The organism is Xanthomonas sp. BRIP62415 (genome assembly GCF_003993515.1).
Taxonomy (GTDB): domain Bacteria; phylum Pseudomonadota; class Gammaproteobacteria; order Xanthomonadales; family Xanthomonadaceae; genus Xanthomonas; species Xanthomonas euroxanthea.
The window spans coordinates 287361-342117 of record NZ_QEZH01000013.1; the positions used below are offsets into that span (position 1 = coordinate 287361).

At 66.2% G+C, this 54757-nt stretch carries 46 protein-coding genes; 41 read left to right on the plus strand and 5 right to left on the minus strand.

The window, feature by feature from the left end; translation table 11 throughout:
* Window positions 1-76: 76 nt before the first annotated feature.
* The 41 genes from rpoN to EO141_RS04680 all read left to right on the plus strand — a co-directional run bounded on the left by rpoN (window position 77) and on the right by EO141_RS04680 (window position 49738).
* Window positions 77-1477, plus strand: coding sequence for an RNA polymerase factor sigma-54 (gene rpoN, locus EO141_RS04475; protein ID WP_104582686.1), 1401 nt, complete (start codon window positions 77-79; stop codon window positions 1475-1477).
* 8 nt (window positions 1478-1485) lie between these two features.
* Window positions 1486-1866, plus strand: a complete 381-nt coding sequence (locus EO141_RS04480; protein ID WP_104582687.1) for a response regulator transcription factor — start codon at window positions 1486-1488, stop codon at window positions 1864-1866.
* Window positions 1863-3347 carry a sigma-54 dependent transcriptional regulator gene (locus tag EO141_RS04485; protein ID WP_119128784.1) on the plus strand — a complete coding sequence of 495 codons (1485 nt, stop codon included), beginning with the start codon at window positions 1863-1865 and terminating at the stop codon, window positions 3345-3347. The genes EO141_RS04480 and EO141_RS04485 overlap by 4 nt, the downstream gene beginning before the upstream one ends.
* Before the next feature lie 118 nt (window positions 3348-3465).
* Window positions 3466-4575 carry a DegT/DnrJ/EryC1/StrS family aminotransferase gene (locus EO141_RS04490; RefSeq protein WP_104582689.1) on the plus strand — a complete coding sequence of 370 codons (1110 nt, stop codon included), beginning with the start codon at window positions 3466-3468 and terminating at the stop codon, window positions 4573-4575.
* 64 nt (window positions 4576-4639) lie between these two features.
* Window positions 4640-4864, plus strand: a complete 225-nt coding sequence (locus EO141_RS04495; RefSeq protein WP_104582690.1) for an acyl carrier protein — start codon at window positions 4640-4642, stop codon at window positions 4862-4864.
* Between the two features lie 5 nt (window positions 4865-4869).
* Window positions 4870-5910 (plus strand): ketoacyl-ACP synthase III, encoded by a 1041-nt coding sequence (locus EO141_RS04500; protein WP_127168605.1) that lies wholly within the window; start codon window positions 4870-4872, stop codon window positions 5908-5910.
* Complete coding sequence (locus EO141_RS04505) at window positions 5907-6671, plus strand: SDR family oxidoreductase (RefSeq protein WP_127168627.1); 765 nt, start codon at window positions 5907-5909, stop codon at window positions 6669-6671. The genes EO141_RS04500 and EO141_RS04505 overlap by 4 nt, the downstream gene beginning before the upstream one ends.
* Window positions 6668-7405 (plus strand): SDR family oxidoreductase, encoded by a 738-nt coding sequence (locus tag EO141_RS04510; RefSeq protein ID WP_127168606.1) that lies wholly within the window; start codon window positions 6668-6670, stop codon window positions 7403-7405. Before EO141_RS04505 ends, EO141_RS04510 begins: the two co-directional genes overlap by 4 nt.
* Window positions 7402-8046, plus strand: coding sequence for a NeuD/PglB/VioB family sugar acetyltransferase (locus EO141_RS04515; RefSeq protein ID WP_127168607.1), 645 nt, complete (start codon window positions 7402-7404; stop codon window positions 8044-8046). The genes EO141_RS04510 and EO141_RS04515 overlap by 4 nt, the downstream gene beginning before the upstream one ends.
* Before the next feature lie 13 nt (window positions 8047-8059).
* Window positions 8060-9205 (plus strand): aromatic ring-hydroxylating dioxygenase subunit alpha, encoded by a 1146-nt coding sequence (locus tag EO141_RS04520; RefSeq protein WP_127168608.1) that lies wholly within the window; start codon window positions 8060-8062, stop codon window positions 9203-9205.
* Complete coding sequence (locus EO141_RS04525; protein ID WP_127168609.1) at window positions 9195-9818, plus strand: UDP-3-O-(3-hydroxymyristoyl)glucosamine N-acyltransferase; 624 nt, start codon at window positions 9195-9197, stop codon at window positions 9816-9818. Before EO141_RS04520 ends, EO141_RS04525 begins: the two co-directional genes overlap by 11 nt.
* Window positions 9815-11338 carry an FkbM family methyltransferase gene (locus EO141_RS04530; RefSeq protein ID WP_127168610.1) on the plus strand — a complete coding sequence of 508 codons (1524 nt, stop codon included), beginning with the start codon at window positions 9815-9817 and terminating at the stop codon, window positions 11336-11338. The genes EO141_RS04525 and EO141_RS04530 overlap by 4 nt, the downstream gene beginning before the upstream one ends.
* 284 nt (window positions 11339-11622) lie before the next feature.
* Complete coding sequence (locus EO141_RS04535) at window positions 11623-12897, plus strand: hypothetical protein (RefSeq protein ID WP_104582698.1); 1275 nt, start codon at window positions 11623-11625, stop codon at window positions 12895-12897.
* A gap of 43 nt (window positions 12898-12940) precedes the next feature.
* Entirely contained in the window at window positions 12941-13690 is a 750-nt protein-coding gene (locus EO141_RS04540; RefSeq protein WP_127168628.1) for a 3-deoxy-manno-octulosonate cytidylyltransferase, read from the plus strand.
* Window positions 13687-14454 carry an FkbM family methyltransferase gene (locus EO141_RS04545; RefSeq protein ID WP_127168611.1) on the plus strand — a complete coding sequence of 256 codons (768 nt, stop codon included), beginning with the start codon at window positions 13687-13689 and terminating at the stop codon, window positions 14452-14454. The genes EO141_RS04540 and EO141_RS04545 overlap by 4 nt, the downstream gene beginning before the upstream one ends.
* A gap of 212 nt (window positions 14455-14666) precedes the next feature.
* Window positions 14667-18176 (plus strand): glycosyltransferase, encoded by a 3510-nt coding sequence (locus EO141_RS04550; RefSeq protein WP_127168629.1) that lies wholly within the window; start codon window positions 14667-14669, stop codon window positions 18174-18176.
* 499 nt (window positions 18177-18675) lie between these two features.
* On the plus strand, window positions 18676-19047 hold the full coding sequence (gene fliE / locus EO141_RS04555; protein WP_164739059.1) for a flagellar hook-basal body complex protein FliE: 372 nt from the start codon (window positions 18676-18678) through the stop codon (window positions 19045-19047).
* Between the two features lie 13 nt (window positions 19048-19060).
* The gene (gene fliF, locus EO141_RS04560; RefSeq protein ID WP_104582701.1) at window positions 19061-20791 is read left to right on the plus strand and encodes a flagellar basal-body MS-ring/collar protein FliF; all 1731 of its coding nucleotides are present in this window, start codon (window positions 19061-19063) and stop codon (window positions 20789-20791) included.
* Between the two features lie 10 nt (window positions 20792-20801).
* The gene (fliG, locus tag EO141_RS04565; protein WP_016904678.1) at window positions 20802-21791 is read left to right on the plus strand and encodes a flagellar motor switch protein FliG; all 990 of its coding nucleotides are present in this window, start codon (window positions 20802-20804) and stop codon (window positions 21789-21791) included.
* Window positions 21788-22408 carry a FliH/SctL family protein gene (locus EO141_RS04570; RefSeq protein ID WP_127168612.1) on the plus strand — a complete coding sequence of 207 codons (621 nt, stop codon included), beginning with the start codon at window positions 21788-21790 and terminating at the stop codon, window positions 22406-22408. Before fliG ends, EO141_RS04570 begins: the two co-directional genes overlap by 4 nt.
* Complete coding sequence (fliI, locus tag EO141_RS04575) at window positions 22405-23787, plus strand: flagellar protein export ATPase FliI (protein WP_104648693.1); 1383 nt, start codon at window positions 22405-22407, stop codon at window positions 23785-23787. The genes EO141_RS04570 and fliI overlap by 4 nt, the downstream gene beginning before the upstream one ends.
* Before the next feature lie 3 nt (window positions 23788-23790).
* Window positions 23791-24246, plus strand: a complete 456-nt coding sequence (fliJ, locus tag EO141_RS04580) for a flagellar export protein FliJ (protein ID WP_104582704.1) — start codon at window positions 23791-23793, stop codon at window positions 24244-24246.
* A complete protein-coding gene (locus EO141_RS04585) occupies window positions 24243-25526 on the plus strand; it encodes a flagellar hook-length control protein FliK (protein ID WP_127168613.1) in 1284 nt (427 codons plus the stop codon). Before fliJ ends, EO141_RS04585 begins: the two co-directional genes overlap by 4 nt.
* A 165-nt stretch (window positions 25527-25691) precedes the next feature.
* Entirely contained in the window at window positions 25692-26240 is a 549-nt protein-coding gene (locus EO141_RS04590) for a flagellar basal body-associated FliL family protein (RefSeq protein ID WP_180496968.1), read from the plus strand.
* A gap of 10 nt (window positions 26241-26250) precedes the next feature.
* Entirely contained in the window at window positions 26251-27264 is a 1014-nt protein-coding gene (gene fliM, locus EO141_RS04595) for a flagellar motor switch protein FliM (protein WP_104582707.1), read from the plus strand.
* Window positions 27261-27599, plus strand: a complete 339-nt coding sequence (gene fliN / locus EO141_RS04600) for a flagellar motor switch protein FliN (protein ID WP_104648690.1) — start codon at window positions 27261-27263, stop codon at window positions 27597-27599. Before fliM ends, fliN begins: the two co-directional genes overlap by 4 nt.
* Window positions 27596-28003 (plus strand): flagellar biosynthetic protein FliO, encoded by a 408-nt coding sequence (gene fliO, locus EO141_RS04605; RefSeq protein ID WP_104582709.1) that lies wholly within the window; start codon window positions 27596-27598, stop codon window positions 28001-28003. Before fliN ends, fliO begins: the two co-directional genes overlap by 4 nt.
* 1 nt (window position 28004) lies before the next feature.
* Complete coding sequence (fliP, locus tag EO141_RS04610) at window positions 28005-28850, plus strand: flagellar type III secretion system pore protein FliP (RefSeq protein ID WP_039521458.1); 846 nt, start codon at window positions 28005-28007, stop codon at window positions 28848-28850.
* Between the two features lie 384 nt (window positions 28851-29234).
* Window positions 29235-29504: a flagellar biosynthetic protein FliQ gene (locus EO141_RS04615; RefSeq protein WP_005917968.1), complete on the plus strand. Its 270-nt coding sequence runs from the start codon at window positions 29235-29237 to the stop codon at window positions 29502-29504.
* 13 nt (window positions 29505-29517) lie between these two features.
* Entirely contained in the window at window positions 29518-30309 is a 792-nt protein-coding gene (gene fliR / locus EO141_RS04620) for a flagellar biosynthetic protein FliR (protein ID WP_053051291.1), read from the plus strand.
* 119 nt (window positions 30310-30428) lie between these two features.
* Window positions 30429-33380 (plus strand): ligand-binding sensor domain-containing diguanylate cyclase, encoded by a 2952-nt coding sequence (locus EO141_RS04625; protein ID WP_164739060.1) that lies wholly within the window; start codon window positions 30429-30431, stop codon window positions 33378-33380.
* Between the two features lie 404 nt (window positions 33381-33784).
* Window positions 33785-36706: a ligand-binding sensor domain-containing diguanylate cyclase gene (locus EO141_RS04630; RefSeq protein WP_127168614.1), complete on the plus strand. Its 2922-nt coding sequence runs from the start codon at window positions 33785-33787 to the stop codon at window positions 36704-36706.
* A gap of 306 nt (window positions 36707-37012) precedes the next feature.
* Entirely contained in the window at window positions 37013-39100 is a 2088-nt protein-coding gene (locus tag EO141_RS04635) for an EAL domain-containing protein (protein WP_047125413.1), read from the plus strand.
* 373 nt (window positions 39101-39473) lie between these two features.
* Window positions 39474-40604 carry a flagellar biosynthesis protein FlhB gene (gene flhB / locus EO141_RS04645; protein ID WP_104585136.1) on the plus strand — a complete coding sequence of 377 codons (1131 nt, stop codon included), beginning with the start codon at window positions 39474-39476 and terminating at the stop codon, window positions 40602-40604.
* A gap of 17 nt (window positions 40605-40621) precedes the next feature.
* Window positions 40622-42694 (plus strand): flagellar biosynthesis protein FlhA, encoded by a 2073-nt coding sequence (gene flhA / locus EO141_RS04650; protein WP_181108620.1) that lies wholly within the window; start codon window positions 40622-40624, stop codon window positions 42692-42694.
* Between the two features lie 1017 nt (window positions 42695-43711).
* Window positions 43712-45394, plus strand: coding sequence for a flagellar biosynthesis protein FlhF (gene flhF / locus EO141_RS04655; protein ID WP_127168615.1), 1683 nt, complete (start codon window positions 43712-43714; stop codon window positions 45392-45394).
* On the plus strand, window positions 45381-46265 hold the full coding sequence (locus EO141_RS04660; protein ID WP_047125416.1) for a MinD/ParA family protein: 885 nt from the start codon (window positions 45381-45383) through the stop codon (window positions 46263-46265). The genes flhF and EO141_RS04660 overlap by 14 nt, the downstream gene beginning before the upstream one ends.
* A complete protein-coding gene (locus tag EO141_RS04665; protein WP_047125417.1) occupies window positions 46262-47029 on the plus strand; it encodes an RNA polymerase sigma factor FliA in 768 nt (255 codons plus the stop codon). Before EO141_RS04660 ends, EO141_RS04665 begins: the two co-directional genes overlap by 4 nt.
* Window positions 47030-47064: 35 nt before the next feature.
* Window positions 47065-47457: a chemotaxis response regulator CheY gene (gene cheY, locus EO141_RS04670; RefSeq protein WP_002813536.1), complete on the plus strand. Its 393-nt coding sequence runs from the start codon at window positions 47065-47067 to the stop codon at window positions 47455-47457.
* Window positions 47457-48083, plus strand: coding sequence for a protein phosphatase CheZ (locus tag EO141_RS04675; protein WP_104585132.1), 627 nt, complete (start codon window positions 47457-47459; stop codon window positions 48081-48083). Before cheY ends, EO141_RS04675 begins: the two co-directional genes overlap by 1 nt.
* Before the next feature lie 2 nt (window positions 48084-48085).
* Window positions 48086-49738, plus strand: coding sequence for a chemotaxis protein CheA (locus EO141_RS04680; protein WP_104585130.1), 1653 nt, complete (start codon window positions 48086-48088; stop codon window positions 49736-49738).
* Between the two features lie 261 nt (window positions 49739-49999).
* Here EO141_RS04680 and EO141_RS04690 read toward each other — a convergent pair whose 3' ends face one another.
* From EO141_RS04690 to EO141_RS04710, 5 genes are all read right to left on the minus strand, one after another.
* Window positions 50000-51109, minus strand: a complete 1110-nt coding sequence (locus EO141_RS04690) for a beta-lactamase family protein (protein WP_241236621.1) — start codon at window positions 51107-51109, stop codon at window positions 50000-50002.
* Between the two features lie 375 nt (window positions 51110-51484).
* Window positions 51485-52963, minus strand: a complete 1479-nt coding sequence (locus tag EO141_RS04695; protein WP_127168617.1) for an XVIPCD domain-containing protein — start codon at window positions 52961-52963, stop codon at window positions 51485-51487.
* A gap of 14 nt (window positions 52964-52977) precedes the next feature.
* A complete protein-coding gene (locus tag EO141_RS04700) occupies window positions 52978-53616 on the minus strand; it encodes a hypothetical protein (protein WP_127168632.1) in 639 nt (212 codons plus the stop codon).
* 174 nt (window positions 53617-53790) lie between these two features.
* The gene (locus EO141_RS04705; protein WP_127168618.1) at window positions 53791-54408 is read right to left on the minus strand and encodes a hypothetical protein; all 618 of its coding nucleotides are present in this window, start codon (window positions 54406-54408) and stop codon (window positions 53791-53793) included.
* An 85-nt stretch (window positions 54409-54493) separates the two neighbouring features.
* Window positions 54494-54757 (minus strand): SymE family type I addiction module toxin (locus EO141_RS04710; RefSeq protein WP_146097064.1); only part of this gene is annotated, 264 nt, incomplete at its 5' end.

The following is a 54757-nucleotide window of genomic DNA, read 5'->3' on the forward strand; positions in this document are numbered from 1 at the left end:
GATTAGAAACCCGTCGCCTTGTCCTGCAAGATGCGTTCCATCGCTGCCACGTGCGGCGCCTTCCGGAAGCGCTTCGATGAAGACGACCATTTCCGCCCAGCTTGGCCAGCAACTGCACCTGACCCCGCAGTTGCTGCAGTCGATCCGTCTGTTGCAGTTGGACGGCATGCAGTTGGAACTGGAAATCCGTCGCGCGCTGGAAACCAATCCACTGCTGGAGCTGGAAGAGCTGGCCGACAGCGACGCCGTCGCGAGCAGCGACGATGGCGCCTCCGACGTCGCCGCCTTCGACGAACTGCCGGAAAGCACGATGTGGGACGTGCCGAGCAGCAGCTGGAACGATGGCGACGACGACCGCATGCAGCGCGTGGCAGCCGGCGAATCCACCGACCCGCACGTGCGCATCCTGCGCGAGCTGGCACTGGACCTGGACGAGGCCGCATTGGGAGCCGCCGCGTTCTGGCTGGAGCAGACCGACGACGCCGGCTACCTGACCGAAGCCCTGGCGACGCTGCAGCAGCTCGGCGCGACCCGTCTTGGTATGACCGTGCAGGCAGTGGAAGCGGTCCGTCAGCGCCTGCTGCACGGCGACCCGGCCGGCCTGGCCGCCTGCGACCTGCGCGAGTGCCTGCAGGCCCAGCTGAGCGCCCTGCCCGGCCGTGTGCCGGCGCGTCATCTGGCTGCGCGCATCCTTGCCGGCGACCTGGACCTGCTGGCCAGCCACGACTATCCGCTGCTGGCGCGCGCGCACGATGCCGAAGTGGACGATGCACGCGAGGCGGTCCGGCTGATCCTGTCGCTGCAACCGCGCCCCGGCGATGACCTGCTGCAGGAAAGCAACGCCAGCGTGATTCCGGACGTGCTCGCCTGGCATGCCGACGGCAGCTGGCGGGTGGCATTGAACCCGGCCACCACCCATCGGGTGAGCATCAATCCCGTGCATGAGCGTGCACTGGCCGAGGCCGGCGACGCCGCCCAGCCGCTGCGCGACATGCTGCAGGAAGCGCGCTGGCTGACCCGCGGGCTGTCGATGCGCTACGAGACCCTGCTGCGTGCCACGCGCGCCATCGTCGAACGCCAGGCCACGTTCCTGGTGCGCGGTGAGGAAGCGATGGCACCGCTGACGCTGAAGGAAATCGCCGATGAGATCGGCATGCACGAATCGACGATTTCGCGCATTACCACCGGCAAATACATCCAGACCCCGCGCGGCACCTTCGAGCTCAAGCACTTCTTTGCGGTGCGTCTGGAAGGCGCCAGCGTTTCCGGCCAGGCGGTCAAGGCGATGGTGCGCCGACTGATCGAAAGCGAGCCGGCCGGCCGGCCGCTGGCCGACGAAGCCATCGCCGGGCTGTTGTCGCGCCAGGGCGTTAACATTGCCCGTCGCACTGTGGCCAAGTACCGCGAACAACTCGACATCGCCCCGGCACGCGAGCGCCGCCGCACCAACAAACCGCCGCTTGCCCGGGCAGGATAAGGATTACTATGAGCAAACTCACCGTGCTGCTGGTCGACGACCACGAGGGCTTCATCAACGCTGCGATGCGTCATTTTCGCAAAGTGGAGTGGCTCGATATCGTGGGCAGTGCCGCCAATGGACTGGAAGCGATCGAGCGCTCTGAGTCGCTGCGCCCCAATGTCGTGCTGATGGACCTGGCCATGCCGGAGATGGGCGGGCTGCAGGCAACGCGTCTGATCAAGACGCAGGACGATCCGCCGTATATTGTCATCGCGAGCCACTTCGACGATGCAGAGCATCGTGAACACGCTCTTCGCGCGGGTGCTGACAATTTTGTTAGCAAGCTGTCCTATATCCAGGAAGTCATGCCAATCCTGGAGGGCCTGACGGTAAGGAGCCAGGAATGAGTGAGTCCCGCATTCTGTTGATCGACAGCGATGCCGTGCGCGCCGAGCGCACCGTCTCGTTGCTCGAGTTCATGGACTTCAATCCACGCTGGGTCACCGACGGCGCCGACATCAATCCTGGCCGCCATCGCCATGACGAGTGGATGGCGGTGATGGTGGGCTCGGCGCAGGATGCCGCACAGGCCGACAAGTTCTTCGACTGGCTGGCCGATGCCAAGCTGCCGCCACCGGTGTTGCTGATGGAAGGCAGCCCGAGCGCGTTTGCGCAGGCCCACGGCCTGCACGAAGCCAATGTCTGGACGCTGGACACGCCGCTGCGCCATACACAGCTGGAAGCCTTGCTGCGCCGTGCCAGCCTCAAGCGCCTGGATGCCGAGCACCAGGCCGGCGTGCAGCAGGACACCGGCCCGACCGGCAACAGCGAGGCGGTGACCCGCTTGCGCCGCCTGATCGACCAGGTGGCCGCCTTCGACACCACGGTGCTGGTGCTGGGCGAATCGGGGACCGGCAAGGAGGTCGTGGCACGCGCCATCCACCAGCATTCGCCACGGCGCGACGGACCGTTCGTGGCGATCAACTGCGGTGCGATCCCGCCGGACCTGCTGGAAAGCGAGCTGTTCGGCCACGAAAAAGGCGCCTTCACCGGCGCGCTGAGCACCCGCAAGGGCCGCTTCGAGATGGCCGAGGGCGGCACCCTGCTGCTGGACGAGATCGGCGACATGAGCCTGCCGATGCAGGTCAAGCTGCTGCGCGTGCTGCAGGAGCGCAGCTTCGAGCGCGTCGGCGGGGGCCAGACCATCCGTTGCAACGTACGCGTGATCGCCGCGACCCACCGTAACCTGGAAACCCGCATCAGCGACGGCCAGTTCCGCGAGGACCTGTTCTATCGGCTCAACGTGTTCCCGATCGAGATGCCGGCGCTGCGCGAACGCGTCGACGACCTGGCCATGCTGGTGCAGACCATCGCCGGGCAACTGGCACGCACCGGACGCGGCGAAGTGCGCTTTGCCGACGAGGCCCTGCAGGCGCTGCGCAGCTACGACTGGCCGGGCAACGTACGCGAGCTGACCAATCTGGTCGAGCGCCTGGCGGTGCTGCATCCAGGCGGTTTGGTACGCGTGCAGGACTTGCCGGCACGCTACCGCGGTGATTTTGCCTCGGCCGTTGCGGTCGAGCCCGTGCCGGAGCCGGCACTGGTTGCCGCCCCCGTCGAAGCCGTCGCGCTGCCGGGCAATGTCGTGACCCTGCAGCCTGCGACCGCCGATGCCGAGCCGGCGACCAGTTCCAGCCTGCCTGACGATGGCATCGACCTGCGGGGCCACATGGCCAACATCGAGCTGGCGCTGATCAATGAGGCGCTGGAACGCACCCAGGGCGTGGTGGCGCATGCAGCGCAGCTGCTCGGCCTGCGCCGCACCACGCTGGTGGAAAAGCTGCGCAAGTACGGCATCGATCGCGAGCAGACCGAGCTGGCGAACTGAGCGGGGCGCATTCCTGGCCCCGCTTGCTGGCACGGCACTTGCTTCAGCAGGATCACACCGTCCGCAGCCGTCGGCTGCGGCGCAATCCCGACATTCACCAGCACCTGCCGAGGCATTGATGCCCATCCCCGTCACCAGCCCGCTGCTGCCGCCGCTGGAAGAATTTCTGCCCTACCTGGAGCAGATCTGGGACAGCCGCATTGTCAGCAATGGGGGTGACATGCATCGCGCCTTCGAACGCGCGTTGTGCGAGTACCTGGGCGTGCCGCACCTGGCCCTGCTGACCAACGGTACCACCGCGTTGATCACCGCCCTGCAGGCGCTGCGCATCACCGGGGAGGTGATCACCACGCCCTACTCGTTCGTGGCCACTGCGCATTCGCTGTTGTGGAAAGGCATCACGCCGGTGTTCGTGGATATCGACCCGGTGACGCTCAACATGGATCCGTCCAAGATCGAGGCGGCCATCACCCCCCAGACCACCGCCATCATGCCGGTGCACTGCTACGGCACTGCCTGCGACACCACCGCCATCACCCGCATCGCCGACATCTACAACCTCAAGGTGATCTACGACGCGGCGCATGCGTTCGGGGTGCGCGACGAGGGTGGCTCGATCCTGCGCCACGGCGACCTGAGCGCGTTGAGCTTCCACGCCACCAAGGTATTCAATACCTTCGAAGGTGGCGCCATCGTCTGCCCCGACGAACGCACCTATCAGCGCATCGGGCATCTGAAGAATTTCGGCTTCGTCGATGAAACAACGGTGGTGGCACCCGGCATCAACGGCAAGATGAATGAGATCAGCGCGGCCTTCGGCCTGCTGCAGCTCAAGCACATCGACCATGCCATTGCCCAGCGCAGCGCCATCGACGCGCAGTATCGGCAGCGCCTGAGCGATATCCGCGGCGTGCGCTGCGTGGCGCGGCCAGATCATGCCAGTGCCAACTACGCGTACTTTCCGATCCTGGTGCAGGACGACTACCCGTTGTCGCGCGATGCGCTGTATCAGTTGATGCGCGAGCACGGCATCCTGGTACGGCGCTATTTCTATCCGTTGATCAGCGATTTTCCGATGTATCGCGCCCTGCCCTCCTCGGCGCCGGCACGGCTGCCGGTCGCGCGCTCGGTGGCCGCACAGGTACTGTGCCTGCCGATCTTTCCTGGCCTGACCCGCGACCAGGTCGATACCATTGCCGATCTGATCGCCAGGCAACAGGCGACATGACGGCAACCCGCTCCACGCTTTTTTCAGACTCCCGCATCTTCAACAGGCAACCAGGCGAGATCGCATGACCCAGGCAACGTTTATCGAGAACTTCATCGCCGCCACCGACTTCCAGGAGCCGGTTGAGGTCACCGCCGACACCGTGCTGCTCGAACTCCCGGAATGGGATTCGCTGGCCGCACTGGGCGTGATCGTGATGTTCGACATGGAGTACGGCAAGACCATCACCGGCGAGGACCTGACCGCCGCCGTCACCGTCGGCGATCTCTACAAACTGACCGAGGCGTAAGCAGCATGCCGACCTCCACGCTGCACAACGTCCGCTTCGCCGGCATGGCGACCTGCGTGCCGAAGCGGGTCGTGTCCAATCTCACCGATTGCCGGCCGCAGATCCGCTCCGAGCGCGAGCGGCTGGTGCGCAACATCGGCATCGAGACGCGCCGCATGGCGTCGGAGTGGCAGTGCTTTTCCGACATGGCCTTCGATGCGACGCAGGTGCTGCTGGAAAAGCTGCAGTGGAAGCGCGAAGAGGTCGATGCGTTGATCGTGGTGACCCAGTCGCCGGATTATCCGATCCCGGCCACCGCGATCATCCTGCAGGACCGGCTGGGGCTGTCGCACGCCACGGTTGCCTTCGACGTCAACCTGGGCTGCTCGGCCTACCCGTTCGGCATCAACCTGCTCGGCTCGATGATCGCCGCCGGCGGCGTCAAGAAGGGCCTGCTGCTGGTCGGTGACCGCAGCGCCACGCTGGAAGACCCGATCTTCTCCGATTCCGGCACCGCCACCGCGCTGGAATTCAGCGCCGACGCGCCGCCGATGCATTTCGACCTCAACAGCGATGGGAGCGGCTACAGGGCGATCATCCTGCCGGTGGGCGGCCACCGCGAACCGGTCGGCATCCAGCACTTGGTGCCGTACCGCGACGAGGCGGATGGTGCCTGGAAGCGTGGCGTGGACCTGATCCTGGACGGCGTGGCAGTGCTGAGCTTCTCTACCCAGCGCATCCCGCCGGCAGTGCAGAAGCTGCTTGAGTATGCGGGCGTGTCCAAGGAGGAGATCGACTATTTCGTGTTCCACCAGGCCAACCGCATGATCAATGAGACCATCCGCAAAAAGCTCGGCCTGCCGGTGGAAAAGGTGCCCTCGACGTTGCGCGACTTCGGCAATACCAGCGGCGCCTCGCTGCCGGTGACCATGACCGCACGCATCAACAAGGACCTGGAATCAGGGCGCAAGCGCGTGCTGCTATGCGGCTTCGGCATCGGGCTGTCGTGGGGCACCTGCCTGCTCGACATCGAAGGGGCCACTTTTCCAGATCTCATCGAATCGTGAGCATTGCTCCCGACCCCTTCGCGCTTGCCGGCAAACGCATCCTCGTCACCGGCGCTTCCTCGGGTATCGGCCGCCAGATCGCGATTTCCTGCGCCGAGCTGGGTGCCCAGCTGGTGATCAACGGACGTGACCGTGTGCGGTTGACGTCGACCCTGGAGGCGTTGCCAGGCGACGGCCACATGGCAATCGCGGCAGACCTGGACCGGCAGGAGGACATCGACCGTTTGGTCGCCGAGGTCGGCGTGTTGGACGGGATGGCACATGCGGCCGGGATCTCCCGGCTGGTGCCGCTGCGCCTGGTCAACCGGGCGCATCTGGACACCATCTTCTCCAGCAACACGTTCGCACCGATGCTGCTGACACGCGGCCTGCTGGCAAAGAAGCGCATCGCCGCAAACGGCTCGCTGGTGTTCGTCGCTTCGGTCGCTTCGCACATCGGGCCAATGGCGAGCAGCGCTTACGCGGCCAGCAAGAGTGCCCTGCTCGGCATGGTGAGATCGCTGGCGCAGGAAGTTGCCAAGAACGGAATCCGTGCCAACTGTATCGCCCCGGGCTACGTGCGCACACCGCTGCTGGACGGCCTGCAGGGCAGCGGCGGCAACATGGAAGGGCTGTTCGAACTGACACCGCTGGGTATGGGCGAGCCGGAGGATGTCGCTTACGCCGCCACGTTCCTGCTGGCCGATGCGAGCCGCTGGATCACGCGTACCTATTTCGTGGTGGACGGCGGCCTCACGGTGCCGATGGATATCTACGCATGACTACACCGGCACGCACTGCGTTCTCGCTCGAGGGCAAGACGATCCTGGTGACGGGAGCGTCGTCGGGGCTCGGCCGGCAGATCGCCATTGCCTGCGCACAGCGAGGCGCCCGCATCATCCTGGCCGGCCGCGACACGGACCGCCTCGCGCAGACCCAGGCGCAGTTGCAGGGCACGGGCCATGTCGGCGTGCTCGGCGACCTGACCAGCGCCGCCGACCGCGAGGCGCTGGTTGTCTCGGCAGGCGCGGCGGTGCATGGCGTGGTGCACTGCGCGGGCATGCAGAAGCATTGCCCGATCCGGCAGCTGACCGAGGCGGCGATGACCGAGATGTACACGGTCAATTTCCTCGCTCCGGTAATGCTGACGCAGCGCCTGCTGCAGGCAAACGCCATCGCCCCGCAGGGCTCGATCGTGTTCATGCTGTCCACTGCCGCGCACCTTGGCACGCGCGGCGTGGGGCCGTATTCGGCGATGAAGGCCGGCCTGATCGGCATCATCAAGTGCCTGGCGCTCGAACAGGCAAAGCGCAGGATCCGGGTCAACGGCATTTCCCCCTCGGCCGTGGCCACGCCGATGTGGGGCGTCGCCCAGCTCGAGGCGCAGAAGGCGCGGCATCCGCTGGGCCTGGGCGAGCCGCAGGACGTCGCCAACGCCGCGATCTACCTGCTGGCCGACGCCAGCCGCTGGGTCACCGGGACCAGTCTGGTCATGGACGGCGGCTCGATCCTATGACCCATCCGGTCTTGATCATCGGTGCCGGCGGATGGGGTCGCGAGGTCTTGGCGCAGATGCAGGGCGATCCGGCGTGTGGAACGCAGTGGCGTCCGGTGGGCTTTCTCGACACGCGCCCGCAGATGCTGGACGGTCAAGGCTGCGATCTGGCCATCGTCGGTAGCCCGCTCGCGTACCAGCCGCGGGACGAAGAGCGCTTCGTCTGCGCGATCGGTGATCCGCATGCGCGCCAGCGCTATGCGCAGCCGCTGCTGGCGCAAGGCGCGCAATTCATTCCGGTCCTCACCGGTGCATTCCTGAGCCCGCGCGTGCGCATCGGCCAGGGCTGCTTCCTGTGCCATCGCGTACAGCTCAGCCCCGACGTGTGGCTGGGCGACTTCGCCAATGTGCATGCCAACACCATGCTTGGGCACGACGTCCATGTCGGTGACTACGCGCAGATCGGTGCGATGACCTTCATCGGCGGCGGCGCGCGGATCGGTGAGCGTGCCATCGTGCACCCGCACGCCACCATCCTGCCCGGCATCCACATTGGCGTCGGCGCCGTGGTCGGTGCCGGCGCGGTCGTGGTCAAGGACGTGCCGGCCGGCGCCAGCGTGTTCGGCAACCCGGCCCGGATCATCTACCACAAGGATTCCTGAGGAAGCCGCGCCGATGCGATCGCGAATGCACCCCAGCTACTACCTGTCGACGGAGATCTTCGCCCGCGAACAGCGCAAGATCTTTCGCAAGGCCTGGCTGTTTGCCGGGCTGAAGACGCTGCTGCCCGACAACAACTGCTTCATCACCCGCAGGCTCGCTGGGATTCCGGTGCTGATCCAGAACTTCCAGGGCCGCCTGCGCGCGTTCGAGAACATCTGCCTGCACCGCAGCGCGCTGCTACAGACCACTGCGGTGGGAAAGCGCCCGTTGGTCTGTCCCTACCATGCATGGAAGTACGACGCAGACGGTCGGGTTGAGAACATCCCCGAGTGCGCGGCTGTGTATGGCTTCGACGAGGAAGAAAGACGCGGCCTGAAATTGCGGGAGTTCGCCCTGCGCGAGGTGGGCAACCTGCTGTTCGTCAACCTCGATCCCGACCCGATGCCGATCGAGGAACAGTTTTCGGCAGACTTCATCGCCTTGCTGGAAAGCAGTTCCAATGCCTATGACACCGAGGTCATGGTGACCACGTGGCGTGGCCGGTACAACTGGAAACTCGCTTACGAAAATCTTCGCGATGCCAATCACCCGCGCTTCGTCCACCCCAAGACACTGGCCAAGAGCGTCAGCTTCACTCCCGAGGTAAACGAGGAACAAGCCAGGGAGTCCATGGAAGCGTTGCAAGACAGCTCGCCCGCTGCCTTGAGGCACGAGATGCGCCGCTTCAGTTTCGGCGGCCCGGAAGCCGCCATCCCCAACCTTCAGCATTTCGGCTGGCACGAGAAAGTGGAACGCTGGGGCAAGCAGGACGCCTACTTCAACTGGCTTGCCTTCCCGAACCTGCATATCGCCAGTGCTAACGGCGGCTATTCCTTCACCCTGGAACACCACATTCCCGTCGCGCCGGACCAGACCGACCTGGAAATCTACTGGTTTAGCGCACGCAGGAAACAGCCTTACGGTTCCTCCAGCCAAGTGCTACTGGCACAGATGCACGGCAGCAAGGTGGTGGTAGGCGAAGACGTGGACATCATGGAGCGGGTGCAGGCGGCCTTGCACACAGACGCTCCGCTACCTACCCAGGGAGCCTATGAATCCATGAATCGCCTGGTCGAACGCTGGTACACGACGCTGATGGAGACCGAACATGAAATCTAGGTGGATCATCGGCAGCAGCGACTACCTCGACCTGGCCTTTCATGCCTGGAAGCAGACGCGGCAGGGCGAGACGGTCATCAGGGTCGACGTGCCACAAGACGCGGGACACGAGTTCGATCTTGGCGTGCTGGATGGGCTGAATCCGACCGAAGGGGCCATGTTTGTGGCTTTCGACGAACGCTTCGGCAACTTCAAGCGCATGGAATTGATGCAGGCAGCAATGGAACGTGGCTTCAAGCTGGAGCCCTTCATCCACCCCTGCGCAGCCATCGGCGCTGACACGGTCATCGGACTCAACGCATTCGTGGGTGCCCATGCCGTCGTCGGGCACGGGTGCAGGATCGACTACAACACCGTCATCCATGCCGGCGCGCACCTCGGACCGGCATGCCGCGTCAAATCGTCATGCTGGATAGAGAACGGTGTGCACGTCGGCGCGGGCGTCGAGATCGGCGGCAACAGCATCCTGCGGACTGGCGCCATCGTGCGCGGTGGCGTCAAGGTGGGACGAAGCTGCGAACTTGGCTGGCCGCGCGTCTACTGCGAGGACGTACCTGCCAAGACCTATTTCGACGCCGGCTACGACGCCCCTATTCACACCTACGAGAGATGACGTTCATGAGCTCAAGAAATGAGCAGCTTCGCCAACAGATTCTCCGAATTGCGGAGCAGGAGCGCCCCGTACTCGAAGATGTCATCGCGCGCCTGCCCGCGATTGCCGGCCGCCCTGCATTCCTCATCGCTCCCGAGTCCTATGCTGGCGTGGTGCATGGCCCCAGCGTCGTTGCCGACCTGCGCCATGTGGTTGCCGCGATTGATGACCAAAGCATCCACCTGGACCGCATTCACGGCGCACCGCGCTGGAGTAGTCAGGAGTTCCTTGCCAAGGCAGGGCAGTACGCCGATGCGATCGCTATCGATTTCTCTTGCAGCCCGCGCGGTCGGGCGTTTGCAAATGACCTCTGTACCAGCGCGGGCATTGAGCAACTGAGCATTGCGCCTTGCCTGGATCCGCTGATCCCACGCTTCGAGCAACGCCCCCTCTTTCTGCTCCATCCGCGCTCGGGCATTGGCGAGATTTATGGCCCAAAGATCGTCCAGCGCTCCAGCCATGTCATTGCCGCCGTCGATGACCAGCCAAGCGACAGCGACACCGTTCATGGCGTGCCGCGTTGGAGCTCGCGCCAGTTCATTGAACAAACGGCCCAGCATCCCCAGGCATTGGCCATCGATTTTTCCTACAGCCCTGGAGAATCGGGCCTTGCCCGCAAGCTCTGCGAACAAGCAGGCATTGAACGGGTGGATGCCTGCCTGGCCGTTGCGCACTGTGGGCTGCCCGCCGTATACGAGCCTGCCCGGGTATACCGTCAGCGGACGCTTGCGCGCCTGGACGAATTCCTGCGTCTTGCCGATCGACTGGACGACGATCTCAGCGTCTTTACGCTCTACAGCAACCTGTTGTTCCGCCTGACCTACAACTCCAGCCTCCTGTTGGATTGCTGGGCGACGCCGATCAACGAGTACTTTTCAACATACGCCGATAGCAGCACATTCCAGCTGGGTCGGCGTGAACATTTCTGCGATGGCGGTGCCTTCCAGGGCCCCATCGTGCACAAATTTCTAGAAGCATCCCGCCATCATTATGAAAGCATCACCGCCTTTGAACCCGATAGCATCAACTTCCAGAAATTGGAGGGCATCGCCAGCGCCCTCCCCCTTCCCCCGCACAACTTCAGGGCCATAAAAAAAGCCATCTCCAACGAACATACGACGCTGCGCTTCGAGCAGACCGGCACCGTTTCCAGCCATGTATCGCCAAATGGCGGAATCTCCGTGGCTACGACACGCCTGGACGACGAGCTGGAAAAGCTGACGCTACTGAAGTTGGACATCGAAGGGTTCGAGGCCAGGGCACTGGAAGGCGCATCTCACCTCATCCGTACCCAGCGCCCCCGCATGGCCATTTGTGTATACCACTACGCCCAGGATCTGCTGGATATCGTGGAGCAACTGGACAAACTGGTCGATGGCTATCACTTCCGTCTACGCCAGCACTCTCCCGGCCACTACTACGACCTCGTTTTGTATGCATCGCCCGTGGCCGGTGCCGCACCGCCGCCCTGGGCAGAGTAAGCCCGGGGAAATTCACGACTTGAGAGATGGAGCGATGACTGACGCCCGCAACGCGGGGGGCTTAAAAAATCGTCGCGATGTGCGCGGCCCGCTTTGTCCGACGATGACCGCCTACGCCGCATCCGTCAGGCGCCCAGCGCCATGTCGCCGACTCGATCGTGACATGGCGCTGGATAATCGCAATCGCAATCTCAATCGGCGCGATGCTGCTCGACGAAGAACAACAGCATCTCCGAATTCAATGACACTGATAAGACCAGCAAAGTACATAAGGAAGCCCTGTCATGGCGTTAGCAGTCGGCTCGATCGAGCGAGCCACGATCAAATATCCAGGACTGAATCTGCGCAGCACCAAGTTGATCGGCTGGGGGGCAGGACAGTTTTTCCGTGATTTCTATCCAGCCATCGCCCAGCAGTTGAACTTGCAGTACACCATCTGCCCGCGGCCGGAGAATCAGGGCACAACTGTCCATGGCCTGCCGGTCAGACCACCTTCGGCACTGGAGGAGGAATCGGTCGATGATGTGCTGATCGTCATCTTCTCCAATCACGCCGCAGAGGTGATGAATCAGATTGCAAAGGCACATGGCCGTTTCCGCACGGTACGTGCCGTCGAATACGGCCAGGGCAGCGTTGCACTGTTGCAGGAATTGCAGGATTTCTCGCGCCTGTTGCCCGAGCTGCAACTGTCGCGACAACTGACCAAGCCGGATACCGGCATCTTCGTGCAGGGGCTAGCGTTCGACTTTACGCCCCTGGTGCTGGCCTGGAATCGTCTGCGTTTCCCTTGGGCGTACCAGTGCATGGTGACCTGGGACCACCAACCAAGTGCGCTACTGGACCGCTGCAGGCCCTGGCTGGATAAGCTGATTTTGGTGCCTCAGCCGGACAACCTGGGCCTGCACTACCGCAATGCGGTGCTGCGTTCCGCACGTCTGGGCGTGGAGCATCTGGCCGAGCAAGGCATCGCGTTTGCGGTGCGTTGCCGTAGCGACAACGTGCTGACCGGCTCAACGCACGACGCCATCAATGTCCATTTCAGAGGCAAACGCAATCAAGGAAAAATCGCAATTTCTTTGGGAGCGGGGTTTCGAAACATCCCGTTCCTTTTCACCGAGAAAGCCATGCTTGGCAGGACGCAGGACATGCTGGCTTTGTGGTCGATGCCAGAGGATCCGCGACCGGCGAATTATGCGGACGACGAGTTTTCTCCAATGAACGAACTTGCACCCGATCGGCATTTTCAACAGCTGAGCCAATACGCCTTCGAATCGTCGTTGTGGAAGAGCTACGCACGCCAGCTCGGATTTCAGGCCGAGACCCTGGTCGACAGCTACCGTTTTGCAAAGTCCCGTCTGCTGGCATTGGAGCCACAGATGAGCTGGACGTCATTGAAGCTCGTGTCGTTGTTCAATGTAGCGCGCGACAACAGCTACGGTTTCTCGACGGACTTGTGGAACCGGCTGTTCACTGACACCGATGCGGTACTTGAGGCTGCCGAGGCAGTCAGCCGGCTGGAGCTCAACTCCACCGATTTTTGGCAAGGCAGAGTTGGCTGAGCCGCCCTCGCCACTCAACGCCATCGGTTGCCAGGAGGCTTCTATGACTTACGCCATCATCATCCCCGCGCGACGCGACTCTTCGCGCCTGCCCGGAAAACCGTTGATCGAACTGGGCGGTGTGCCCATGATCGTGCGCACCTATCAGCAATGCGCCAAGGCGGCGCCGGCCGGGCAGATTCTGGTCGCCACCGACTGCGATGTGATTCAACGTACCTGCGAGCAGGCCGGCATCCGCACCTTGCTGACCTCCAGTGCCTGCCTGACCGGCACCGATCGCGTTGCCGAAGTTGCACAACAGCTCGACGTGGACACCTACATCAATGTGCAGGGTGACGATCCGCTATTCAATCCACAAGACCTACGCCTGCTGATAGACGCTGCGACAGCAGCGCCGAGTGATGTGATCAACGGTTACTGCCCGGTCGCCAACATCGACGAGTTCCGTAATCCGAGCGTGCCCAAAGTGGTCGTTCGCCCGGATGGGCGTTTGCTGTACATGTCGCGCGCGGCAATCCCGGTCACCAAGCAAGGCGAGTTCCGGCACGCCTGGCGGCAGGTCTGCGCCTATGCGTTTCCCAGGCAGGCATTGCAGGCGTTTGCATCGGTGTCTTGCAAGACGCCCCTGGAAGAAATCGAGGATATCGAGATCCTGCGCTTTCTCGAACTGGGCTTCGAAGTGCGGATGGTGCAGATGAGCAACCAGTCGATCGCGGTGGATACGCCGGCTGATGTAGTGCGGGTGGAAGCGGCACTGCGCATGATGCAGCTCGGCGAGCAGAACGCGCCATGAGCCAGGATGAGACGTCCGACACGCAGCCCGGCATGCATTCGCCCATCTGCGGCACATCCGATCTCAGAAACCAGGCGCATGCCCAGGCGTATTCCCCACGTCGCTTCTTCGACCAGTTACTGAAGACCGACGCGCCGGTGGTGCTGGACGTGGGTGCGCATCGCGGCGAGTCGATCCAGCACTTCAAGTCGATCTATCCGGATTGCCAGATGTATTCGTTCGAGCCAGATCCGCAGAATTTTGCCGAGCTGGAAAAAGTGGCTGCACAGTTCGGCACGACCACCATGTGCGTTGCATTGGGCGAGAAGGAAGAAGTCGGTCATTATTACCGGCAGAGCATCTCGCACCTGGGCGGGTTGCTGCCGATCAACGCGGAGTCCACCGACTCGCTCGGCTATGCGCGGCAGGCGACGAACGAGGAAATTGTGGTCAGCAAGACCACCCTCGACGATGCCTGCGTCTTGCTGGGGATCGCCCAGGTACATATTCTCAAGATCGATGTGCAGGGGTTCGAGCGACAGGTGCTGGAGGGTGCAACTGCGATCCTGCAGCACACCGACTGCGCAGTGATCGAAATCGGCCTTTACGATTTCTACGGCAAGACCAACAGCTTCGTCGAGGTGGTCAACCTGATGCAGGCGGCCGGCTTTTCGTTGTGGGACATCGCCAAACTGTCGAAGAACCCAAAGAGCTTGCGTACCGATTGGATCGAGGTGGTGTATCGCAAAGACTCAGCACAACCGCGAGATCGTCCTCAGCCATAAGGGCGACTGCGTGCCGCTGCCGGTCAGGTTGCCACCGCACCACCGACGGCACGCTTATTGCATGACCGGCTAGGTTGAACCCCACCCAGGTGCGCTATCTACTGGCGCACGAAGGGGCGCTCCGCCCTCCCCCGTTCCGCGCCTTGGATCCACCTGTGACTGTTCAAGCCAATCGATCGCCGATGACGCCCAACGCCCTGGTCAGCATCGTCATGCCGGCCTACAAGCCGCGCTATGTCGCGCAGGCGCTGGACAGCGTGCTGGCGCAGACCTACCCAGCGTTGGAGCTGGTGATCTGCGACGACAATGGCGATGGCGCGATTGAGGCTGTGCTGGCGCCGCGCCTGGCGAGCGCTCCCTTCCCGATCCGCTACCACCGCAATCCGGCGCGACTGGGCGAACTCGGCAGCACCATCAAGGGCATTGGCCTGGCGCAAGGCGAGTACGTCAAGTTCCTGCATGACGACGATGTGCTGCAGCCGGACTGCATTGCGCAATTGGTGTCGGCGATGGAGCGCAACCCCGGCACCGCGCTGGCGTCCTCGCGCCGGCTGCGGATCGACGATGACGGTGCGCCGTTGCCCGACATCCTGGCCACCAGCTTTCCGTTCGGCGAGGACGTGCTGATCGACGGGCCGGAGCTGGTGTCGTTCCTGGCCGACCATGCCATCAACTTCATCGGCGAGCCGAGTTGCGTGCTTGCACGGCGCGCCGACCTGGCGGCGCTGGGTGGCGAGCTGATGATGTTGAATGGCAAGGCCATCCACTGGGTCGGCGACCTGGCGATCTACGTCAAGCTGCTGCGTCACGGTAACCTGGCCTTGCTGTCTAGCGCGCTCACGCATTTTCGCGTGTCCAGCGCGCAGTTCAGTCAGGCCGGCCGCGATCAGGTCGGGGTCGGCGACCAGGGCCACGAAGATCTGCGCCAGGGCATCCGCCAGTTGGGCTGGCGGCGCGAGAGCGGCGACAACCGCCAGGTGCGCGTCGCCCCGCTCAGCCCGCACAAGGCACGCGTGTTCAAGTCGGTGGACCTGGTCAATGCGTTGATGCAGAGCGCGGGGTTGGCCGAGCGCGTGTCGCCGTCCACCTGGTTGGGTGTGCGGCATCCGGGCATGGTCCAGCGCGCCTTGATCGATGCGCGCCTGCAGGCGCATGCGGGCGGCCCGCGGATCGCAGTGATGCTGATCGACGACACTGGCGATGCGGCAGCGGTGGCCGCAACCCAGGCCAGCCTGGCGGCGGTGGCGTGCTATCCGAATCAGCAGACCTGGGTGCTCAGCAGCTCCCCGCAGCAAGCCGCCGAGCACGGCGAGCGCGGTGTGCTGGTCGGCCCGGACGGGTTGGTGTCCACACTCAACCGGACCATCGCCGCACAACAGTCCATCGACTGGGTACTGCTGGTCGAGGCCGGCAGCCTGTTCACCGCCAGCGGCCTGCTGGTCGTGGCGCTGGAGATGCTTGCGCTGCCGGACACGTGTCAGGCCATCTACGCCGATGAAGTGGTCGCGTTGGACGACGGCCAGCTGGGGCTGGCGATGCGGCCGGCGCTGTATCTGGACATGCTGTTGAGCGCGCCGTCGACGATGTCGCGGCACTGGCTGTTCCGGCACCCCACGCTGGTTGCCGATGGCGGTTTTCCGGCTGGAACGGGCGACGCCTTCGAACTGGATTACCAGCTGGGGCTGGTCGAACGCTACGGCCTGGCCTGCGTCCAGCACATTGCCGAACCCTTGCTGGTGGCATCGGCCAGCACGCTGCATGGCGACGAAGACCAGCAGCGCGCCATCAGCCGCCATCTTGCCGCGCGCGGATACGTGGACGCGGTGGTGGACAGCAACGGCCCCGGCCGGCACGCGGTGGATTACCGCCACGCACAGCAGCCGCTGGTCAGCATTCTGGTGCTGGTGGATGGACGCCTGCCGCAGCTGCAACGCTGCCTGGAAAGCATGCTCGCCAACACCGGCTACCCGCATTACGAGCTGCTGTTGCTGGATCGCGGCGACAGCGCCGAGCCGGCGCTGCGCGACTGGCTGGCGGGCATCGACAACCTTGGCCTGCAGCAGATCCGCGTGCTGCACTTCGACGGTGCGCCCTCGCGCGAGGCGGCCTGCAATGCCGCGGCCGGGCAGGCGCGCGGGGAGCTGCTGTTGTGGCTGGCAGCGGGCGCCGCGGCGATCAAGGCCGATTGGCTGGCGCAGTTGCTCAACCACGCGCTGCGCCCGGAGGTCGGCGCGGTGGCCGGCAAACTGCTGCGCGGTGACGGCACCGTGCATCATGCCGGCTTGCTGCTGGGCCTGGGGGCACCGGCAGCACGCGCGTTCGAAGGTGCCGCGTTCGACGACTCCGGCTATCTGCAACGCCTGCAGCTGGATCAGAACTACAGCGCGCTCAGTGGCGAATGCCTAATGCTGCCGCGCCAGCTGTTTCTGGACGCCGGCGGCTTTGCGCAGGAGCCGGCGCTGGCGCAATGGAGCGATGTCGATCTGTGCCTGCGCCTGCAGCAGGCCGGCTATTTCAATGTCTACGCCGCGCGCGCGCAGCTGCTGATCGATCCTCCCGACACAACGCCCGCCACCGCACTCGACGAAGAAGCGATGTATGCGCGCTGGCTGCCGGTGATGGCCAACGACCCGGCCTACAACCCGGGCTTCTCGCTGGATCCCGGCGCCGGCTTCCAGCTGGCCGACCCGCGCGCCAGTTGGCGGCCATTGCAGTCGTGGCGACCGCTGCCGACGATGATCGCGCTGCCCGCCGATGTCGAAGGCTGTGGCCACTATCGGGTGATCCAGCCGCTGCGCGCTCTGCGCGAGGCCGGCATGGTCGAAGGCGTGCTGTTCAACGGCTATCTGGAGATCAGCGAGCTGGCGCGTCAGGATCCCGACGTGGTGATCCTGCAACGCCAGGTCGGCGAGCCGCGACTGGAAGCGATGCGGCGGATGCAGGCGCTGTCGCGCGCATTCAAGGTTTATGAGCTGGACGACTATCTGCCCAACCTGCCCCTGAAGAATGCGCATCGCGAGCACATTCCCAAGGACATTCTCAAGACAGTGCGGCGTGGGTTGGGCATGGTGGACCGCTTCGTGGTGTCCACCCAGGCGATGGCCGAGGCATTCGCCGGCTTGCACAGCGACATCCGCGTGGCCGAAAACCGGCTGCCGCCACATTGGTGGGAACACCTGCCCGCGCGGTCCGGCCGTAAGGAACGCCAGGGCGGCAAGCCGCGCATCGGCTGGGCCGGCGGCGCCAGCCACACCGGCGACCTGGAACTGATCGCCGATGTGGTGCGCGAGCTGGCCGACGAGGTCGAATGGGTATTCATGGGGATGTACCCGTTCGCACTGCGCCAGCACATCCATCAGTTCCAGCCCGGCGTGCCGATCGACCACTACCCGGCCGCACTGGCGGCGCTGGATCTGGACCTGGCGCTGGCGCCGGTGGAACAAAACCTGTTCAACGAGTGCAAGAGCAATCTGCGCCTGCTGGAGTACGGCGCCTGCGGCTACCCGGTCATCGCCAGCGACGTGCGCTGCTACCAGGGCAGCCTGCCGGTGACCCTGGTGAAGAACCGCTACCGCGACTGGATCGGCGCGATCCGTGACCATCTTGCCGACCCGGCCGCTTCGGCAGCAAAAGGCGCGGCATTGCGTGACGCGGTGCGCCGCGACTGGATGTTGCGTGGCAGCAACCTGGATACCTGGCGGACGGCCTGGTTGCCCGACTAGCGCGGGCACGCCGCCTCAGCGTTCTCCCGCTTGCGGTAGAACGGATGCCTGGCTGCGTGTGAGCTGTCGGTTGCACTGCAACTGGTCGCCTGCCGGCTCCCTTCCCCCGCTTGCGGGGGAAGGTGCCCAAAGGGCGGATGGGGGCGTGCGACCACACTCCAGCGCCGCGCGCTGCCGTACCTGCAGCCGGGTGGCAATTGGCGGTGTTGCCCTCATCCGGCGCTGCGCGCCACCTTCTCCCGCCCGCGGGAGAAGGGAAAGCATTGGCTGCGCGTGAGGGAAAGCATTGGCTGCGCGTGATTTGTCGGCGCACTGCAGCTGACCACCATCGGCTCCCTTCACCCGCGTGCGGGGGAAGGTGCCCGAAGGGCGGATGGGGGCCGGAATCGCTGCGACGCGATCACCACAGACACCTCGGGAACGCCCCGCGCCGGAATCCCGGCGCAGTTTCGGCACGACGCTTGCATTGGTGTGGATGCCTCCCTGGCTGACCGCACCCATGAGCGACTCCGTTACCTCCATCCTCTCGCAGATCCGCAGCTACCAGACGCAGATGGGCCAAGGCCCGATGGGCGCGGTGGGCGATGCGGCGCGCGGCAACCAGATCCAGGGGCTGGCCGGCACGCAGGGAACGACGGCCACCCAGGCGCCGAGCTTCAGCGAGACCTTGCGCGGCGCCATCGGCGGCGTGAACGAGGCTCAGCAGAAGTCCGGTGCGTTGGCCAAGGCCTTCGAAATGGGCGACCCCAGTGCCGATCTGGCACGGGTCATGGTCGCCTCCCAGCAGTCCCAGGTGGCCTTCCGCGCCACCGTGGAAGTCCGCAACCGTCTCGTCCAGGCTTATCAGGACGTCATGAACATGCCGCTGTAAGGGTTGACGACACATGGCACTCGCGATCACCAAAGAAAACATGAACCAAAACGCCGAAAAGGCGGGGCAATGGTTCGACCGTGTCCGCAGCCTGCAGATCACCCGCAAGCTGACCATGATGGCGATGATCGCTGTGGCGGTGGCGGCCGGTCTGGCGGTGTTCTTCTGGTCGCAGAAACCCGGTTACCAGTCGCTGTACACCGGCCTGGACGACAAGGGCAATGCCGAGGCGGCCGACCTGCTGCGCACCGCGCAGATCCCGTTCAAGATCGACCAGGACACCGGCGCCATCTCGGTGCCGCAGGACCGTCTGTACGACGCCCGCCTGAAGCTGGCCGGCTCCGGCCTGACCGGCAAGGAAACCGGCGGCGGCTTCGAGCTGATGGAAAAGGACCCGGGCTTCGGCGTCAGCCAGTTCGTCGAAAACGCCCGCTACCAGCACGCCCTGGAAACCGAGTTGTCGCGCACCATCGGCACCCTGCGCCCGGTGCGCGAAGCCCGCGTGCACCTGGCCATTCCCAAGCCCAGCGCCTTCACCCGCCAGCGTGACGTGGCCAGCGCCTCGGTGGTGCTGGAGCTGCGCGGCGGCCAGGGCCTGGAACGCAACCAGGTCGACGCCATCGTCAACCTGGTCGCCTCCAGCATCCCGGACATGACCCCCGAGCGCGTCACCGTGGTCGACCAGAGCGGCCGCATGCTCTCCATCGCCGATCCCAACAGCGACGCCGCCCAGCACGCCGCCCAGTTCGAACAGGTGCGTCGCCAGGAAAGCTCCTACAACCAGCGTATCCGCGAGCTGCTCGAGCCGATGACCGGCCCGGGCCGGGTCAACCCGGAAGTCAGCGTGGACATGGACTTCTCGGTGGTCGAGGAAGCCCGCGAGCTCTACAACGGCGAGCCGGCCAAGCTGCGCAGCGAGCAGGTCAGCGACACCAGCACCAGCGCCACCGGCCCGCAGGGCCCGCCGGGCGCCACCAGCAACAGCCCCGGCCAGCCGCCGGCGCCAGCCGCAAACGCCACTGCCGGCGCACCGGGCACCCCGGCCGCTGCCAATGGCCAGGCCGCCGCAGCGGCCGCGCCGACCGAAAGTTCCAAGAGCGCCACCCGCAATTACGAATTGGACCGGACCTTGCAACACACCCGCCAGCCGGCCGGCCGCATCAAGCGGGTGTCGGTGGCGGTGCTGCTGGACAACGTCCCGCGCCCCGGTGCCAAGGGCAAGATGGTCGAGCAGCCGCTGACGGCCGCCGAGCTGACCCGCATCGAGGGCCTGGTCAAGCAGGCGGTGGGCTTCGACGCGGCCCGTGGCGACACGGTGTCGGTGATGAACGCCCCGTTCGTGCGCGAAGCGGTGGCCGGCGAGGAAGGTCCGAAGTGGTGGGAAGACCCGCGCGTGCAGAACGGTCTGCGCCTGCTGGTCGGTGCGGTGGTGGTGCTGGCGCTGCTGTTCGGCGTGGTGCGCCCCACCCTGCGCCAGCTCACCGGCGTGACCGCGATCAAGGAAAAGCAGGCCAAGGGCGGCAACGATGGCACTCCGCAGAGCGCCGACGTGCGGATGGTCGACGATGACGACCTGATGCCGCGCCTGGAAGAGGACACCGCCCAGCTCGGTCAGGACCGCAAGACCCCGATCGCGCTGCCGGACGCCTACGAAGAACGCATGCGCCTCGCACGCGAAGCAGTCAAAGCCGATTCAAAACGTGTCGCACAAGTCGTGAAGGGATGGGTCGCCAGTGAAGCCTGATACACCACCGATGACCGGCGTACAGCGCGCCGCCGTGCTGCTGCTGTCGCTCGGGGAAAGCGACGCCGCCGAAGTGCTCAAGCACATGGACCCCAAGGAGGTGCAGAAGATCGGCATCGCCATGGCCACCATGACCGGCATCTCGCGCGACCAGGTCGAGAAGGTCATGGACGAGTTCAACGGCGAACTGGCCGGCAAGACCTCGCTGGGCGTGGGCGCCGACGACTACATCCGCAACGTGCTGATCCAGGCGCTGGGCGCCGACAAGGCCGGTGGCCTGATCGACCGCATCCTGCTCGGCCGCAACACCACCGGCCTGGACACCCTGAAGTGGATGGACCCGCGCGCGGTGGCCGACCTGGTGCGCAACGAGCACCCGCAGATCATCGCCATCGTCATGGCGCATCTGGACAGCGACCAGGCCGCCGAGGCCCTGAAGCTGCTGCCCGAGCGCACCCGCGCCGACGTGCTGCTGCGCATCGCCACCCTGGACGGCATCCCGCCCAATGCGCTGAGCGAGCTCAACGACATCATGGAGCGCCAGTTTTCCGGCAACCAGAACCTCAAGTCGTCCAACGTGGGCGGCATCAAGGTGGCCGCCAACATCCTCAACTTCCTGGACACCGGCGCCGACCAGGGCGTGCTGGGCGAGATCGGCAAGATCGACGCCGACCTGGCCGGCAAGATCCAGGACCTGATGTTCGTGTTCGACAACCTGGTGGACCTGGACGACCGCGGCCTGCAGACGCTGCTGCGCGAAGTCTCCGGCGAGCGCCTGGGGCTGGCCCTGCGCGGCGCCGACGTCAAGGTGCGCGAGAAGATCACCCGCAACATGTCCCAGCGCGCGGCCGAGATCCTGCTCGAGGACATGGAAGCGCGCGGCCCGGTGCGCCTGGCCGACGTGGAAGCGGCGCAGAAGGAAATCCTCACCATCGTCCGCCGCCTGGCTGACGAAGGCGCCATCAGCCTGGGCGGCGCCGGTGCGGAGGCGATGGTATGAGCGACATCGTCACCCGCTGGCTGGCCCCCGACCTGCACCTGGAGCCGGCCCCGCCGGAGCCGGAATTCGACGAACCGGCGGTATACGAGCCGGTGCTGCGTCCGCCGACCCTGGAAGAGATCCAGGCCATCGAAGACGCCGCCCAGCAGGAAGGCTTTGCGCGCGGGCATGCCGACGGCTTTGCCCAGGGCCAGTCGGAGGTGCGCCGCCTGACCGCGCAGATCGACGGCATCCTGGACAACTTCACCCGCCCGCTGGCGCGGCTGGAGAACGAAGTGGTCGGCGCGCTCGGCGAGCTGGCCGTGCGCATCGCCGGTTCGCTGGTCGGGCGTGCCTATCAGGCCGACCCGCAGTTGCTGGCCGAGCTGGTGCACGAGGCCATCGACGCAGTCGGCGGGGCCGGCCGCGAAGTGGAAGTGCGCCTGCACCCGGACGACATCACCGCGCTGCTGCCGCATCTGGCGCCCAGCAGCACCACCCGCGTGGCCCCGGACCTGAGCCTGAGCCGCGGCGACCTGCGCGTGCACGCCGAAAGCGTGCGCGTGGACGGAACACTGGACGCGCGCCTGCGGGCCGCGCTGGAGACGGTCATGCGCAAATCCGGAGCGGGCCTGTGAGCGACCTGTTGGGCACCACCCCGGCCCCGGCCGACTGGCTGGACGCGCGCAACCTGCGCCTGGCCACCCGCCTGGGCGGCCTCGGGCTGGAACCCACGGCCGGGCGCACCCTGATCCGCGAAGGCATTCTGCGTCGCGCGGTCGGCCTGACCCTGGAAGCCACCGGCTGCGAGGCGCCGATGGGCGCCACCTGCAAGGTCGAGGTCGACGGCGGCTGGGTCGATGCCGAAGTGGTCGGCTTTGCCGGCGAACGCACCTACCTGATGCCCAGCGCCGAACTGCATGGCCTGCTGCCGAACGCCCGCGTGGTGCCCTCGCGGCGCCGCGGCGGCGTGGAAGTGGGCGAAGGCCTGCTCGGCCGCGTCATCGACAGCGATGGCACCCCGCTGGACGGCAAGGGCCCGATCCGCGGCGAAGGCAGCGTCAGCATGGCCGGCGTGTCGATCAACCCGCTGGCACGCGAGCCGATCACCACGTCGCTGGATGTCGGCGTACGCGCGATCAACGCACTGCTGCCGATCGGCCGTGGCCAGCGTGTCGGCCTGTTCGCCGGCTCTGGTGTCGGTAAATCGACACTGCTCGGCATGATGACCCGCTTCACCTCGGCCGACGTGATCGTGGTCGGGCTGATCGGCGAACGTGGCCGCGAAGTGCGCGACTTCGTCGAAACCACCCTGGGCGAAGAAGGCCTGCGCCGCGCCGTGGTCGTGGCCGCCCCGGCCGACCGCCCGCCGTTGGCGCGCCTGCATGGCGCCTACCGCGCCACCGCCATCGCCGAATGGTTCCGCGACCAGGGCCTGAACGTGCTGCTGCTGATGGACTCGCTGACCCGTTTCGCCCAGGCGCAGCGCGAGATCGGCCTGTCGGTCGGCGAGCCGCCGACCACCCGCGGCTACCCGCCGTCGGTGTTCGCCAAATTGCCGGCACTGGTCGAACGGGCCGGCAACGGCGCCAAGGGGCGCGGCTCGATCACCGCCTTCTACACCGTGCTGACCGAAGGCGACGATCCGCAGGACCCGATCGCCGACGCCGCGCGCGCCATTCTCGACGGCCACATCCTGCTCTCGCGCCGGGTTGCCGACAGCGGCCTGTACCCGGCCATCGACGTCGAATCCTCGGTCAGCCGTGTGGTGCAGGACATCGCCGACGACACCTGGCGCCTGCGCATCCGCAAGCTCAAGCGGCTGCTGTCGGCCTACACCGCCAACCGCGACCTGATCGCCATTGGCGCCTACCAGCGCGGCAGCGATCCGGCCACCGACGAAGCATTGGCGCGCTGGCCGGAGATCGTCGAATTCCTCGGCCAGGACGTCCACCGGGCCGCCGACCTGCCCGACAGCCTGTCCGCGTTGCAGCGGCTGGTCGAACCCGAGAACTAATCCATGATGCAATCCAAACGGATCGACCCGCTGCTGCGCCGCGCCCAGGAACAGGAAGACAAGGTGGCGCGCGACCTGGCCGAGCGTCAGCGCGCCCTGGACACCCACCAGTCGCGCCTGGAAGAGCTGCGCCGCTACGCCGAGGAATACGCCAACAGCCACATGGCCGGCACCAGCGCCGCTGCACTGAGCAACCGCCGCGCCTTCCTGGACCGGCTCGACAGCGCGGTGCTGCAGCAGGCACAGACGGTGGAAAACAACCGCAACAAGGTGGAAGCCGAGCGCACCCGGCTGCTGCTGGCCAGCCGCGAGAAGCAGGTGCTGGAACAGCTGGCCGCCAGCTACCGCGCGCAGGAGAACAAGGTGATCGAACGCCGCGACCAGCGTGAGATGGACGACCTCGGCGCGCGTCGTTCGCGCCTGGCCCGCAGCGAAGATACCCACGGAGAATCCGCATGAACCCCTTGTCCGCCTTTGCAGCCGGCCTCGGCGCCCTCGCTAGCACCGGCAGGAAATCCAGCTACAGCGATCCCTCGTCCGAGCCGGACGCCGGCCAGGACCAGTTCGCGCGCATGCTCAACCCGGCCAACACGCCGAACCAGGCCCCGCCGCAGGCGCCCGAGCGCGTGCCGGCCAAGCAGGCCGCGCCCAAGCCCAGCCAGCCCGACAGGCAGCGCAGCGACGACGACCACGGCGACGATGCGCCCGGCGATGCCACCGCACGCCCGCGCGCGCAGGACGGCGATGCCAAGGCCGCCAAGGCCGGCGCCAAGGAACCGGCTGCCGCCGATGGCAGCAGCGCCGCCGCCTCCGCCAAGACCGGCAAGCCCACAACCAACGACGAAGACGCACCAGCCGACGCAGCCACCGCCACCGACACCGGCTGGCCACCGCCGGGCCTGGGCGGCTTCGGTATGGGCCTGCTGACGCAGGCACTGCCCGGTGGCGATGTACTCGCCGCCGCGGCCGCGGCACTGGCTGCCGGGGTGACCGCTGCCGCCGGCACCACGCCGACCGCAACCGCGCTGCCGACCGACGCGGCCGCCCCCGCTGCACCCTCGACCGCCGGCACCGCCCTGCCCGCGTTGGGCGCGCTGGCACCGGCTGCCGCCGCCGGGGCCAAGCCCACGTCCGTCACCGCCTTGAGCGGCGACGCCCAGGCGGCTGCGCTGATGAGCATGGCGACCAAGGCGCTGGACCCGGGCACCGACGACAGCGCCGGCCCGGCCGCGCCGGACGCCCCGGCGTTCGTGCTGCCAACCACCACCACCGCGACCGCGCTCGGCCGCCTGCAGGAGCCGGCGCCGGTGTTCAGCGCCTCGCCCACCCCGACCCCGGACATGGGCAGCGACAGCTTCGACGACGCCATCGGCGCGCGCATGAGCTGGCTGGCCGACCAGAAGATCGGCCATGCGCATATCAAGGTGACCCCGAACGAGATGGGTCCGGTCGAGGTGCGGCTGCACCTGGACGGCGACAAGGTCAATGCCAGCTTCAGCTCCGCCAATGCCGACGTGCGCCAGGCGCTGGAGCAGAGCCTGCCGCGCCTGCGCGAAATGCTCGGGCAGAACGGCTTCCAGCTCGGCCAGGCCGATGTCGGCCAGCAACAGCAGAGCCAGTCCGGCAACCGCAACGGTGGCGGCAGCGACGGCAACGGCCTCAGCCTGGACGACAGCCCGCCCGTCGGAATTCCGTCGGTGGTGCTGCGCCAGCGTGGATTGCTGGACGCCTACGCCTGAGCCCGCGCGCCGGGAACGTCCCGGCGCGGCCGAAAACCGCATGTCGGCACATGCCGGCACCGCCCACCCACCCTCGCAGCGCAAGGCTTGCGGGGGTTTTGTCGTTGAACCCGCACGTGCGCCAGGAAACCGTCGCGTCATTGGCATGCCAATTGCATCCATTGGATGAGCATTCCCCTGGAGCAGACTGTGGCAGCCGCTGAAAAACCCAAGAAGACCGAAGACAAAGACGACAAGGGCGACAAGAAGAAGGGCGGCAAGAAACTTCTGCTGATCGCCGTCGGGGTCGTGGTGCTGGCCGCGGCCGGCGGCGGCGCCTGGTTCTTCTTCGGCCACAAGGGCGAGGAGAAAGGCGGCAAGCACGACGCGCCCAAGGTGGCCGAGGTGCCCAAGCCCGCGCAGTACTTCCCGATGGACCCGGCGATCGTGGTCAACCTGGCCGACCCCGGCGACGGCCCGCAGTACCTGCAGGTCGAAGTGCAGCTGGTCACCCGCGATCCGGAAGACCTCAAGCTGATCACCGAAAACGCCCCGGCCATCCGCGCGCATCTGCTGATGCTGCTGTCGCAGGTCAAGGCCGCCGATGTGGCCGACCTGGTCGGCAAGCAGAAGCTGCAGAAGGCGGCCCTGGCCGAAGCGCAGAAGGTCATGACCGGCGAGACCGGCAAGAAGTGCGTCGAAGAACTGCTGTTCACCAGTTTCGTCACCCAGTAAGGCCTGCCCCATGAGCGTCAGCGATCTGCTTTCCCAGGACGAAATCGATGCCCTGCTGCATGGCGTGGATTCGGGTGCGGTCAACACCGAGCCGGAGCCGCTGCCCGGCGAGGCGCGCCAGTACGACCTGTCCAGCCAGGACCGCATCATCCGTGGCCGCATGCCGACCCTGGAGATGGTCAACGAGCGCTTCGCGCGGCTGTGGCGCATCGGCCTGTTCAACCTGATCCGGCGCTCTGCCGACCTGTCGGTGCGCGGCATCGACCTGGTCAAGTTCAACGAGTACATGCACTCGCTGTATGTGCCCACCAACCTCAACCTGATCCGCTTCAAGCCGCTGCGCGGCACCGGCCTGATCGTGTTCGAACCCACGCTGGTGTTCACCGTGGTGGACAACTTCTTCGGCGGCGACGGCCGTTACCACACCCGTATCGAAGGCCGTGAATTCACCGCCACCGAGATGCGCGTGGTGCAGCTGATGCTCAAGCAGACCTTCGCCGACCTGAAGGAAGCCTGGGCGCCGGTGATGGAAGTGGACTTCGAGTACATCAACTCGGAGATCAACCCGCATTTCGCCAACATCGTCACCCCGCGCGAGTATGTGGTGGTGTGCCGCTTCCATGTCGAACTGGAAGGCGGCGGCGGCGAGATCCACATCACCCTGCCGTATTCGATGCTGGAGCCGATCCGCGAACTGCTCGATGCCGGCATCCAGAGCGACCGCAACGACCGCGACGACTCCTGGAACGTGATGCTGCGCGAGCAGCTGGACACCGCCGAGGTGACCCTGTCCAGCGTGCTGGCCAGCAAGCGCATGAGCCTGCGCCAGCTCACCGGCCTGAAGGTCGGCGACATCCTGCCGATCGACCTGCCCGCACAGGTGCCGCTGTGCGTGGAAGACATCCCGTTGTTCACCGGCGAATTCGGCGTGTCCAATGGCAACAACGCCGTCAAGATCACCGCCGTACGCCCGCCCGGCGTGCAAGCCCCACGCGCCGTTCCCTCCCAGGACTCCAGCAAATGATCAACTCCGACACCCTCGACGCCGCGCCCGCCACCTTCGACAGCCTGCAGGCCGAGCACGACAACAATGCCACCGACCTCAACCTGGACGTCATCCTGGACGTGCCGGTGACGCTGTCGCTGGAAGTGGGCCGCGCGCGCATCCCGATCCGCAACCTGCTGCAGCTCAACCAGGGCTCGGTGGTGGAGCTGGAGCGCGGCGCGGGCGAACCGCTGGACGTGTACGTCAACGGCACCCTGATCGCGCATGGCGAAGTAGTGGTCATCAACGACCGCTTCGGCATCCGCCTGACCGACGTGGTCAGCCCCAGCGAACGGATCCGGAGGCTGCGGTGATCGGCCTGCTGGCCGCTGCCGCGCCGGTCGCGGCCAAGGCCACCCAGGTCGGCGCGCAGGCGCCGTCCTCGCCCAGCCTGTTTGGCGCGGTCTTTGCATTGCTGCTGGTGCTCGCGCTGATCGTCGGCCTGGGCTGGTTGCTCAAGCGCATGCCCGGCAGCGGTTTCCGCAATACCGAGGGCCTGCGCGTGGTGACCAGCCTGGCGGTGGGTGCCAAGGAACGCGTGGTGGTGGTGGAGGTCAACGGCCAGCAATTGCTGCTGGGCGTCACCGCCGGCGGCATCAACACCTTGCACACCCTGTCCGAACCGCTGCCGCCCGCGCCCGCCCCCACCCTGCCCAACTTCAAGCAACTTCCCAATTTCGCCCAGCTGCTGGCACAGAAGCTGCGCAAGGACCCGTGACATGTTGAGTCGTTGGAATCGCTGGGGGCGCAGCCTCCGCCTGGTGCTGATCCTGCTGGTGATGAGCTGCCCGCTGCTGGCCGCGGCCACGCCTGCCGCATTGCCGGCCATGGCCCAGGCCGCCGCTCCCGCCGCAGCGCCGGCGGCCGCTCCGGCCGGCGCCAATCAGCTGCCATCGTTGCCCAATGTCAGCGTCGGCCGCATCGGCGACCAGCCGGTGAGCCTGCCGCTGCAGACCCTGCTGCTGATGACGGCAATCACCCTGCTGCCGTCGATGCTGCTGGTGCTGACCGCCTTCACCCGCATCACCATCGTGCTCGGCCTGCTGCGCCAGGCACTGGGCACCGGCCAGACCCCGTCCAATCAGGTGCTGCTGGGGCTGTCGATGTTCCTGACCGCGCTGGTGATGATGCCGGTGTGGCAGAAGATGTGGGGCGCCGGGCTGTCGCCGTACCTCAACAACCAGATCGATTTCCAGACTGCCTGGACGCTGACCACCCAGCCGCTGCGCGCCTTCATGCTGGCGCAGATCCGCGAGACCGACCTGATGACCTTCGCCGGCATGGCCGGCGACGGCAAGTACGCCGGCCCGGACGCGGTGCCGTTCCCGGTGCTGGTGGCCTCGTTCGTGACCAGCGAGCTGAAGACCGCGTTCGAGATCGGCTTTCTGATCTTCATTCCGTTCGTGATCATCGATCTGGTGGTCGCCAGCGTGCTGATGTCGATGGGCATGATGATGCTGTCACCGATGCTGATCTCGGCACCGTTCAAGATCCTGCTGTTCATCCTGGTGGACGGTTGGGTGCTGGTGGTCGGCACATTGGCGGCGAGCTTCAACGCGTCGTAGCCGCGCGGTCTGCATGCGCGCCGCCCCGCCGGCGTGTCTACCCGGTTTGCCGGCGTCGCCCAAGGCCGAGCAGCAAACGCCGACGCTACCGCAGAGCAAACAACGACCGCGATAGCCAGTGCAGCCAACAGCGGCCGAAGCGCACAGCTGAGCAATGCGCCAGCCGAACCACCCAACACGCGTGGCTTCGCCTCGCACCCTCACTCCAACCCCTCTCCCGCTGGAGAGGGGCGAGCTTCTGCAGACCGCACCTTCGTCAGCCCATACCCGTCGCACAGCTCAAATCTCCTCCCGATTCCCGATTCCCGATTCCCGATTCCCTATTCCCGATTCCCGATTCCCCAATCCCATTCCCTTTGGCACCCCACTTGCATCACCACACCCATGAGCCCTGAAATCGCCCTGACCGAATTGCGTGGTGGCCTGGTCACCGTCCTGTGGATTGCCGGACCGATGTTGCTGGCGGTGCTGGTCGTCGGTGTCGTGATCGGTGTGGTGCAGGCCGCCACCCAGTTGAACGAACCGACCATCGCCTTCGTGGCCAAGGCGGTCGCGCTGACGGCCACCTTGTTCGCCACCGGCAGCATGCTGCTGGGGCATCTGGTGGAGTTCACCATTGCGCTGTTCCAGCGCATTCCGCATCTGATCGGCTAGCGGACCAGCGCGGATGGATGCTGCCACCCAGATGGTGATCGACGGCCAGCGCGCGTTCGCGATGGTCGGGGCGATCATGTGGACGATGCTGCGCACCGGTGCGTTGCTGACCGCGATGCCGTTGATCGGCACGCGCGCGGTGCCGGGACGGGTACGGGTGATGCTGGCCGGCACCTTGTCGATGGTGCTGGCGCCGCTGCTGCCGCCGGTGCCGGACTGGGACGGATTCACCGCGCAGGCGGTGCTCAGCGTCGCCCGTGAGCTGGCGGTAGGCGCCAGCATGGGCTTCATGCTCAAGCTGATCTTCGAGGCCGGCGCGATGGCCGGCGAGCTGGTGTCGCAGTCCACCGGCCTGTCGTTCGCGCAGATGTCCGACCCGCTGCGCGGGGTGACCTCCGGGGTGATCGCGCAGTGGTTCTACCTGGGATTCGGCTTGCTGTTCTTCGCGGCCAACGGCCATCTTGCGGTGATCGCGCTGCTGGTGGACAGCTACAAGGCCCTGCCGATCGGCACCGCCATCCCCGACGCCGCCGCATTCGCGGAAGTGGCGCCCACCCTGTTTCTGCAGATCCTGCGCGGCGGGCTCACCCTGGCATTGCCGATGATGGTGGCGATGCTGGCGGTCAACCTGGCCTTCGGTGCGCTGGCCAAGGCCGCGCCGGCGTTGAATCCGATGCAGCTGGGCCTGCCGTTGACGGTGTTGCTGGGGCTGTTCCTGCTGTCCAGTTTCGCCAGCGAATTCGCCCCGCCCGTGCAGCGCATGTTCGATACCGCCTTCGACGCCGCCAGGGAACTGACCGCCTAGCGGGCACATCCGTAACTGTGAACTGACTCAAGTTTCGCCCTGGCCAGCCGTCAACGCCACAGGACGATTGATACCGCCAGTCGCCATCACTCACCCCACGCCAACGCCCGCGGGAACCGATGCCCAACGTGTCTGCGCTGTTCGCTCCGATTGCGTCACGAGGCGGCCACTGGTGGGCCCGGGCCTGCGTCTGGATGCTGGGGCTGGCGGTGTGCGGGCACGCCCAGGCACAGACCTACAGCTTCCGCGACTACGCCCAGGCCGATGGCCTGCAGGGCATGACCGTCAACAGCCTGCTCGAAGACCGCCAGGGCGTGGTCTGGGTGGGCACCGAGCTGGCCCTGCACCGCTTCGAGCGCGAGAGCTTCATACCGGTCGGCCAGGAAAGCGGCCTGGATGCGCGCTACATCCGTGCACTGGCGCTGGATGCGGCAGGACGGCTCTGGGTGGCCAGTGCCAACGGCGTGTTCGTCCGCGACGGCGGCGCATTCGTGCAACTCCTGCATGACGGCAAACCGATCCGCGCCGACAGCGGCAACGTGCTGGCCGCCTACGCCGACGGCATGGTGGTGGTCAGCGAGAACGCCTTGCTGCGCCTGTCGCCGGAGCGCACGGGCGGCTGGTCGGTGCGCCCGCTGCCGTTGCAGCTGGCCGATGGCACCTCCCTGCCCGCCGGCAAGGCACTGCTGGCCGATGGCACGGCGCTATGGACCAGCTGCGGACAGCACGTCTGCCGGATCGACGCGAACGGGCGCAGCGAGCTGCTCGGGCAAGCCGACGGTGTGCCGGAGCGGCAGTGGCGGGCGATCTTCCGCGACCACCAGGGCACCGTGTGGCTGCGTGGCGGTGGCCTGGTGCTGGCGCGTGCGCCGGGCGAGCGCGTATTCCGCAGTCATGCGGCACCGGCAGGCACCAGCTTCGACACGCTCTCGGCGGCCACCACCCTGTCCGAAGACGCACAGGGCCGCCTGCTGACGCGTTCCGATCGCGGCCTGGTGCGCTGGGAAGGCGATCACTGGCGTTATTTCGGCCATGACCAGGGGCTGCCGATCAGCCCGATGGTCGGCCCGCTGATGATGCAAAGCACCGGCCAGCTGTGGATCGGCACCCGCGGCCTGGGCGTACAGCGCTGGCTGGGCTACGGCAACATCGAGCACTGGGACGAGCAGCAGGGGCTGGCAGAAGCGCCGACCTGGATGATCCAGCGCCTGCCCAGCGGGGAACTGCTGGTCGGCGGCGATGCCGGCTCCAACATGCTGGATCCGCGCAGCGGCCGCATGCAACCCTGGACGCTGGACGACGGGCAGCCGCTGCTGCAGTCGATCTCCATGGCGCTCTCGCCGGCAGACGGCGCGGCCTGGGTGGCGCGCTCGTCCGGCGCACTGGCGCGGCGCGATCCGCACAGCGGCAGGACCGTCGACGTGCTGCAGCTGGGCCTGCCGATCAACAAGCTGCTGTTCGACGCCACCGGCACCTTGTGGATCACCACGCCGCGCGGCCTGTATCACATGCCGCCGGGCGCGCCGTATCAGGCCACCCGCGATGCGGGCGTGCCGGCCGCGTTCATAGGCGATGTCGATCTCGATCCCCGGGGCCGGCTCTGGGCCAGTACCCGCGAGGGGCTGTACAACCGGCGGGCGGACGGCACCTGGCAACGCGTGCAGGTGCGTGGCGCGCTGCCCAGCCAGGATTTCTTCCTGATCGATTTTGCCCCCGATGGCGAGCTGTGGATCTCGCTGCGCGATACCGGGCTGTGGCATGGCTGCCTGCAGGCCGATGGCGTGCTGGCGCTGCGCGCGGTCGACGACCCGCTGGTGGCGCGGGTGATGCCGTTCATCCTGCGCCACGACCGCAAGGGCCGGCTGTGGCTGGGCAGCAGCCAGGGCCTGGACATGCTGGAAAACGGCCACTGGTCGCGGGCCACGCGCACCGAGGGCCTGTTGTGGGACGACATGTCGGCCAATGCATTCTTCGAGGACGTGGATGGCAGCATCTGGCTCGGCAGCAGTCGCGGCGCCACCCATCTGATCGATCCGTTGCGCGTGTTCGCCGCACCGCCATTGCGCGCGGACATCCTGCGCGTGCGGCGTGGCAACCAGGCGATCACCGCGGGGACACAGGTCGATTGGTCGCAGGTGCCGCTGGATGTGGACATCAGCGCACCCGGCGCCGAAGGCGGCCCGGACCGCATCGGCTTCCGCTACCGGGTGGAGGGCCACCAGGCCCGCTGGACCACGACCTCGCTCAGCCACCTCACCTATCCCCTGTTGCCACCCGGCGCCTACACGCTGGAAGTACAGGCGCTGGACGCCTACCAGCGTAGCGCCAGCCCGGTGGCGCGGCTGCCTTTCGTGCTGCGCCCACCGTGGTGGCGCGGCGCCCCGGCAATGGCCGGCTACGTGCTGCTGGGCATTGCGGCGGTGATTGCGTTGCTGCGCTGGCGCACGCGCAAGCTGCTGCGACGCAAGCGCGAGCTGGAGCAGCTGGTGGCCGAGCGCACCGCCGAGCTGGAGCAGGACAAGCGCGAGCTGGAAGCGGCGCGCGCCGAACTCGCGCTCAAGGCCACCCACGACGAATTGACCGGGCTGCTCAACCGCGCCGGCATCCTGCACGCGCTGCGCGGCATGCTGGCCCATGCCGATACCAGCGCGCAGCCGCTGGCGGTGGCGCTCATCGACCTGGACCACTTCAAGCTGGTCAACGACCTGCATGGCCATCTGGCCGGGGATGCGGTGCTGGCCGAGGTCGGCCGGCGCCTGGATACGCTGGTGCGCGGCGACAACCGCATCGGCCGCTACGGCGGCGAGGAATTGCTGGCGCTGCTGCCGGGGCTCGGTGCCGAGGCCAGCCATCGCCTGCAGGCGCTGCATCGCGGCATCTGCGGCGACTACCCCATCGATGGCGGCGGCTTGCCGGTGACCTGTTCGGTGGGCGTGGCCTGGTTCCAGCCGGGCGAAACCCTGGAACAACTGCTGGCCCGGGCCGACGCCGCGCTCTATCGCGCCAAGCGCAGTGGACGCAACCGCATCGATTACGACCAGGTGGCCTACCACGCGGCGGCCAACGGCTGAACCTGCATTGCCACGCAAGCTGAAAAGCAGTGCCAATGCTGGGATCTGCAAACCGGCCGGGGCACGCAGCGCGCCTTACCGACGCATCGCCGACAACGCCATGTCTGCTGCCCAATGGAGGCCTGGGCGCGGGCAGCACGCAGCCGTTGCGCAACCGGCATCAAGCAATCTGCGTGATGGCGCCTGCAGCGACAGTGCGCGGTTCGGGAACAACAGGCCACTTATATGGCGGTGCCCGCTGCGCAATCACGCCACCATGCCTGCTCACGCATTAAAGAAACACACGTGAACAGCCGCTAGTCGGTTTACTGCGGCCTACGATGGGGGCCGCCCATGGCAAGCGTGAGACACCCGCGCGAAGGGCGCGGAGCACGCAGGTCGACGCGTGGGAGAGTGCAACGCCCGTGGGGTCTGAGTACCGCCAATGCAGGTCGTCACACCGGTGTGCACCGTTGCTGGCGGTGCTGCTGCTGGGATTGCTGTTGCTGGCCGATCTGGCTGCCGCGCAGAGCGCGAGCATTCGTCGCTATGCCCACGACCAGGGCCTGCTCGGGCTTGCCGGCACCTGCCTGCTGCAGACCCGCACCACGCTGTTGTGGGTGTGCACCGAAAGCGGCCTGTATCGCTACAACGGGCGCAGCTTCCAGCAGGTCGAGCTGGATGGCCTGCGCAACGAACCGATTGCCTCGATGAGCGAAGCCGCCGACGGGCGGCTGTGGGTGGCCGGCTTCCAGGCGCTGTTTGTCGGCGACGAGCACGGCTTCCGCAAGCTGGCCCCCGATGAGGCCGAACATCTGCAGGAAGACATGCTGCTGGCCAGTCCCTCCTGGGGCACGGTGCTGGCCAATGGCGGCACGCTGGAGCGGTTGAGCGCACGCGGCAATGGCCGCTGGCATAGCGAACCGTTGCTGGACACCGCCACCCGGGTGCGCGTGCCCGAACTGGCCAAGGTGCTGAGCCTGTCGGCGGAAGGCGACACCTTGTGGGCCGGCTGCGCCAGGCGGCTGTGCGCCATCGATGCGCAGCGCAAGGTGCAGGTCTACGGGCCGGACCAGGGCGTGCCGGAAGATCGCTGGTACAGCGTGTTGCGCGACCATGACGGCGCACTGTGGGTGCGTGGCACCGGCAACCTGCTGTATCGCGCGCCGGGCGCAAGCAGATTCAGTGTGCGGCCGCTGCCATTGCTCGATGGCAGCACCATCGGGCGACAGGCGCCGTTGGTGCTGGACCGCGAAGGGCGCGTGCTGGTCCGCCGCAACGACGGTCTGGCGCGCTGGGAAAACGGCCGCTGGCGCAGCTTCGGTGCCGGCAACGGGCTGCCGCCCGGCAGCAGCGACGCGATCCTGGTGGACCGCGATGGCGATGTCTGGATGACCGTCGATGGCGAAGGCCTGGTGCGCTGGGCCGGCTACGAATGGATCGAGAACTGGGACGCCTCGCAAGGCATGCCGGCCGCCCCCACCTGGTCGATCGCCCGCGACGCGCAGGGGGCGCTGCTGGTCGGCAACGAACACGGTGCCGGCCGCCAGGCCGATCCCGCGGGGCGGTTCGTTCCGGCCTTGCCGGCCTCCGGGATCCAGATCATTGGCATGCAACGCAGTGCCGACGGCAGCCTGTGGACGCTCAATTCGGCAGGTTTCCTGCGCCGCACCTGGCCGGATGGCCGTAGTACCCAGGTCGCCAAGCTGCCGCGTACCGCGCGCCGCCTGCTGATCGACCGGCAGGGGCGGATGTGGATGCTCAGCGCGGGCGGGCTGTTCGTGATCCGGCGCCCGCTGGAAGGCGGCACGATGGAAGCGGTCGCCGACATGCCCACGATCGCCTACACCGACATCCAGCAGACCGCCAACGGCACGCTGTGGGTGTCCACCGCCAACGGCCTGTTCCGCCTGCAGGGCGCGCGCTGGTCCAGGGTCGAGGTGCTGGTCAACGGCGGCACGTCCGACCCGTGGATCAGCAAATTCCACATCAGCGATGGCGGCGAGGTGTGGCTGGCGTTCTATCGGCCCGGTCTCTGGCACGGCATGCTGCTGGGCGACCGGCTGGACCTGCAGGCGATCAGCGACGAAGCGCTGCGCGAGGTCGGCGTCTACCTGATGCGTGGCGACAGCCTCGGCAGGGTCTGGGTGGGACACGCACGCGGCGTGGAGGTCTACGACGGGGAGCGTTGGGCGCATCTGTCGCAGTCGCAGGGCCTGCTGTGGGACGACATCTCCGAAGCGGCCTTCGCCGAGGATCCGGATGGATCGGTCTGGATCGGCACCTCGCGCGGCGTGAGTCATCTGCTGGATCCGGCGCAGCTGTTCGATGCGCGCCAGCCCAGCGTGCGCATCGACAGCGTCAGCCGCGGCGGCGTACCGGTGCAGCAAGGCCAGTTGCTGGGCTGGAGCGACAAGCCGCTGCATATCGAGCTGTCCACGATGGAGGTGTACGACGACCCGAGCCGCCTGACGGTGCGTTACCGCCTGCGCGGCCTGCACGACGCATGGATCCAGAGCGAGGACCTGTCGATCGACCAACCGCCGCTGCCCTCCGGGCATTTCCGCCTGCAGGTGCAGGTCCTGGACCGCTACCGCCGCACGGCCTCGCCGATCGCCGAGCTGGCGTTTGCGGTGGCGCCGCTGTGGTGGCGCAGCCCGCCGGCGATCGCGTTGTATGTGCTGATCGGCAGCGCATTGCTGGCCGGCCTGTGGCGCTGGCGGCATCGCCATCTGGTTGCACGCGAGCGCATGCTCGCCGAACTGGTGGCCGAGCGCACCTACCAGCTGGAACACGAAAAACGCGACCTGGAAAGCGCGCGCGCAGCGCTGGCTCTGAAGGCCAGCCACGATGCCCTGACCGGCCTGCTCAACCGCTCCGGCGTGCTCGACGCCATGGCCGAAGAACTGCAGGCCTGCGCGCACGGCGGCCATCCGCTGGCGGTGGTGCTGATCGATCTGGACCACTTCAAGCTGGTCAACGACCAGCACGGGCACCTGGTCGGCGATGCGGTGCTGGCCAAGGTGGGTGCGCGCCTGACCAGCTGCCTGCGTGACTCGGACAGGGTGGGCCGTTATGGCGGCGAGGAACTGCTGTTGCTGCTGCCGGGCATGTCGCGGCACAGCCAGCACCGGCTGCGCGCCATCCACGAAAAGCTCAGCCTGGCACCGTACGAGGTCGGCACCACCCGGCCGCTGCAGGTGACCTGTTCGGTGGGCGTGGCCTGGTTCCGGAGCGGCGACAACGCCGCCACGCTGCTGGCGCGTGCCGACGAAGCGCTGTACCGCGCCAAGCGGCATGGCCGCAATCGCATCGAACCGGAAGAGCCCGAATCGTCGGTGGCATGAGCATGCGCGTTGCCGCTCGGGCGTAGGTCGGTTCGACACCCACGTACGGATCCTGCTTCCGATACACGGCACCCACGCGTGCAGTGACGCCGACCCGCCTGCCGATCACAGGTGCGGCAGCATCGTCGCCTTGCGCAGAAACTGCATGGCTGACGCGCCACATCACCGCATCGCCTGCCGCCCGCGCCAGGCCGATCAGCGCATGCGCGTTGGATCGCTTCTGGCTGCCCGCAGGCGCTCAAGAACTGGCGCCCGGGGTCGCTACGTGCTTGAGCAAGCGCGTCCTTCGGCGCTGGAAGTGGATGGGTGGTCGGAACCTACAACCCTGGCATGGTGATGCTGTCGCTGGTGGTGGCCGTGCTGGCCTCCTATACCGCGCTGCATCTGGCCGCACGTGTGACGGCCAGTCGTGGCAGCGATGCCGTGGCCTGGCTGATGGGCGGCGCGGTGGCGATGGGCATCGGCATCTGGTCGATGCACTTCGTCGGCATGCTGGCGTTTCGCCTGCCGATTCCGCTGGGCTACGACCTGGCGCTGACCACTTGGTCGATGCTGGCGGCGATTCTGGCCGCAGCCCTGGCGCTGTGGTTGACCTCGCGTGCGAACCTGCCGTGGCCGCGGCTGGGCCTGGGTGCGGTGCTGATGGGGCTGGGCATTGCGTTGATGCACTACATCGGCATGGGCGCGCTGCGCATGTCCCCGGCCATCAGCTACGACCCGCTGCTGTTCGGGCTGTCCATCCTCATCGCCATCGGCGCCTCGGCAGCGGCGTTGTGGATCGCCTTCCGGCTGCGCCACGGCGGCCGCCGCTACAGCCTGCGGCTGATCGCGGCGATGATCATGGGCGTGGCGATCGTGGGCATGCATTACACCGGCATGGCGGCCGCGCGGTTCGCGCCCGGCAGCCTCTGCGGTGCGGCGGCCGGTGCGCACCTGCCGCTGCCCTGGCTGGCGGCCGTGGTGGTGCTGGTCACGCTGGCGCTGCTGGCGCTGGCGTTGGTGATCTCGGTACTGTCGCGGCGGTTCCAGCAACGCACCGACGTGCTCTCCGCGTCGTTGGCGCAGGCCAATGCCGAGCTGGTGCAGGCGGCCCTGTACGACCCGCTCACCCGCCTGCCCAACCGCGTGCTGCTGCACGAGCACGTGCTGCAGGGCATCGACCGCGCCCAGCGCGACGGGCAACGCTTTGCGGTGATGCTGATCAACCTGGATGGATTCAAGGCGATCAACGATGGCTACGGCCACCCGTTCGGCGACCAGTTGCTGGTGGCGGTGGCCGAGCGCATGCGTGCACACCGGCGCGCCCACGGCAGCCTGGCGCGGCTGGGTGCCGACGAGTTCGTGCTGGTATCGGCCATCGCCGACCCCGAGGATGCCGCCGCGATCGCCGCGCATCTGCTGCAGGCACTGGCGGTGCCGTTCCTGGTCGCCAACCAGGAATTACGCCTCAGCAGCAGTGTCGGCATTGCGCTGTATCCGGAGGATGCCGGCAGCGAGCACCAGTTGATGACCCATGCCGATGCGGCGATGCGTCACGCCAAGCAGGCCGGGCGCAATCGTTACAGCTTTTTCGAGCGCTCGATGACCGGCACCACCCGCGAACGCCTGCAGCTGCTGCAGGATCTGCCGCGTGCGCTGGAACTGGGCCAGTTCGTCCTGCATTACCAGCCCAAGTACTGCGCCGACGACGGCCGCCCGATCGGTGCCGAGGCGCTGATCCGCTGGCAGCACCCCGAGCGCGGCCTGGTGCCGCCGGACAGCTTCATCCCGCTGGCCGAGCGCAGCGGCATGATCGGCCCGCTCGGCAGCTGGGTCCTGCAGCAGGCCTGCCGGCAGATGCGTGACTGGCGCGAGGCCGGACATGGGCACTGGCGCGTGGCGGTCAACCTGTCGGCCACGCAACTGGCCTCGCCCAGCCTGCTGGACGAGGTGGCCACCACCCTGGCCGACTACGCGATCCCACCGGCCCAGCTCACCCTGGAAATCACCGAGAGCATGGCCATGCGCGATGCCGAAGCCTGCCTGCGCACGCTCGGCCAGCTCAACACGCTGGGCGTGCGCATCGCCATCGACGACTTCGGCACCGGCTATTCCAACCTGATGTACCTGCGCAAGCTGCCCGCGCACGAACTCAAGATCGACCGCAGCTTCGTGCAGGCCCTGGACAACGGCCCGGAAGACATCGCCATCGTCGCCGCGGTGGTGGCGCTGGCGCACACCATGCGCCTGCAGGTGGTGGCCGAGGGCGTGGAGACCGCCGCCCAGCGCAACACCCTGGAACGGCTGGGCTGCGACCAGCTGCAGGGCTATCTGCTGGGCCGGCCGATGGACGCCGAGCACTTCATCGCGGTGGTGGTCGCCCAACGCGACGGCGCAACTCGCCCGACCGGTTAAGCGAAAGGCGTCAAAACGACCGCCGCCCCGGCATCTGCCATCAATCTCTGACCCGCCAACCAAGCCAAGCACCAGCCTGCACTGGTCCGCCGCCCCCCATTTCATGTCTGCGGCCCTCCCCCGCGCACGCGGCGACCTGCGCGCCTTCCAACTGCAACAGCCGTCGCAGGCGCGCAGGCGGGGCGATCTACCGCGATGGCAGCGCCATCCACAGAGCCCGGCGTGCGCTTGCTCACCACCAGCCACAACACCCCGCCAGCGGCTCCACGCACGGCCGCTGCTCTTCCGATTCCCTAATCCCGATTCCCGATTCCCGGCCACCATCTGGAACGCAGCTTGCATGAGACCAGGCTGATCCCCCACCGGCATCTCCATGTCCGAGTCCGAAGACGGCGGCGAACGCACAGAGCTTCCCACCGAAAAACGCCTGCGCGAAGCCCGCGAGCAGGGCAACATCCCGCAATCGCGCGAGTTGTCCACCGCTGCGGTGTTCGGCGCCGGCGTGTTCGCGCTGATGGCCCTGGCCCGCGGCATCGGCGATGGCGCCAGCGTGTGGATGAAGACCGCGCTCAGCCCGGACCCGAAGATGCGTGAAAACCCGATGGCGCTGTTCGGCCATTTCGGCGACCTGCTGCTGCAACTGCTGTGGGTGATGCTGCCGCTGATCGGCATCTGCCTGGCCGCCGGCCTGGCCGGCCCGTTGCTGATGAGCGGGCTGCGGTTTTCCGGCAAGGCGATCATGCCCGACCTCACCAAGCTCAACCCGGCCAACGGGATCAAGCGCATGTGGGGCAGCAACAGCCTGGCCGAGCTGGTCAAGTCGGTGCTGCGGCTGCTGTTCGTCGGCCTGGCCGCCAGCCTGTGCATCTCTAAGGGCCTGCACGGCCTGCGCTCGCTGGTGAACCAGCCGCTGGAACAGGCCGTGGGCAACGGCCTGGACTTCACCAAGAGCCTGCTGTTCTACACCGCAGGCGCGCTGGTGCTGCTGGCCGCCATCGACGCCCCGTACCAGAAGTGGAACTGGCTGCGGAAGCTCAAGATGACCCGCGAAGAGATCAAGCGCGAGATGAAGGAAAGCGAGGGCAGCCCGGAGGTCAAGGGCCGCATCCGCCAGATGCAGATGCAGATGTCGCAGCGCCAGATGATGGAAGCGGTGCCCAAGGCCGACGTGGTGCTGATGAATCCGACCCACTATGCGGTGGCGCTCAAGTACGAAGGCGGCAAGATGCGCGCCCCGATCGTGGTGGCCAAGGGCGTGGACGAAATGGCCTTCCGCATCCGCGAAGCCTGCGAACAGCACCGGGTGGCGATCGTCACCGCCCCGCCTTTGGCACGCGCCTTGTATAGAGAAGCGCAAATTGGCAAGGAAATTCCCGTGAGACTCTATTCGGTCGTGGCCCAGGTGCTGTCCTACGTCTACCAGCTGCGTGGCTGGAACGGCGGCCCGATGCCGGAATTGCCGTCGCTGGACGTGGATGAGTTCGGCAAGGGAGCCAGCGCATGAGCGCCCAACCCGCCCCGATGAACGCCCGGCGCATCATGGAGTTGCTGCGCAACGGCCTGGGCGCGCCACTGGCCCTGATGGCCATGCTGGCCATGCTGATGGTGCCGCTGGCCGCACCGGTGCTGGATGCCCTGTTCACCTTCAACATCGCCATCTCGCTGATGGTGCTGCTGGCGGTGGTGTACGTGCAGCGCCCGCTGGAATTCACCATTTTCCCGATCGTGCTGTTGATGACCACGATGCTGCGGCTGGCGCTGAATGTGGCCTCCAGCCGCGTGATCCTGATCAACGGCCAGGACGGCCATGCCGCGGCCGGCAAGGTGATCGAGGCGTTCGGCCAGTTCGTCATCGGCGGCAACTACGCCGTGGGCATCGTGGTGTTCGCGATCCTGACCATCATCAACTTCGTGGTCATCACCAAGGGTGCCGGGCGCGTGTCGGAAGTGACCGCCCGCTTCATCCTGGACGCCATGCCCGGCAAGCAGATGGCCATCGACGCCGACCTCAACGCCGGTTTGCTGACGCGCGAGGAAGCCAAGGCCCGCCGCGAGGAAGTCCGCGAGGAAGCCGACTTCTACGGTGCGATGGACGGTGCCAACAAGTTCATCCGCGGCGACGCCATCGCCGCCATCCTGATCCTGTTCATCAACCTGATCGGCGGCATGGCGGTGGGCATGTTCCAGCACGGCATGAGCTTTGTCGATGCCGCCTCCACCTACACCCTGCTGTCGATCGGCGACGGCCTGGTGGCACAGCTGCCGGCCCTGCTGGTGTCGTCCTCGGTGGCCCTGCTGGTGACCCGCGCCTCGCGCGCGCAGGACATGCGCGGCGCCATGATCAGCCAGGTGTTCGGCCAGCACCGCGCCCTCGCGGTGGCCGCGGCCATCCTGGGCCTGGTCGGCCTGGTGCCGGGCATGCCCAACGTCGCGTTTTTGACGCTGGGCCTGATCCTGGGCGTGATCGCCTGGAAAATGTACAAGCGCAGCCTGGTCATCCCGCCGACCGGCGACCCGGCCACCGACCCCAAGGCCGCCGCGGCGGCCACCGCCGCCCAGGCCAGCTCCGAGCTGAGCTGGGACGAGCTGCGCCCGATCGACCCGCTGGGCCTGGAAGTGGGCTACCGGCTGATTCCGCTGGTGGACAAGAACCAGGGCGGCGAACTGATGGCGCGCATCAAGGGCGTGCGCCGCAAGCTCACCCAGGACATCGGCTTCCTGGTGCCGCCGGTGCATATCCGCGACAACCTGGAGCTGTCGGCCAACGCGTATCGGCTGCTGGTGCACGGCGTGCCGGTGGCCACCGCTGAGATCTATCCCGACCGCGAACTGGCGCTGGACCCGGGCGGTGCGCTCGGCCAGCTCGACGGCATTCCCGGCAAGGACCCGGCGTTCGGCCTGGATGCCACCTGGATCCAGCCGCATCAACGCGCCTATGCCGAATCGATGGGCTACACCGTGGTCGACCCGGCCACCGTGGTCGCCACCCATCTGTCGCACCTGATCCGCGAACACGCCCCGGAACTGCTCGGCCACGAGGAAGTGCAGCAGTTGCTGGCGACCCTGGCCAAGACCGCGCCGAAGATGGTCGAGGACCTCACGCCGAAGGCGCTGCCGCTGTCGGTGGTGGTGCGCGTGCTGCAGAACCTGCTGATCGAGCGCATCCCGGTGCGCCAGCTGCGCAAGATCGTCGAAGCGCTGGTCGAACACGCCCCGCACAGCCAGGACCCGACCACGCTCACCGCCGCAGTACGCACCTCGCTGGGCCGCTTCATCGTGCAGGAGATCGCCGGCATGTCGGCCGAGCTGCCGGTCTACACGCTGGCCCCGCAGCTGGAGCGCGTGCTGCAGGAATCCACCCACGGCAACGGCGTGGCGCTGGAACCCGGCCTGGCCGAGCGCCTGCACCAGAGCCTGGCCGACTGCGTCGGCAAGCAGGAAGCCCGCAACGAACCGGCGGTGGTGCTGGTGCCCGGCCAGGTCCGCGCCGCGCTGGCCCGCCTGGTCCGCCACAGCGTGCCGAGCCTGTCGGTACTGGCCTACAGCGAAGTGCCCGAAGACAAGCGCCTGAAGCTGGTCGGCACAATCAGCTAAGGCGTAGGAGCGCACCCGGGCGCGAGGGGCTTTCCCGGGACAGCCCCATCGCGCCCAGGTGCGCTCCTACGACGCGCCGGGTATCCGACGGCACGCTGCAAACCAGAACACCCCTGTAGGAGCGCACCTGGGCGCGAGGGGCTTTCCCAGGACAGCCCCGTCGCGCCCAGGTGCGCTCCTACGACGCGCCGGGTATCCGACGGCACGCCGCAAACCAGGACACTCCTGTAGGAGCGCACCTGGGCGCGACCGGCGTTACCGGAACAGCCCCGTCGCGCCCGGGTGCGCTCCTACGACGCGCCGAGCAATCCGACGGCATGTCGCAAACCAGAACACCCCTGTAGGAGCGCACCTGGGCGCGACGGGCCTTACCGGGACAGCCCCATCGCGCCCGGGTGCGCTCCTACGACGCGCCGGGTAGCCGACGGCATGCCGCAAACCAGGACACCCCTGTAGGAGCGCACCCGGGCGCGACCGGCGTTACCGGGACAGCCCCGTCGCGCCCGGGTGCGCTCCTACGAAATCGTCAGGCCGTTGCGCGTCCGCCACGCCGACCGGCACCGCGTTCAGACCGACCGCCACACCCGGCGTCGGAAAGCCGCCACCGGTCCGGCCATCCAATCGATTGCACGCCGCCGGCCGTGTCGAGACGTTCCGGGCACTGCAGTCCCGGCGCCCGCACCGCCAGCGCATCCGCCCGCACGGGCAATGTCAACACCATGCCGGGCCGGAGAAAAGTCAATCAATCCATTGACTTGAACTCCCCAATCCGGACCAGACGGACAGCCGCCGCCCCACCCCGACCGGCCAGGGTCCCGCGCCGGAACCCTGGCACCGCGTTTTGGCACACCGCATGCATTAGCTCTGGCGAGACCGCAGCCAGCGTCACCGCTGCGGGGCGAGAGCAGCACTTGGAACAACCGAACGGGACAGGCACCTCATGACGCTGGCAACGCACCCACATTCATCGCGCACCCGTCCGGCGTCCGGCGGGTCCCGTTCCTGGAGGCACTTGGCATGAAAATCAAACGCTTCGTTGCCCCGGACATGCGCACCGCATTCCGCATGGTGCGTGAAGAACACGGCCCGGACGCCGTGATCCTGTCCAATCGCCGTACCGCCGAAGGCATCGAGATCGTCGCTGCCAGCAACTACGACGAAGAACTCGTGCAGCGCGCCCTGGAAACCGCCCGCTCCGAGACGCCGGCGGTTGCCGCCGCGCCGATCCCGTCGGCACCTGCCCAGCAGGCCCCGGCCCCGCAAGCCGCGGCCGCGCCGGTCCACGCACCGCTCACGCCGGCCGCCGATGCCGGTACGAGCCAGCGCCAGCGTGTTGCCAGCGCCGCCGAAGACATGATCGCCGCGATGGCGCTGCGCCAGCCGGTCAACGTGCCGCGTCAGGCCCCGGTCGCCGCACCGGTCCGTACCGCCGCCGTCCCCTCGCCCGCCGCCCAGGCCCTGGCCCGCGCCGTTGCGGTGTCCGCCGCGCCGCGCCAGGAGCACGCGTTGTCGGCGGTGCCGGAACAACTGTTTGCCGACTTCCTGACCACCGCCCCGGTGCAGCGCGCCGCCGTGCAGGCCGCCCCGGTGCAGGCGCCGACGCCGATCATGGCCGCCGCCGCGGCCCCTGTGCAGGCCGGCTACGACCAGGACGAAGACGCGCTGGCCGACGACGCCGACTTCGACCTGGACGCGCTGCCGCAGATCCTGCCGCCGGCCGCGTTGCCGCCGTTGGTGGCCGCCCCGCCGGCGCTGGCCGCGGTGCCGGCCGCCGCCGTCCCGGCGCCGCAGAACGACGAAGAACTCAAGCAGTTGCGCGGCGAGCTGGCGCTGATGCGGCAGATGATCGAGCGCGAGATGAACCGCCTCACCGACGAGCGCCTGCGCGGCTCACCGGTGCGTGCGCAGGCCCTGGAGCTGATGGACGACTATGGCTTCGACGCCGGCCTGATCCGCGATGTGGCGCTGCAGATCCCGGCCGATACCGAATTGCACCGCGGCCGCGGGCTGATGCTGGGCCTGCTGTCCAAGCGCCTGCCGGTGGCCCCGGTCGACCCGCTGGAACGCGGCGGCGTGATCGCCCTGGTCGGCCCGACCGGTGCCGGCAAGACCACCACCATCGCCAAGCTGGCGCAGCGCTTCGCTGCCCAGCACGCCCCGCGCGACGTGGCCCTGGTCACCACCGACACCCAGCGCGTCGGCGGCCGCGAGCAGCTGCACAGCTACGGCCGTCAGCTCGGCATCGCCGTGCACGAGGCCGACAGCGCCGAGAGCCTGCTGGAACTGCTCGAGCGCCTGCGCGACTACAAGCTGGTGCTGATCGACACCGCCGGCATGGGCCAGCGCGACCGCGCCCTGGCCGCGCAGCTGAACTGGCTGCGCGCCGCGCACCAGGTCACCTCGCTGCTGGTGCTGCCTGCCAATGCGCACTTTTCCGACCTCGACGAGGTCGTGCGCCGCTTCGCCCACGCCAAGCCCCAGGGCGTGGTGCTGACCAAACTTGACGAGACCGGCCGCTTCGGTAGTGCGCTGTCGGTCGTCGTCGATCACCAAATGCCCATCACCTGGGTGACTGACGGACAGCGGGTCCCCGACGACCTGCACCGCGCCAATGCCGCCAGTCTCGTTCTTCGCCTTGAAGATTTGCGGCGCGCTGCCGATAAGCCCTGTACTCCGGAGCACAACCATGCAGTCGCGTGAATACGCCAAGCTGACCAACGCCTTCCCCCTGTCGGCGACCCGTCCCGAGCCTTTGGGCCCGGTGCGCACCATTGCCGTGACCGGTGGCAAGGGCGGCGTGGGCAAAACCAACATCTCCGCCAACCTGGCCGTGGCGCTGGCCGACATGGGCAAGCGCACCCTGCTGCTGGACGCCGACCTGGGCCTGGCCAATCTGGACGTGGTGCTGGGCCTGTCGCCCAAGTACACCCTGGCCGACCTGATCGCCGGCCGCTGCACGCTGGACGAGGTGATCATCGAAGGCCCCGGCGGCGTGCTGGTGGTCCCGGCCGCCTCCGGTCGCCGCCACATGGCCGAACTGGCCCCGGCCCAGCACATCGGCCTGGTCAACGTGTTCTCCGAACTGGAGCGCGACCTGGACGTGATGGTCATCGACACCGCCGCCGGCATCACCGACAGCGTGCTGACCTTCTGCCAGGCCGCCCAGGACACCGTGGTGGTGGTCTGCGACGAGCCGGCCTCGATCACCGACGCCTACGCGCTGATCAAGGTGCTTTCGCGCGAACGCGGCGTGGACCGCCTGCAGATCATCGCCAACATGGTGCGCGACCCCAACGAAGGCCGCCTGCTGTACGACAAGCTGTCGCGGGTCTGCGAAAAATTCCTCGGCGACGTGTCGCTGAACTACCTCGGCCACGTGCCGCAGGACGACTGGTTGCGCCTGTCGGTACAGCGCCAGCAACCGGTCATCAAGGCCTACCCCGCCAGTCCGTCGGCGCAGGCCATTGCAGAAATCGCTCGCCGTACCTCGCGCTGGCAGGCCCCGACCGTGTCCCGCGGCAACGTCGAATTCTTCGTCGAACGCATCATCCAACGGGGAGTGGCCGCATGAGCACCGCTACCGCAACCACGGCCACCGCGCAGTACCGTGCCGTGCAGCGCAACAACGCCAACGACATCGTCACCCAGCACGCCGACCTGGTGCGCCGCATCGCCCACCATCTGGCCGCGCGCCTGCCGGCGAGCGTGGAAGTGGACGACCTGATCCAGGCCGGCATGATCGGCCTGATCGAAGCCTCGCGCAGTTACGATTCCGAGCAGGGCGCCTCGTTCGAGACCTACGCCTCGATCCGCATCCGCGGCTCGATGATCGACGAGATCCGGCGCGGCGACTGGGTGCCACGCTCGGTGCACCGCCGCGCACGCGATGCCGCCGCGGCCGTGCGCAAGATCGAGCAGCACACCGGCCGCGCCGCCGCCGCCACCGAGGTGGCCGCCGCGATGGAGATGCCGCTGCCGGACTACCTGCGTCTGATGGAAGATGCCGCCCGCGGCCAGGTGCTGAGCCTGGAGTCGCGGATCGAGGATCACGGCGAGCTGGACACCACCGCCAAGGGTGGCCCCAATCCGCAGCAGATGATGGAGCGCGGCGAGTTCGGCCGCGAGCTGGGCAAGGCCATCGGCCAGTTGCCCGAGCGCGAGCAGCTGGTGCTGTCGCTGTACTACGAACAGGAATTGAACCTGAAAGAAATCGGCGCCGTGCTCGGTGTCAGCGAATCGCGCGTGTGCCAGATCCATGGCCAGGCGGTGGTGCGTCTGCGCGGCCGCCTCAAGGTCTTCGAACTGGCCGATGCCGGTGTCGAAATTGACGAATGATTTTTTCGCGTATTTTTTAGTGTTAGGAGCTTGATGTGAACAAGAACATGCGGATTTTGATCGTGGACGACTTCTCGACGATGCGGCGCATCGTCAAGAATCTGTTGGGCGATCTTGGCTTCACCAATACCGCAGAGGCCGAAGACGGCAACAGCGCATTGGCAGCGTTGCGGGCCGGCCCGTTCGATTTCGTGGTCACCGACTGGAACATGCCCGGCATGACCGGCATCGACCTGCTGCGCAACATCCGCGCCGACGCCAAGCTCAAGCACCTGCCGGTGATGATGGTGACCGCCGAAGCCAAGCGCGAGCAGATCATCGAAGCGGCCCAGTGCGGCGTGAACGGCTACATCATCAAGCCGTTCACCGCGCAGACGCTGGAAGAGAAGCTGGGCAAGGTGTTCGAACGTCTGGCGGCGACCGCCTGATGAACGCCACCGTGGACACCAATGCCGAACGCGCCGCGTTGATCGACCGCCTGCAGGGCGCGCTCGATGCACTGGAAAGCGGTGACGAAGCTGCGTGGAAGCGCGAGGTCGACCACCTCGCCGCCCTGCGCACGCGCCCGATGATGCAGGGCCTGAGCCGGCTTGCGCGCGAACTCGGCCAGGCGCTGGGCGAGTTGCCCACCGTGCCCGAGGAAGCCGGCGAGCTGGACGATGCGTGTTCGCGCCTGGACCACGTGGTGGAGATGACCGAGAAGGCCAGCCATCGCACGCTGGATCTGGTCGAGGAATGCCGCGAGCTGGCCAACCAGCTACGCGACGGTGGACTCAATCAGGACCAGGGCGCGCTGATGGACAAGATGCGCCACAACCTGACCGAGCTGTCACTGGCGCAGAGCTACCAGGACCTGAGCGGGCAGATCATCCGTCGCGTGGCCGGCATCGTGCGGCGCGTGCACGAGGGCTTCGGTGCACTCGGCCTGCCGCCGAAGAATCCAGAGCCGAAGAAAGACGACGGCGGTCTTGCCGGTCCTGCAGTCAAGGGCCTGGACCGTCACGCGGTGTCGCAGGACGACGCCGATGACCTGCTGTCCGGATTGGGGCTGTAACCATGAGTGCTGTTCCAGACGATATTGCTGCCGATTTCATCGTCGAGGCCCAGGAAATCCTGGATCGCCTCGGCGAACAGCTGGTGTCGCTGGAACAGGCACCTGACGAAGCCGACCAGCTGAACGCGGTCTTCCGCGGCTTCCACACGCTCAAGGGCGGCGCCGGCTTTCTGGCGATCAAGCCCATGGTCGAGCTCTGCCACGCCGCCGAGGAAACCCTGGGCATGGCGCGCTCCGGCCAGGCGGTGTTGCAGGCGCATCACTTCGATGCCGCGCAGCAGTCGCTGGACTATCTGCAGGCCATGCTGGATGCAATGGGCTCGGGCGAAGCCGTGCCGCATGCACCGGCCTCGCTGATTGCGCAGTTCGATGCCAAGAGCGGCCCGCCGGCGGTCAAGGCCGCGCCCAAGGCCGCCGCCGCAGCGCCCGCACCCGACGACGCACATGGCGCCGCTGCGCCCGGCGCCAAGGCCGCGCCCAAGGCGGCGGCCAAGGGAGCCGACGCCGAGCAGACCGTGCGCGTGGACACCAAGCGCCTGGATGCCATCGTCAACCTGATCGGCGAACTGGTGCTGTCGCGCAATCGCCTCAAGACCCTGCGCACCCGCCTGCGCGACGAGGAACTCGACCGCGCCGTCAGCACGCTGGATATCGCCACCGCGCGCCTGCAGACCGCAGTGATGCGTACCCGCATGCAGCCGGTGAGCAAGGTGTTCTCGCGCTTTCCCAAGGTGGCCCGCGATGTCGCGCGCACCCTGTCCAAGGAAGTGGAGCTGGAACTGATCGGCGCCGAGACGGAACTGGACCGCAACCTGGTCGAGGCCCTGGCCGACCCGCTGGTGCACTTGGTGCGCAATGCGATCGACCACGGCATCGAATCGCCGGCCCTGCGCGAAGCCACCGGCAAGCCGCGCAGCGGCCATGTGCGCCTGTCCGCGCAGCAGGAAGGCGACTACGTCAGCATCGAGATCCAGGACGACGGCGCCGGCATCGATCCCGAGCGCCTGCGCGAAATCGCCCGCAACAAGGGCCTGATCGACGCCGAGGCCGCCGCCCGCCTGAGCACCGACGAGTGCCTGCACCTGATCTTCATGCCGGGCTTTTCGACCAAGGCCGAAGTCACCGACATCTCCGGTCGTGGCGTGGGCATGGACGTGGTGCAATCGCGCATCCGCGAACTCAGCGGGCAGATCCAGATCCAGTCCGAACTGGGCCGCGGCAGCCGCTTCATGATCCGCGTGCCGCTGACGCTGGCGATCCTGCCGACCCTGCTGGTGCAGGCTGGCGAAGCGGTCTATGCCTTGCCGCTGGCGCGCGTGGTCGAGGTGCTGCATGCCCCGCAGACCTCGCTGGGCTGGTTCGACGGCCGCGCCGTGCTGGACCGCCGCTCGCACACCTTGCCGCTGATCGACCTGCGCCGCTGGTTGGGCGTACCTGCCGAACAGCCGCCGCTGCTGACCGTGGTGCTGCTGCAGGCCGGCGAAACCCGTTTCGGCCTGGTGGTGGACCAGGTCCGCGGCCGCGAGGAAGTGGTGATCAAGCCCCTGCCCCGCGCATTACGCGGCCTGCCCGGCTACGCCGGCGCCACCCTGATCGGCGATGGCCGCATGGCGCTGATCCTGGATGTGGATGGATTGCGTTCCAGCGATCATTGAAGTTGGGGATTCGGGATTCGGGATTGGGAGAATCGGGAATCGGGAATCGGGATCGTCAAGACGATCCTGGTCTGCCTGATCTAACGACAACGGCCGCGTACTGCGGCCGTTGTCGTTTTTACTACCAGCATGGCTGCCGATCTACGCCGTTACGCGCGCAGGCATGGGCGCGATGGTTTGGCGACGGCCAGGCTGCCGTGGAAGTGAACCTGGAACCGTTATTTACAGCTAATATTTAAGCATCTTAAACCAGCCCGGGTTTTAGAAAAACGGGGGAACATGCGAGCCAGCTGGTGCAAGCATCCCAAGCGCGATATCGTCAACTCCAAAACCCGATGTTTTGTTGATAAACGCGATCGCGGCGACGCGCGTGTCGGCGTTGAAGCCCATGAAGCTACGAACGCCGCCGCCATTTCCATTGCTCCAAGCTATGCTCTGGCCATCCGGGTGGACCTTCCGCCAGCCGATACCCATTCTGGTATCGGTGTTATCGCCGGGCCTATCTGCGGTCAGCATCATTGAAGCCGCCCGCGAGAGGGGACCGCTTTCTTTGTTTGTCCAAAGTGTCATGAATTTCGACAGGTCCTTCACCGTCGAAAAAAGGCCGCCTGCCGGCGCAAGCGCACCAAATTCCCAGGGTTGAGCCGAGTGGAAGTCCGCATCGTAACCCCAAATTTCCCGGTGCTGCATCGCCGTTGATAGAGTAAGCGTAGTCTCGTCCATACGAAGCGGTTCAAGAATGCGAGCTCGCAAGAGGTCAGCATACGTTTTGCCAAGGCGCTGTGACAACGCGTAACCCAATAACGCGTAATCAAAATTCGAGTATTCAAAACTCGACCCCGGTAAGCGCGTGAGATGGACACGACCTAAATCAGCACAAAGATCGCTCTCGGTGTAGCCGGCATAGGGGTTGCCTTGACTGAGGCCGGTGCGACTGGATGGCCGAAGTGGTAGCCCACTCGTATGAGTGGCTAAATCGAGAAGCGTGATTTCATTCCCGTCAAAGGTGGCGGGAGGAGCTGCAATGTACATTGATAGTGGATCGACGAGATTCACTTCACCGCGTTGAACGCAGTCAGCAAGTAATAGTGCCGTGAATATCTTGGTTAGCGAGGCGATCTGAAATATTGACCGATCATTCGGCTGTTGGAGTTTACCTAGTCCAACCGTTCCGTAGTGGAAGGTCTTCAATTCGCCTGCGCGTACCACCCCCAATACGGCCCCGGTGCCCTGCTTTTCCTCGGCTACGCGACGGCGAAGGGCCGAGGACACGCTATCAGCTTCAATTCCGGGTTTGGCAAAGCTACGCATCGGCAGGGCCATGGATAATGCCGCAGCCAAAACAGTGCGGCGTTTAATTGAGGCGACCATTTTCACTCCTCACTCCAACATCAGCGTTTGAGCCATGCAGAGGGTATCACCCTATTCGGACGGATGCTTCCTGTCCGCATACGCGACGTTGTATGGTGTCGCCACCTCGCAATACAGAAATCTCTCGCCGGTTTGGTGATACGGCTAAGCGGCGGGAATCGCTTTAGCTGCTTCGAAACCAGCCTTTCCGCATTTCACCGATCCCGGCCATTCAACAATGGCAGCTATTTGTCGAATAACGGGTCCAAACCTCGGGGTCAGGTTGACTTCCTTAAGTGAATCTGAACCCGTTCTTTTGAAGTGGGCGACGGCCAGGCTGCCGTGGAAGTGAACCTGGAACCGTTATTTAGATCTCGTTATCTCGTTGCGAAACACTCAGCGCGTCATCGACGGACCAGCCTGGCTGACCGCTTGCTGGGACTGCTCCAGCGCCTGCTGCTGTTCGCGCGCCTGGGCCTGAATCTGGTTGATTGCCTGCAGGCGATCGAACGACTGGGTCTCCGGTGTCTGCACGGCGTCCATGGTCGACATATGGGCACGCTGGTGAGCCGGGTCGTTGAGGGCGCCTTGAACGACGAAGACCTTCTCGCCGCCCGCCAGCTGAGCCGTTGGGTTGTTGAGCACCACATGATCCACCCGCGACAACCCTTCTTCTTTTGCCAGCGCAAGCAGGCTGGCTGTCATGCGCTCGCTCGATGCATCCCACTGCCTGCCATGTGCGCTATCGAGCTTTTGCACCCCGCCTCTGATCTGCTGGTATAGCGGGTGATCCGCATGGCCTGGGTCTGACGGAAGAAGGTGAAGTGACGTCCCTTGCGATGGGGATTCACGTGCACGGAGCTCCTGCTCCAGCTCTTGTGCAGAGATCGGCGAGACATGCAGATGCGTGTTCTTGCTGTGCTGGAACAAGCCCGGCGTCGGGGGCTGGGTGCTGCTATCCAGGTAAGGCATCGGGCGCGTATTACTGCCCAGATCAATACCATTGCGCTCGAGTATTTCTTCTTTCAATCCCAGACGTCGCATATCCAGAATCATCGGCTGTTCTGGCTCTCCGGGCTTTTGCTTGTTGTAGTGGCGCTCGTAGATGGCGGCTGTTCCAACTACCCACGGGCCGTAGTGATTGGCGTAGTCGGACTGACCCGTATAGCCGATGCGAGTGCTCTTGGCGTCCTTGTCGAAGAAGTTTGCCCCCATTGCCTCGACGTTGGCAGGAGTGACGGGCATCGTCATATCTGCGTTCAAGGTAAGGTTGGACTTGAGCGCGTAATTGAATTGCGGCATTCCACCAGTTCGATCAATGAAGTCGTGCATACGACCCGGTGCTTCCCGAAAGATATCCTCCAGTGAGGCATCCGGCTTTGCCTGCTTTACCCTGCTGACGGTTGCATTCCAGCCTGCAATTTCTGCGCTTGCTTCATCTACACGGTTGCTTGATAAAACCTTCTCCGCTGCGTCCGAATAATCGTGCGTGGTCTTGGCTATCTGCACCGCAGCGGTTTCGAACGCCTTACGGGAAGCAGCTGCGGTTGGGCTGTACATGGCGTGCTGCAGTTCATGCCCTAGCACAAACGTCATGTCGCCGGAATCAAGCAACTTTCCGCCAGGCCCATTGGAAAGCCTGGACAGCGGTAGCCGGATGGAATGCTCACCTGGCGTGAACGTTCCGCCTGCATTCGGATCAGTCAGCGGCTTTAGACTGAGTACGCGCTGCTTGGCAACCGCATCATTGAATTGGTCAAGCAACACGGGCGATGCGGCAAGTACACCCTGCAAATTGGTGACATGTTCGGGGGCGACGCCTGGTTGGCGCCCAAATTCATCAACAATAGCTTGCGCCTGTGGACTCAATGGCATGACCTTTCCTTGGATTAACGGATGTAGATCCATTCGACGCAGTGGTGCTCCACCCGCTCCTGCGGTGCATCGGCCTCGCCTCGTGGAAACACTTCCACGCGCATGCCTGGGCGGCTGAAGAAGTCACTCATCCATCGCCCGTCTTCCACCATGTTGCGTTGACGTACAAATCCGATGTCTTCCAGTTTCTTGGTAAACGTATCGAAATCGATCTTGCAGATCTCCGTCATGGGCGGTGAAGAACCCGCCTGCGCCGGAACAAAGGTGAACTCGAACCAACGCCCCGCAGTAGGCGTCTGGTCCATGCCAAAGCTGTAACCCCACTCACTGGTAAGCGGAGCACTGGCGCCGTAGCGCTTAGGATCTGACGCAGCACGCGTCACCGACACCCCCATTTTTGACTGCAGGTAGTCAGGTGTCAGATCGTCCAGTCCGTCAATAGCTTGAATCAACGCAAGCATGCGGGTGAGCGCATCCTCTGCCGTTCGTATTGGCCCGCTGGGTTCGCTGCCAGTGGGAGTGACTGCGGATTCGGATGAGGAACGCATGGCAGATGTCTCCGTGACGGTTGCCGGGGCTGGGGTGGCCGCCGTGTGGGCGCATGCGCCCAGGGCGAAGGTGGAGAGCAAGGCGTAGAGGGGGCGCGCGATCATGAAGCGTCCGTTGTGCGCTGGTGTGGCTGTGACGCTAGTGGCATCGGGCGCCGAGGTCAATTGCAAGGCTTCTGGCAGTTGGTCGATGTGACACTTGGTAACTCCAGGCTCATTGCCGAAATCATTCAAAACTCTCAAAGCATCAGGACTGAGTGACATGTCCGCTCCCTGGACTTAACGGATGTAGACCCATTCGACGCATTTGTGCGCTACCAACGCTTGCGGTTCCGCAGCCTCGCCTCGTGGGAAGACCTCTACACGCATCCCTGGGCGGCTAAAGAAATCACTCATCCAGCGGCCGTCCTCGACGATGTTGCGCTCACGCGCAAATCCCATTAGCTCAAGCTGCTGGGTAAAGCGGTCGAAGTCCAGGCCGCAGATCTCGGTCATCAGGGGCGATGCGCCAGCCACATTGCGATCGAAACGGAATTCAAACCAGCGTCCATCGAGTTTGGTTTCATCAACACCAAAGCCGTAGCTCCACTCTTTGGTGAGCCGGCCAAAAGCACGGTATAGGCGTTCATCGTCTTTTACGAATTGAACGACCTGCCCCATTGCCGACTTCAGACGCTCGGGAGTGAAGTCGGAAATGGTCTGGCTGTCTTTGATCAACGCAAGCAGGTGGCCAAGCAAACCCTCCGCAGTGGGCTTGTCAGGCGGCACAGTGGCAGGGCTGGATGAACTCAGGGCGGATGTCTCCGTGACGGTTGCCGGAGCTGCGCCGCCCGCCGCGTGGGCGCAAGCTCCCAGAGCCAGGGTGGCGAGCAAGGCGTAGAGGGGGCGCGCGATCATGAAGCGTCCGGAGTGCGCTGATGTCGCTGCGACGCTAGTGGCATGCGGCACTGAGGTCAATCGCAGGTCTCTGTCACCCGCACCATCATCGCCGCACGCTGCGCGCCTTGGCCGGCACCTCCACCGGCGGTAGCACCTCCATCAACAGCTGCCCTTCGCTGGCGGTGATGCGCAGCTTGGTGCCGATGGCAAAGCCCAGTTGTTCCAGCCATAGGCCGCTGAGGCGGACGTGGGGCACGTGCTGGTCGCCGGCATGGTCGTGGGCGCCGGGGTAATGGGTGTAGCTGACGGTGCATTGGCGCGGGCGGCGGGCGCGGCGGGGGGCGCGTAGCGTGCCGGGGCCTTGCGG

Bases quoted from the DNA above. Each gene is read 5' to 3' on its own strand.
- rpoN (WP_104582686.1), top strand. From the start codon at position 77: ATGAAGACGACCATTTCCGCCCAGCTTGGCCAGCAACTGCACCTGACC.
- EO141_RS04480 (WP_104582687.1), top strand. From the start codon at position 1,486: ATGAGCAAACTCACCGTGCTGCTGGTCGACGACCACGAGGGCTTCATC.
- EO141_RS04485 (WP_119128784.1), top strand. From the start codon at position 1,863: ATGAGTGAGTCCCGCATTCTGTTGATCGACAGCGATGCCGTGCGCGCC.
- EO141_RS04490 (WP_104582689.1), top strand. From the start codon at position 3,466: ATGCCCATCCCCGTCACCAGCCCGCTGCTGCCGCCGCTGGAAGAATTT.
- EO141_RS04495 (WP_104582690.1), top strand. From the start codon at position 4,640: ATGACCCAGGCAACGTTTATCGAGAACTTCATCGCCGCCACCGACTTC.
- EO141_RS04500 (WP_127168605.1), top strand. From the start codon at position 4,870: ATGCCGACCTCCACGCTGCACAACGTCCGCTTCGCCGGCATGGCGACC.
- EO141_RS04510 (WP_127168606.1), top strand. From the start codon at position 6,668: ATGACTACACCGGCACGCACTGCGTTCTCGCTCGAGGGCAAGACGATC.
- EO141_RS04515 (WP_127168607.1), top strand. From the start codon at position 7,402: ATGACCCATCCGGTCTTGATCATCGGTGCCGGCGGATGGGGTCGCGAG.
- EO141_RS04520 (WP_127168608.1), top strand. From the start codon at position 8,060: ATGCGATCGCGAATGCACCCCAGCTACTACCTGTCGACGGAGATCTTC.
- EO141_RS04525 (WP_127168609.1), top strand. From the start codon at position 9,195: ATGAAATCTAGGTGGATCATCGGCAGCAGCGACTACCTCGACCTGGCC.
- EO141_RS04530 (WP_127168610.1), top strand. From the start codon at position 9,815: ATGACGTTCATGAGCTCAAGAAATGAGCAGCTTCGCCAACAGATTCTC.
- EO141_RS04535 (WP_104582698.1), top strand. From the start codon at position 11,623: ATGGCGTTAGCAGTCGGCTCGATCGAGCGAGCCACGATCAAATATCCA.
- EO141_RS04540 (WP_127168628.1), top strand. From the start codon at position 12,941: ATGACTTACGCCATCATCATCCCCGCGCGACGCGACTCTTCGCGCCTG.
- EO141_RS04545 (WP_127168611.1), top strand. From the start codon at position 13,687: ATGAGCCAGGATGAGACGTCCGACACGCAGCCCGGCATGCATTCGCCC.
- EO141_RS04550 (WP_127168629.1), top strand. From the start codon at position 14,667: ATGCCGGCCTACAAGCCGCGCTATGTCGCGCAGGCGCTGGACAGCGTG.
- fliE (WP_164739059.1), top strand. From the start codon at position 18,676: ATGAGCGACTCCGTTACCTCCATCCTCTCGCAGATCCGCAGCTACCAG.
- fliF (WP_104582701.1), top strand. From the start codon at position 19,061: ATGGCACTCGCGATCACCAAAGAAAACATGAACCAAAACGCCGAAAAG.
- fliG (WP_016904678.1), top strand. From the start codon at position 20,802: ATGACCGGCGTACAGCGCGCCGCCGTGCTGCTGCTGTCGCTCGGGGAA.
- EO141_RS04570 (WP_127168612.1), top strand. From the start codon at position 21,788: ATGAGCGACATCGTCACCCGCTGGCTGGCCCCCGACCTGCACCTGGAG.
- fliJ (WP_104582704.1), top strand. From the start codon at position 23,791: ATGATGCAATCCAAACGGATCGACCCGCTGCTGCGCCGCGCCCAGGAA.
- EO141_RS04585 (WP_127168613.1), top strand. From the start codon at position 24,243: ATGAACCCCTTGTCCGCCTTTGCAGCCGGCCTCGGCGCCCTCGCTAGC.
- EO141_RS04590 (WP_180496968.1), top strand. From the start codon at position 25,692: ATGAGCATTCCCCTGGAGCAGACTGTGGCAGCCGCTGAAAAACCCAAG.
- fliM (WP_104582707.1), top strand. From the start codon at position 26,251: ATGAGCGTCAGCGATCTGCTTTCCCAGGACGAAATCGATGCCCTGCTG.
- fliN (WP_104648690.1), top strand. From the start codon at position 27,261: ATGATCAACTCCGACACCCTCGACGCCGCGCCCGCCACCTTCGACAGC.
- fliP (WP_039521458.1), top strand. From the start codon at position 28,005: ATGTTGAGTCGTTGGAATCGCTGGGGGCGCAGCCTCCGCCTGGTGCTG.
- EO141_RS04615 (WP_005917968.1), top strand. From the start codon at position 29,235: ATGAGCCCTGAAATCGCCCTGACCGAATTGCGTGGTGGCCTGGTCACC.
- fliR (WP_053051291.1), top strand. From the start codon at position 29,518: ATGGATGCTGCCACCCAGATGGTGATCGACGGCCAGCGCGCGTTCGCG.
- EO141_RS04625 (WP_164739060.1), top strand. From the start codon at position 30,429: ATGCCCAACGTGTCTGCGCTGTTCGCTCCGATTGCGTCACGAGGCGGC.
- flhB (WP_104585136.1), top strand. From the start codon at position 39,474: ATGTCCGAGTCCGAAGACGGCGGCGAACGCACAGAGCTTCCCACCGAA.
- flhA (WP_181108620.1), top strand. From the start codon at position 40,622: ATGAACGCCCGGCGCATCATGGAGTTGCTGCGCAACGGCCTGGGCGCG.
- flhF (WP_127168615.1), top strand. From the start codon at position 43,712: ATGAAAATCAAACGCTTCGTTGCCCCGGACATGCGCACCGCATTCCGC.
- EO141_RS04660 (WP_047125416.1), top strand. From the start codon at position 45,381: ATGCAGTCGCGTGAATACGCCAAGCTGACCAACGCCTTCCCCCTGTCG.
- EO141_RS04665 (WP_047125417.1), top strand. From the start codon at position 46,262: ATGAGCACCGCTACCGCAACCACGGCCACCGCGCAGTACCGTGCCGTG.
- EO141_RS04675 (WP_104585132.1), top strand. From the start codon at position 47,457: ATGAACGCCACCGTGGACACCAATGCCGAACGCGCCGCGTTGATCGAC.
- EO141_RS04680 (WP_104585130.1), top strand. From the start codon at position 48,086: ATGAGTGCTGTTCCAGACGATATTGCTGCCGATTTCATCGTCGAGGCC.
- EO141_RS04690 (WP_241236621.1), bottom strand. From the start codon at position 51,109: ATGGTCGCCTCAATTAAACGCCGCACTGTTTTGGCTGCGGCATTATCC.
- EO141_RS04695 (WP_127168617.1), bottom strand. From the start codon at position 52,963: ATGCCATTGAGTCCACAGGCGCAAGCTATTGTTGATGAATTTGGGCGC.
- EO141_RS04700 (WP_127168632.1), bottom strand. From the start codon at position 53,616: ATGATCGCGCGCCCCCTCTACGCCTTGCTCTCCACCTTCGCCCTGGGC.
- EO141_RS04705 (WP_127168618.1), bottom strand. From the start codon at position 54,408: ATGATCGCGCGCCCCCTCTACGCCTTGCTCGCCACCCTGGCTCTGGGA.